Origin of the sequence: Bifidobacterium platyrrhinorum (assembly GCF_010667645.1) — a bacterium.
Lineage (GTDB): Bacteria > Actinomycetota > Actinomycetes > Actinomycetales > Bifidobacteriaceae > Bifidobacterium > Bifidobacterium platyrrhinorum.
Window position 1 is genome coordinate 494,359 of sequence record NZ_WHZV01000001.1, and the last position, 57,671, is coordinate 552,029.

Sequence of the window (57,671 nt, forward strand, 5' to 3'; positions counted from 1 at the left end):
GAGAACGTGGAGCTCGCCTCGCAGATCTGCCCCGACGCGCTCGACGCCCGTGAAACCCTGGAGAAGGTGGGGTTGGGGGAGCGTCTCAACAACTTCCCCGCGCAGCTTTCCGGCGGCGAGCAGCAGCGCGTGTCCATCGCGCGCGCCCTCGCCAAGAACCCGAAGCTGCTGCTGTGCGACGAGCCGACAGGCGCGCTCGACTACAACACCGGCAAGGAGGTGCTCCAGCTGTTGCAGGACTCCTGCCGCCAGCGCGGCATCACCGTCGCACTCGTCACCCACAACTCCGCGCTCGCGCCGATGGGCGACCGTCTGATCCGCTTCCGTTCCGGCAAGGTCACCGAGATCGCCGTGAACGAGCATCCGACGCCCATCGCCGACATCGAATGGTAGGTGGTGCAGTTGCGTAGAACCGCACTCTGGAAGGACGCGTGGCGCACGATCGCCGGCAACGGACGACGGTTCGCCGCGATCGCGATCATCGTGGCGGTCGGTGTGATGATGCTCGGCGGCCTCAACACCGTCGGCAGGGACATCCGCGCCGGCCTCGACGACTTCTTTGACGCGACCGGCATGCACGACATATCCGTCGTCTCCACGCGCGGATTCGACGACGCCGACATCGCCGCGCTACGCAAGGCGGACGGCGTCGCCGACGCGGCGGGCATCCGCTCGCAAAGCGTCACGACGAAGATCGACGGCAAGCGCGCCGCGGCCACCGTCTCGACTCTCGACGACCGCGGCATCGACGACCCGTACCTGAGCGAGGGGCGCCTGCCGAAGGCCGGCCACGAGATCGCCGTCACCCGGCAGTACCTCGACGACTCCGGCAAGCAGGTCGGCGACACGGTGACGTTCTCCGCCGACGGTTCCGCGACGGCGACGGCCGCCGCGACCCGCACGCCCGCCGTGTTCGACGACGGCGCGTACCGGATCGTCGGCGTCGTCATCGACCCGAACGACATCGTGAACCCCTTCGGACCGCTCGCCCTCGTGACCGCCTCGAAGACCGTCCACCCGATGTTCGTCAGCGGGGACGCGGTCGTGAGCGACGTCATGCCGTACACGTCCGCCGTCGTCACCGTCACCGGCGCGAAAACGCTGAACACGTATGACGACGACTATCTGGACAAGGTCGACGCCGCGAAGACCGCCATCGGGCATGCCGCGCCTTCGGGTGCGAAATGGATCGTCAACGACCGCAGCGCCGTCACCAGCTATGAGGACGTGAAGACGCAAAGCGAGATGATCGCCCGCCTCGGCACGTTGTTCCCCGTGCTGTTCCTCGTCATCGCGCTGCTGGTGAGCCTGACGGCCATCACGCGCATGGTCGAGGAGGACCGACAGCTCATCGGCACATACAAGGCGCTCGGCTACGGCCGCCGCGAGATCATGCTCAAATTCCTCGTCTACTCGGCCGCGGCCTGTCTGCTGGGCGGCGTGCTCGGCGACCTGCTGGGGCTCATCGGGCTGCCGTTCGTGTTCACCCGAAAGATGCTGGCGAACCTGTATCTGCTGCCGCACTATCCGCTGCTTGTCGACTGGCGGCTCGCCGTCGGCGGCGTGCTCCTGTTCATCGTCGTCATCACCGGCGCGGCGATGGCCGCCTGCACGGGGTCGCTGCGGCTGGAGCCCGCCGAGCTCATGCGCCCCAAGGCGCCGAAAGCCGGCAGGACGATCATGCTGCAGCGCATCGGATTCATCTGGAACCATCTGGGATTCCTGGACAAGGTGACCGCCCGCAACCTGTTCCGCTACAAGTCGCGCGCGCTCATGGTCATCATCGGCGTGCTCGGATGCACCGCGCTCATGACCGCAGGCTTCGGCATGGGCTCCTCCATGCTGACCCTCATGCCGCGCCAGCATGGCGAGATCTCCGTCTACGACGTGATGGCCGTGACCTCCGCCGCCGATCACGACAAGGCACAGCAGGCGCTCGACAAGGACGAGGATGTGGAATCCGCGCTGCCGTTGCAGCTCGGCTCCGTCACCCTGGCCTCACCGGACGCGGACGCGGGTGACCATGATGCGAAGCTCACCGCGCAGCTCATGGTCATCCAGGACGGCGAATCGACCGACGGGCATATCAACATCCAAGCACCGTCCGGCACGCCGATCGAACTGTACAGCGCGGATGGCGACGACCTGACCGGCGGCGGCATCGTCGTCACCGCGAACGCCGCGAAGAAGCTCTCGCTTGTCGAGGGCTCCGAGGTCGACGTGACCGATGCGATGGCGAACACCGCCGGACTTCCCGTATTCGTGATCGCGCAGTACTACACCGGCAACGTCGTGTTCATGACGCAATCCGCCTACGAGAAGGCGTTCGACGCCGACTATGCGCCCAACGCCGACCTCATCAATGTGAAGGGCGACGACGACGCGCGGATCGCGTTCGCCGACCGGCTCGCCTCGCAGAGCGAGTACCTGTCCGTGACGAGTTCGGCCAAGCAGGAGCGCGACTTCGCGAAGAGCTTCGCCATCTTCTTCGCGATGATCGGCTTCATCGTCGCCATGGCCGCGATCCTCGCCGTCGTGGTGCTGTACACGCTCGCCTCCACGAACATTTCGGAGCGCGAGCGCGAGCTCGCCACCATCAAGGTGCTGGGCTTCCGCCGCGGCGAGGTGCACGGCTATGTGAACAAGGAGATGCTGCTGCTCGCCGCGATCGGCATCGCGATCGGCCTGCCGTGCGGGCGTGAGCTGCTCGGGTTCCTCGTGGGCCGGCTCGACCTGCCCGGCATGAACATCGTGCCCAACGTGCTGTGGTACTGCTATGCCGCGGCCGCCGCGTTGGCGTTCCTGTTCACGCTGCTGGTGGGCTTCGCCACGAACCATGCGCTCGACCGCATCGACATGGTCGGTGCCTTGAAGAGCCCCGAGTGACGGTGTGGCGCGCGAAACGCACATGGGCCCCGCACCCTGAGATAGGGATGCGGGGCCCATGTGCGTTTCGACAAAGGTGCGCCGCCGTTGGGAATACGGTTCCGGCGGCGTTGTGTACGATTGTACACATAAAAGTGTACGAGCGTACATTACGGCGTGTATGCTTGGGGGCGATACCGCAGAGCCGAGGAGGTGCGCCATGGGGGAGTCGACCCGCCGCTTCGATCCCGAACGCAAGGACCGCATCATCGAGGCGTGCCTCGACGTCATCGCCGCCAAAGGCGTGGCCGGCGCGTCGCACCGCGTCATCGCGGCCGCCGCGAACGTGCCGCTCGGATCGATGACCTACCATTTCGACGGCATGGCCGACCTGCTGCATCAGGCGTTCGAACGGTACGCGAATCGGTGCGTGGAGGCGTTCGCCGCGCGCATGGACGAGGCGACGGACGAGGACGGGGCGTGCGAGGCCGTCGCCCGGCACATCGAGACCGATCTGGTGAGCACGCAGCGCGACCTCGTCATCAACATGGAGCTGTACACCATCGCCGCGCGCGACCACGCCTACCGGGACATCACCGAACGGTGGATGGCCGCCAGCCGTGCGCAGCTGGAACGGTTCTTCGACGCCCCGACCGCGGCGATGCTGGACTCGCTCATCGAGGGCCTCACCCTGCACCGTGCGCTCGGCGACGATTCGCTGGGCGCGGGCACCGTACGCGAGGCCATCCGCCGCATCGTCCGGACGGCCTGATCGGGGAAGGGCGCCGACCGGCCGTGACGGGAGCCCCCCGGAGCCCGGGGCGATTCGCCGCACGCCGCCCGAAATGAACCCGCGCCGCCATGCCGTGCCCGCGATGTGTTACCATATCCGCCGCAAACGGTCCCACCGGAAGGAAGCGGAGGAAGAACCCCATGGAACGGCAGCAACGGCGCGGCGTGCGTCTCAAGGCATTGAGGGCGGCATTCCCATTGACCGTGCCCATCGCGCTCGGCTTCCTGTTCCTCGGATGCTCGTACGGCATGCTCATGGGCACGAAGGGGTTCTCGTTCGTATGGCCGATGTGCATGAGCGCGTTCATCTTCGCCGGTTCGATGGAGTTCGTCACCGTGAACCTGCTGCTCTCCGCGTTCAACCCGCTGGCCGCGTTCCTGCTCGCCCTCATGGTCAACGCGCGCCACCTGTTCTACGGGCTGTCGATGCTCGGCCGTTTCCGCGGGCTCGGGTGGAAACGCCCCTACCTCATCTTCGGCATGTGCGACGAGACGTTCGCCATCAACTCCTCCGCGCGCATCCCCGCGGACGTGGACCGCGGCTGGTTCTACCTGTGGGTCACCGCGCTCAACCAGTCGTATTGGGTGGTGGGCGCCACGCTCGGCGGCGTGATCGGCGCGAACCTCCCGTTCGACACGGACGGCCTCGAATTCGTGCTCACCGCGCTGTTCCTCGTCATCTTCCTCGACCAGTGGCTCGGGGAGGGGGCCGGCCGTCGGGGCCACGTCAGCGCCGTCGTCGGCGTGCTCGCCTCCGTCGCGTGCCTCATGGCGTTCGGTCCGGACGATTTCATGATCCCCGCGCTGATCGTGATGATCGTGCTGTTCCTCGTGCTGCGCCCGCGGCTCGACGACCTGCATGAAGACGATGCCGTCGCCGCCGACGCGGCCGGCGACGGAAAGGAGGCGACGCGATGACGATGACCGTGATCCAGGGGGTGCTTACCATCGCCGTGGTGGTGGCCGGCACGATGCTCACCCGGTTCCTGCCGTTCCTCGTGTTCCCCGAATCGAAACAGCCGCCGCGCGTCATCGAATACTTCGGCAAGGTGCTGCCGTATGCGATGACCGGCCTGCTCGTCGTCTACGCCTGAGGAACACGCCCATCCTCACCGGCAGCCACGGCGTCCCCGAACTCATCGCATGCCTTGCGATCATAATCCTGCACCTGTGGCGGCGCAGCATGCTGCTGTCCATCGCGGGCGGCACCGTCGTCTACATGCTGCTCGTGCAGCTCGTGTTCTGATTCCCCTCGCGCGGCGCCTCCCGTCGGCGCGGCTCCGCGCGCCCATGGTCCGCGCCCTCTTCGCCGCGTCGGAGTATGTTGCATCAGCGGTAGGAGAGAGAGGAGCGGATATGCAGCAGTTCGACATCGTGCTCGGGCAGATGGTCGGCATGGCCGTGATGATGGCCGTCGGCTACATCTGCGTGAGGACCAGGGTGCTCGGCGAAGCCGCGCTGGACGGCATCTGCGCGCTCATCCTCAAGGTGGGCATCCCGCTGCTCGTGTTCGCTAACGCCGTCTCCGGCACGACGCGCGCCGACCTCATCGGCTCGGACGCGATCATCGGCATGACGCTGCTCATGTACGCGCTGCTCATCGGCCTGTTCACCCTGCTGTCGCACCTGCTGCGCCTGAGACGCGAACGCGGGCGCATGTTCCGCGGCTGTTTCGCGTTCGGCAACGCCGGGTTCATCGGCCTGCCCCTCATCCTCGCGCTCTTCCCCGGCAAGGGCGCCCTATACTTCGCGCTCATGTCCATCGTCGACCAGTTCCTGCTGTGGACGTACGGCGTATGGACCTGCAAGAAGGTCGACGACCGGCAGTCCATGGCCGACGAACGTCCCGCGCACGGCTGGCTCGACCGTCTCGCCCCGCTGGTCAGCCCCGCCCTGATCGCCGTGGTGCTCGCCGTGGCGCTCATCCTCGCGGGCGTGACCGTCCCCGCCGTGCTGCTCGCCCCGCTCAAGACCCTCGGCTCCACCGCCTCGCCGCTGTCCATGGTGTATCTGGGAGGCCTGTTCGCCATCCGCGACTGGACTGCGATCCTGCGCAAATACGAACTCTACGTGGGGATCGCGGTCAAGATGCTCGCGTTCCCCGTCGGCTTCTACGCGCTGCTCTCCTTCGTGCCGCCGATGCTCGGCATGGGCGCCGCCAACCCGGACATGGTGCACATGATGACCCTCGTCTCCGGCCTGCCGACCATGAGCACGATGGTCATGTTCGCCGAGCGTGAACGCAACCAGCCCGAATACGCGATCGGCATGGTGCTCGTCACCACCGTGGCGAGCCTGTTCACCCTCACCGCCGTCTCGTTCCTCGTGTTCTGACCGCCGACCCCGTTCCGCGCCCCGATGCCGCGTCCCGTCGGAGGGGAGGAACGGGGGATGGCGGCGGTCATTCGCATCGGGTACCATCGATGCAGATTCCGGCGGTTCCCGCCGGATGTACGAAACGCTGGAATGCAGGGGGATTCACGCATGGCTGGACGTCGATCGGCATATGTCGGGCTGCATCGCAGGCGCACCGATTGGCTGCTGATGGCGGAATCGGCCCTGTGCGCCCTGCTCGCCATCGTGCTGTGCGGCACCGTCGCCATGTGGCATGCGCGCGCCGCCGAACGCGACCGCGCCATCGCCGCCGAGAACGCCCGGACCGTCGCCGTGGCCGAGGCGCGGCGCGAGGCGTCGAAGCCGCTGGCGCGCGCCTCCGTGCCCGGCTTCAACCAGGACATCCAGTCGCGGCGCGAGGCCGAGGCCGCCCGCGCCCGCTGGAACGACCCCACCGGCGGAGTGCAGCCGAACCTCGCGCAATACGCGAACCTGAGCGTGGACGTGAGCCTCGTCGACCAGAAGGTGTACGTCAAATCCGACGGCGCCACGATCTACACGATGATCGCCAGCACCGGCATCGACGATTCCACGCCCCACGGCACCTACACGGTCGACGCGCGCGGCGAACACTTCTACAACGCCTCCGAAGGCATGGGCGCCGACTACTGGGTGCGCTTCTACGGCCCCTACCTGTTCCATACCGTGCCCACCGGGCAGAACTTCGGCGACTACCTCGAGGACGAGGCTCTCAAGCTCGGCCGGCCCGCGTCGCACGGCTGCGTGCGCCTGAGCATCGCCGACGCGAAATGGCTCTACGAGCAGCTGCCGGACGGCACGCCGGTCACCATCGCCTGATCGTCCCCGGCCGACCGTCGTGTCGGCGGCCCGTCGGCCGTCGCCGGTTGAACGGTGGATGAACTTTCCCCTCCCGGCGTACGGGAGGCCTGCATGGGCGCCGGTTTTCGATTACGCTGGTGCGGGTATCCATCGACGACGAAAGAGGAACCCATCCATGAGCATGCCGCTTGATTTGTTCGTGATTCGGCATGGCGAATCCGAGGCGAACGTCATCGTCCAGGCCGGGGACCGGGGCGACAATTCGCTGTACACGCAGGACAACGTCACCGTGCCCGACCGTTCGTGGCGTCTGACCGGCACGGGGCGCAAACAGGCCGACTGCATCGGCCGCTGGCTCGTCGGCCAGCAGCAGCTGTTCGACCGCTACCTCGTCTCGCCCTACGTGCGCACCCGCGAGACGGCCGCCACGATGGCGCTGCCCAAGGCCAAATGGGAGGAGAACCGCGTCATCCGCGAACGATCCTGGGGCGAGATCAACACCATCACCAAGGACGAGTTCAAGACCAACTACGCGCGCAACTGGATGTTCAAGAACACCGATCCGCTGTACTGGCGTCCGCCGGCGGGCGAATCCATCGCCGACGTGGCCGAGGACCGCGTGCACAACGTGCTCAGCTCCCTGTCGCGCAAATCGGACCTGGGCAGCGTGGTGATGGTCACCCACGGCGACTTCATGCTCGCGCTCATGCTCACCCTCGAGGACCTGTCCGACGAGGAGTTCCTCCACCGCGCCGACTCGCCCGACTGGACGATCACCAACTGCACGTGCCTGCACTACACGCGCCGCGACCCGGAGACCGGGCGCACCTCCAAGCGCATGCACTGGGAGCAGACCGCGCGCCCCGTGCTCAACGCCGACACCGGCAAATGGGAGGTGAAGGTGGACCCGTGGCGCGAGTTCAAAAGGCCGTATCTGTCGAACGGCGACCTGGTGGACGTGGTGCACGCCGTCGATCCGCATCTGCTCGAGTACCACGGCAAGTGACGCACGGCGGCTACAATGGCTTCGAACCGCGGGCTGATGGTCACGCCCGCGTGAGAGAAGCTAAGGAGAGCCGCTTATGAGCGAGCCCAAGGGCAACATCTTCCAATGGAAACTGCACGGCGACGGCAGGACGCTCGCGCCCGGCGAGGTCGTCGAGCCCGACGAGCGCCTGACCTGGACGCGCACCGCCGGCATCGGCGCCCAGCACGTCATCGCCATGTTCGGCGCGACGTTCCTCGTGCCGATCCTGACCGGGTTCGACCCGTCCACCACGCTGTTCTTCACCGCCATGTCCACCGCGTTGTTCCTGCTCATCAACGGGAACGTGCTGCCCAGCTACCTGGGATCCAGCTTCGGGTTCATCGCGCCGATCACCGCCGTCACCACGGCGCACAAGGGCATCGCCGTGGCCAGCTTCGGCATCCTGGCGACCGGCCTGCTGCTCGCCCTCGTCGGCGTGGCCGTGCACTACGCCGGCGCCAAGTGGATCGACATCATCATGCCGCCGGTCGTCAACGGCGCCATCGTCGCCATCATCGGCTTCAACCTGGCGCCCAGCGTGTGGGCCAACTTCCAGAAGGCGCCGGACACGGCCATCGTCACCCTGCTCGCGGTGCTGCTCATCGCCGTGCTGTTCAAGGGGCTGCTCGGACGCCTCAACATCCTGCTCGGCGTGATCGTCGGCTACGCCTACGCCTGCGCGCGCGGCCAGGTCGACTTCTCCGCCATCGGCAAGGCCGCATGGGTCGGTCTGCCGCACTTCCACACCCCGCAGGTCGACCTCACCATCCTGCCGATGTTCCTGCCCGTGGTGCTCGTGCTCGTCGCCGAGAACGTCGGCCACGTCAAGTCCGTGGCGCAGATGACCGGCCGCGACTACGACGAGCGGATGGGCACCGCCCTGTTCGCCGACGGCCTCGGCACGATGATCGCCGGCTTCGGCGGCGGTTCCGGCACCACCACGTACGGCGAGAACATCGGCGTGATGGCCGCCACCAAGGTGTATTCGACGGCCGCCTACTGGTGCGCCGCCGCCTTCGCGCTCATCCTGTCGCTGTGCCCGAAGTTCGGCGCCGTCATCAACACCATCCCCGCCGGCGTGCTCGGCGGCGTGACCACGCTGCTCTACGGCATGATCGGCATGATCGGCATCCGCATCTGGGTGGAGAACAAGGTCAACTTCGACAAGCCGCTCAACATCATGGTCGCCGCCATCACGATGATCATCGCCATCGGCCAGTTCGCGTTCACCGTGTCCGGCATCTCGTTCAACGGCATCGCCATCGGCACGATCGTCATCCTCGTCGCCTACCACGGGCTCAAGGCCGTCGGCAAGGCGACCGGCACCATCGAGAAGGACGACCCCGACATCCTCTAGTCCCGGCAAATCCCCTGCTCATCCCCATGGTGCGGTGCAATCCCCATGGTGCGGTAAGGCGTTTCGTTGGAATTCCGACGAAACACAGAATCCCCTTTACCGCACCATGGGGATTCGTCGTCCTAGGCGCGGGTGTTGCGGTAGGCGTTGGGGGTCATGCCGAAGCTTCTGCGGAAGACGCTGATGAAATAGCTCGACGAGGAGAAGCCGCACGCGCGCGCCGTCTCCGCGACGGAGGCGTCCGTGCCGGCGAGCATGCCCTTCGCCTCCTCCAGACGACGGTCGGCCAGGCATTCGCCGGGCGTGCGGCCGACGTACCTGCGGAACAGGATGCAGCATTGGCTGCGGCTCACCCCGCCCGCCGCGGCGATGTCGTTCAATCCCAGCGGCTCGCCGAAGCGTTGCTGGATGACGCCGATCATGTTGAGCACGGCCAGGCGGTCTCGCTGGCCGACGTCGTCGCCCGGGGCGTCGGCGCCGTCGCCGGCGGGGGAGAACCGGTCGAGCACGGCGTCGCACAGGCGTATCGCCGCCGCGACCGCGGGCAGCGGGTCGTCGGGGGACGTCTCGGCCGGGGCGGCGTCGCGCGCCTGCGAGCCGCGCCTGCCGCCGCCCGGCATGAGGCGCACGACCCTTTCGATGTCCATCAGCGCGTCGCGCTGCCACGGCACATCCGGCGACAGCGTGAGGAAATCGTCCATGTGCTGGGCGAACGCGCGCGAGCACCTCGCACCCGTCGCCGTGGTCAGGTTCTCGAACAGTCCCGGTCCGATGACCGCGCAGGAGAGCCACGCCTCCCGGCGTTCGGGTGAGAAGGAGTAGTGCAACCGGCTGGAGTTGACCACAAGGCCGTCGCCGGCATGCATGACCACCGTATGCCCGTTGACGAAATAGTGGAGCGTGCCGCTGACCACGCGGACGAACTCGAGGTCGCGGTGCCAATGGCAGGGGCACCGGTAATCGGCGAACGCGGATATGGGGTCGCAGTGCGCGTAGATCGGCAGTTCGGGGATGTTGTAGTGGACGCGCTCCGACATGTCGGAGAACACCGTGATCCGCTTCGTCGCGCCCGTGCCCGTCTCCGCCATGGGGCCCTCCGTCCCCGGCCTATGCGGCCGATCCCAATGTCATGTACGATTTTGATATTATCATCGTCGTTGCCGCAATGGCGGCGGGATTGCGCGGTGTGCCGGAACCATATGATGGAGTCATCTTCGAACTGCAGTGGAAGAACGACCATGAACAATGGGGCCTCGGAGCCATGGACGATTGCGTCATACGCCTCTGTGCCCCCGGATTCCAAGGAGTGATTCCCATGCGTACCATCATCGACACCGAAATGAACGTCAAGGCCGTCTCCATGCTCGCGGGCTTCTTCGCCGCCTGCCGCGCCTGGATGGCGGAGCGCCTCGCCTCCCCGTACGAGGACGACTGGCTGGCCATCTGGTACCCGAAGAGCGTCGCGCAGATGGCGTGACGCGCCGGAGCCGCGCATGCACGCCGGGCCCCGACCGGGACGGCGCGCCGCCGGGCGAAACGCGAATCCGCGTCGGACCGGTTCGATAGCCTGAACCATGACCCAAGGAAACCCGCATCATCCCGAGGGGAGATTTCTGGATATGGCAATGCAATCGAACGGGAAGCGCATCGCGATCGTCACCGGCAGCGCGCTCGGACTCGGCTACGAACTGGCCAGGCAGCTCATCGCCGAAGGCTGGTTCGTGGCGGGCGTCGACTTCAACGCCGAACGCCAGGCCGAACTCGAAGGGGAGTTCGGCGCCGGATCCTACAAGGCGTTCGTCGGCGACGTGTCCGACGAGGCGTTCGTGAACGCCTCCATCGCCGAGATCGCCGGACTCGGCCACGTCGACCTGCTCATCAACAACGCCGGGCAGCCTTCGTTCAAGACGCCCGCCGCCTACGAGGCCGCCGACGTGGACAAGTGCCTCAAGGGGCTCAAGGGCATGATCCTGTGGTCCGTCGCCACGCTCAGGGCGGACGGCGAGACCGATCTCAAGATCGCGAACGTGATGAGCACCGCCGCCACGCGCGGCAACGCCAACGAATCCGTCTACTGCGCGACCAAGTGGGGCGAGAAGGGCTACACGCAGAGCCTCAAGGCCGCCTACAAGGGCACGAGCGTGAAGATCGTGGGCGTCTACCCGGGCGGCATCGACACCGCCTTCTACCGCGACAGCCACGACTACGTGTCTGAGGAGAAGCAGCACACGTTCATGGATCCGGCCCAGCTCGCCGGCGTGATCCTGTTCAACCTCGTCAACGACGCGAACCTCACCGTCTCCGACATCCTCATCGAACGCAACTACGTGTGAGGCGCGGGCCCGGGGAAGGGAAAGTATCGGCCATACGCTAGTGTGGCTGGGCTTGCGCAGACAGCGTATATCCCTCCAGACATGAAAGGCCGTCGTGCCAGATACCACCTTCCCCACGCCCGTAGTCGAAACGCGTCCGCAGACCTTCGCCGAACTCGGCGTGCCCGAGCCGCTGTGCCGGGTCCTCGCCGCCGACGGCAAGACCGACGCGTTCCCCATCCAGGCCGACACCCTGCCGGATTCGCTCCGGGGGCGCGACATCCTCGGCCGGGGGCGCACCGGCTCCGGCAAGACGCTGGCGTTCTCCATCCCGCTGGCCGCCCGCCTGTGCGAAGCCGCATGGGAGCCCGGCATGCCGATGGCGGACTACCGCCGCAACGTCAAGGCCATCCGCAGGGAGCATCTGGCCGAGCGCGAGGCCGGCGGTTTCCACCCGCACCCGCGCGGCCTCGTGCTCGCGCCCACGCGCGAACTGGCCAACCAGATCAACGACGTGCTCCAGCCGCTCGCGCAGATGGCCGGCATGACCGCCACCACCGTCTACGGCGGCGTCAAGCAGAACCGTCAGGTGCGCGACCTCATGGCGGGCGCGGACATCGTCGTCGCCTGCCCGGGCCGTCTGGAGGACCTGCTCCGCCAGCGCCTGCTCACCCTGTCCGACGTGCGCGTCGTCGTCATCGACGAGGCCGACGAGATGGCCGACATGGGCTTCCTGCCCCCGGTGCGCCGCATCCTGTCCCAGGTGCGCCCCGACTCCCAGCACATGCTGTTCTCCGCCACGCTCGACCACGGCATCGACCAGCTGGTGCGCGACTTCCTGCGCGATCCGAAGACCCACAGCGTCGACGAGCCCGCGGCCGTGGTCGACACGATGACCCAGCACGTGTTCGAGGTCGCCAAGGACGACAAGTTCGAGGTGGTCCGCCAGCTCGCCGCCGGCACCGGCAGGCGCATGCTGTTCACGCGCACCAAGTTCCAGGCCAAGAAGCTCGCCAAGAGCCTGACGAACAGCGGCGTGCCCGCCGCGCAGCTGCACGGCAACCTCAACCAGAACCAACGCGACCGCAACCTCGCCGCCTTCGAGGAGGGCGACGTGAACGTGCTCGTCGCCACCGACGTGGCCGCCCGCGGCATCGACGTCAGCGGGGTCAGGCTCGTCGTGCAGGTCGATCCGCCGGACGACCCGAAATCCTTCGTCCACCGTTCCGGCCGCACCGCGCGCGCCGGGCACACCGGCGACGTGGTCACGCTCGTGCTGCCGTTCCAGCGTCGCGAGGCCAGGCGCATGCTCAAGGCCGCCGGCATCGACGCCAAATCCGTCGCCGTGCGCCACGATTCGCCCGAGGTGCAGGAGCTCGTGGGGGAGCGCGCCCCCATCGTCACCGGGTGGAGCCTCGACGACACGCAGCCGGCCGGCAACCCCCGCCGTCGCAAGGCGCAGCGGGTCCGTGACGACCAAGGGGACCGGGAGGCCCGTCCGCGGCGGCGCGACGGGCGCGACCCCCATGAGGAGGAGCGCAGGCCCCGCGTGAAGCCGAACCGCGCCGCCCGTCGCGCCGGCATGAGCGATCCGGAGGCCGAGCGCCGCGACCGGCGCTTCGAGACCGGCGAATCCTGGCGGGCGGACAGCAAGCAGAACGCCGAGCGCCGCAAATCGCGCGGCAAGGGTCCCAAGGGCGGCAAGCGCATCCACCGCAAGGACGAGAACCGCATCGTACGCGACGAGCGTTCCGAGGACGTCAAGCGCCACGAGCGCCGCATCCAGGCCAGGCGTGGAGGAGCGCAGGCCCCGCGCCGCCGCTCCGGGAGGAAGTCCGCCCCGTTCCGTTCACGGTAGGGGCGGAGGAAGGGCCCCGGGTCCTACCGGTCCTCCGTCGCCGCCGTGCGGGCCGGGGTCTTCCTCCGTTCGCCGTGTTCAGCGGTGGTACAGCACCGCGCCCGCCGCATCGCGGATCGTGAACGTCGGCGTGGATTCCACGTCCAGCTCGACGGTCAGATGCGTGCCGCCGTCGGCGGCGACGGATCGGTAGACGAACCGCCTGTTCTCCAGCAGCACCTTCTCGGTGCGCGCGTCCAGCAGCCACGGGTTGCGTCGGCGCAGGGCGATCAGCGCCTGATGCAGCCGGTAGACCGGTTCGCCGAGCCCCGACAGCATGTCGGGGGAGTCGGGGAACTTCGGGCGTATGTCGTCGTCGCCGCCGAGACGCTGCTCCTTGATGCCCACGTACCCCTGTTCGTCGCCGTAGTAGATGGAGGGCACGCCGCCCACGGTCATGAGCACGGCCAGGGCGAGCGCCGCCTTGTCCGCGCCGATCTCCGAGGCGACGCGCGTCACGTCGTGGTTGCCGATGAACGTCTGCGGCACGAACGTGTCGAGGAACGCGTTGTGACGGGTGAGGTTCCAGTCGAGTTCGAAGAAGTTGTCGCTTTGGAGCGCATGCCTGATCGACTTCCACAGTTCGTACTGGGTGAGCGAATCCATCGTGGACTCGGTCACGATGCGCGGGTAGTCGCCGTGGATGACCTCGCCGAAGATCCACGAATACGGGTGGTCCCGCCTCACCCGGGGCAGCACCTTCGCCCAGAAGCCGTCCGGCACCGCGTAGGCGGCGTCGAGGCGCCAGCCCGAGGCGCCGCGGTCCAGCCAGTGGTCCATCACGCGCGTCACATAGTCGGCGGTCTCGTCCGAGGAATGGTCGAGGTCGACCAGGTCCCCATGGCCCTCGAACACGTCGAGCGAGGCCCCCGCGCCTTCGCCGTGCGTCGCGATCAGGCCGTGCCATGGATCGTCGTCGGGCGCGAGCCTGCCGGCCGCCTCGTCGAGCGCCGCCCGCACCGCCGGGTGGTCGCGTCCAACATGGTTGAACACGCCGTCGAGGATGATGGCGAACCCCATGTCGCGGCACGCCTCGGCGAGACGGTCGAAGGCCGCGTCGCCGCCGAGGCGCACGTCGACGTGCATGTGGTCGAGCGTGTCGTAGCCGTGCGTGGACGATTCGAAGACCGGGCCGAGCAGGAGCCCGGACGCCCCCAGGTCGCGCGCGTACGGCAGCCAGGAGATCAGCGCGTCGAGCCCGCGGCCGTGGAACTCGCGCGGGCCCCGGGGCCGGATGTCGGCGCCGCAGAACCCCAGCGGATAGACATGCCAGAAGACGCCGTACCTCGCCCAGTCGGGCATGCCCTCCGGCCGGCGTCCCGTGTTTCGCGTCATGACGCACCTCCGTCGACGAAATGAATTGACAGCATGTCTATTTTCCCACGTCCGGGGCGATTCGCGGCGCGACTCGCCCACACGGGCCCGCCCGGTCGTTACCGGCGCGACACCGGTCGGTGAACATTGGGCCAATTGGCCCGCCGCGCCCGTCCGCCCCGCATATCGTCGTAACCATGTCATACGGGAGGATCTGGCCGGCGAGGTTCGTGCCATGCGCGGCCGGGGCCCTGGTCATCGCCCTCGCCGACCAGGCGGCGGTGCGGGCCTCGTTCGGCCCGTTCGACGCCCGGTTCTGGCTGAAGGCGGCCGTGCTCGCCGTCGCCCTGTCCGTCCTGTTCGTCGCGGGGGAGCGGCTCCTGACGGCCGTCCCCCGCACGGGCCGCGGTTCCATCGCGCATCGTGCGGCGTCCATGCGGATCCTCGCCCCCGTGCGCGTCGCGGCCGCATGGTTCGAGGGCCTGCGCGCCGTCCCAAGGCTCGCCGTCTCCGCCATGCTCATACTCCTGTGCTGGGCTCCGGTCATCGTGATGATGTTCCCGGGCGCCATCTGGTACGACACCGGCGACCAGATCGCCCAGTTCCTCGCGGTGGCCGGGCAGGGGGGCGCCGCCGCGGCCGTCTCCGCGCACCATCCGGTGTTCGACACCATCGTCTTCGGATCCTCGGCATGGCTCGGCGAGGCGGCGGCCGGCGACTGGCGCGTCGGGATCGGCGCCTATCTGGCCGTGCAGGTGGCGGTCACCTGCACGGAACTGGCCGGCATGTGCCTGTATGCGCGCCACATCGGCTGCGGGCGCGCGCCCGCAGCCGGCATGCTCCTGTTCTTCGCCGTGTTCCCGGCCTTCCCGATCTTCACGATGTCGGTGGTGAAGGACACGTTGCACATGATGTTCCTCATCCCGTGGCTGCTCATGGTCGTCGAAACGGTGCGCACGCGCCTCGACGCGCTTTCCTCGCCGCGTTTCCTCGCCGGCTTTCTCGCGGTCTCCACGCTGTGCGCGCTCACCACGATGACCGGACTGTACATCGTGGCCCTCACCCTGTTCTGCCTCGTCCCGCTGCACGCGCCCGCCCGCCGCCGGCTCGCGGCCCTCGGATGCGCCATGGCCGTGGCGCTCGTCGCCGGGGTCGTGTTCCCCGCCGCGGTGCGCGGACCATTGCGCGTGCGCGGCGAGGACGCGAACCAGCTGCTCGTCGTGCCGATGCAGATGACCGCCCGCTACGCGCTCGACCATCCCGGCGACGTCACCACGCGCGAACGCGCGGCCATCGACCGCGTCAACCGCGTGCCGTTCGAACGGATGGCGCGACGGTACAACCCGTACCTCGCCGATCCGGTCATCCAATATTCGCTGCGCGACCCGTCCGCCGTGCCCGAATACCTCGAAGCGTGGCTCGCCATGGGCGTGCGGCATCCGGACTCCTACCTCATCGCGTTCGCCGCGCTCGAATCCGGATGGTGCTCCCTCGAGCGCACGCCGCTGGACACCACCAGCCGGGGCATCCCCCTGGAGACATTGGACCGTCACGCCGCGGACGCGACCGCCAACACCATGTGGTTCCAGATCAACGACGCGGTCAGCCCGTCGTTCCGCCCCCTGGCCGGCAAGACCCCGGCGAAGGCCGGTCGCGCCGCCGCCTACCGTCTGTGGGATGCGTGGCGCGGCACGACGGTGCCGAATCCGGCCGCGCTCACCGCGACATGGACGTTCATACTGCCCCTGTTCCTCCTGTTCCACGGATTCGGATGCGCGGGCCGCCGGCCCCGATGGGTCCCGTTCGCCATCCCGCTCGTCTGGTCCCTGCTCGCGCTCCTGCCGAACGCGATCTCGCTGCCGTTGAAACCCACCGCCACGCGATACATGATGTGGGCGCCGGTCATGGTCCCGCTGATGCTCGCGCTCCTCCGCGCGGACGCCGTGGCCCCCTCCCGGCTATGGGGCATCCGGGGGAGGCGCGCATGAGTCGCGGACTGGCGCTCAACCTCATCGGCAACGTCGCGTTCTTCGTCGCCGGGTATGCGATCCACTGGTTCCTCGGCGGGTTCGCCTCGCCGGCCGACTACGGCGTGGTCGGCACCATCATCACCGTGCTCGACTTCGAATACCTGTTCGTCAGCAACGGGGCGCGCCAGTCGCTGGCGCGCAACATCGCGTCGCGCCGCCATGACGGGCGCGCCGTGATCGCGCGCGTCTGCACAGTCCAGGCGGCCGTCGTCGCCGTGTTCTTCCTCGTCGACTTCGCCGGCGCGCCCCTGTTCTCCGGTCTGTTCGGCGGCGACCTCGAACGCTACTTCCGCTACGCCGCGTTCCTCGTGCCCGCCAACGGCCTGTACGTGGTGATGCTGGGCGTCAACGACGGCCTGCAACGGTTCGCGGGCAGCGCGTTCCTGTCCACGTTCTACCCGATCGTCAAACTCGGCACGATCCCGCTCATCATCCTCGCCTTCCCGCACGACCCGGTCATCGGACTGGAAGCCGGGTACTGCACGGCGATGGTCCTCACCATCCTCGTCGGCTTGGCCACGCTCGCCCCCGCATGGACGTCGCTGCCGCGCGGGGACACGCCGTTCACCTGGCGCGACGCCGCACACGGCACGCTGTCGTTCTCCTTGTTCTTCATCATGGCCTCCCTGGTCCTGAGCGCCGACACGCTCGTCGTCAAGGCGGAACTGCCGGATCGCATGGCCGGCTACTACACGGGCGCCATGAACTTCGGCAAGACCACGTACTACCTGCTGCAGGCGTTCGCCGTGATCATCCTGCCCGTCGTCTCGCGTCTCCTCGCCGCCGGACGGCGCGACAAGGCCATAGGCAAGGCGCGCGGGCTGCTCCTGCTCGCGTTCACGCTCGTCGCGCCGATGGCCGTGACGATCTCCGCCACCGCCGCGGACCTGCTCTCCGCCTTCTACTCGCCCGAATACGCGGCCGCCGCCCCCGCCCTGGCCTGCCTGGCGTTCTCCGGGTTCTTCATGGGCGTGACCGTGGTCCTCAACATGACGCTCAACGCCGAACGGGACACGCGCTTCTCCGACGTCCTCTCGCTCGTCTCCCTCGCGACGGTCGTCCCGCTGTTCGCCGTCGCCGCCCGTCTCGGCGGCATCACCGCCGTGGCCGCGGCGAGCATGACGGCCACCTTTATCGCGATGGGCGTCTCGTACATCGAGACGCGCCGCCGGTTCGGCGACGTGATGTCCCGCAGGGCCTGGCTGGCCGTCGCCTGCGACGCCGCGCTGTGGGCCGCCGCGGCGACGGCCGGCAGGTTCGTCCACGTGGACGGGTTCCTGCCGCTCATGGCCGTGTACATGGTCGTCTACCTCGCATTCGTCGCCCTGCTCGTCGCCACCCGCATCCTCGACATCCGACGGTTGCGGGCGATGATGTCGGAACGACCGGGGGCGGAACCCGCAACCGCAACCAACCGGAAGGACAAGCGCTGATGCACGTATTCATACAGATCCCCTGCCTCAACGAGGCGAAGACGCTGCCGCTCGTCATGGCGCGCATGCCGCGTCGCATCCCCGGCGTCGACGCCGTCGACGTGCTCGTGATCGACGACGGCTGCACCGACGGCACCGTGGACGTGGCGAAAAGCCTCGGCATACGCCACTTCGTCCACCACGCCGCCACCATGGGACTCGCCCGGTCGTTCCGGGACGGCGCCGACTACGCGCTCAAACACGGCGCCGACATCGTCGTCAACACGGACGGCGACAACCAATACCCGAGCGAACGCATCGGCGACCTCGTACGGCCCATACTCGAAGGACGGGCCGAAATCGTCGTCGGGGACCGGCGCACCGACACCATCAGGGAATTCGGCCCGTTCAAGAAACTCATGCAACGCTTCGGCTCATGGGTCGTCAACCTCGCCGCCGGCACCAGCATCCCCGACGCCGCCAGCGGATTCCGCGCCTACTCCAAACGCTCCCTGCTCCAACTCAACATCCTCACCGAATTCAGCTACTGCATGGAGACCATCATCCAAGCCGGCTACAAACGCCTCGCCATCACCTCCATCCCCATCACCACGAACCCGAAGACCCGCAAATCGCGCCTGTTCCACAACATCTTCGAACACATGGGCAAATCCGCGGGAGCCATCATCCGCAGCTTCCTCATGTACCGCGCCCAATCCGTATTCACCTGGTCGGCGGCCATCCCCGGCATCGGCGTCGCCGTCATCTTCATCCGCTACCTCACGTTCTTCCTCGCCGGACAAGGCAAAGGACACGTGCAATCCCTGCTCATCGGCGTCATGCTGTTCATCTGGATGGTCGTCTCCCTGCTCCTGCTCATCGTCTCCGAAGTGCAACGCACCCAACGCAAACTCCAGGAGGACCAGCTCGAACGCCTCAAGGAGATCCAATACCAGCCCGCATCGCAGACACCACGGAGCGACGAACAGTGACGACCACCACGGACCACCCCCGAACCGGCACGACGAACACAATCCCCACAGCCGCCGCCACGGCACACACATGGCGACGCCCCGCCCTCATCGCCCTCGCGGCCATCATCCTGCTCGAACTGCTCGTCTTCAACCTGCCCCACTGGCAGACCCTCACCGCCACGCCACAGACCGTACACGACGACGGCACCGGCAACGGGCTCGCCATCGAATCCGGCGGCACCGCCGTCATCACCGACCCCGACCACGCCTGGCGCGACATCTCCGCCAGCCACCCCATCGACTACCTGTACATCAACCACACCAACGCCGAACGACCACACCAAGGCGACGCCGTCACCTGGAAGATCTCCACACGCAAGAACACCGACTCCGGATGGTACGACGCCAACGCCCAAGCCGGATACTCACCATCCAGCGAACACTCCAGATACCAACGCATCGGCGACGGCGCCACACACATACGCATCCGCTACGACATGCCCAAAGGCACCGTGATCCCCTACAACACCATCACCGCCAACCCACGCATACCCATGCGGTTCAGCGCCATCCGCCTCACCCTCGAAACCCTCATCGCACTGCTCATCATCGCATGCCGGCCCGCCTCGCCACTGCACCGCACCGGACTCGACCCCCACACGCGCGCCACACGCATCCCCATCATCACCTGCGCCGCACTCTGCTGCCTCACCCCACTCGCCCTGCTCGCCATGGCCGCACCACAAAACAGCCCACAACCCGTCTACTGGGACACCTTCGCCTCATACCAGGCCACCGACCAATACCAGAAAACCGCCGACGCCATCCTCAACGGCCACACCTGGCTCGACTACCCCGTCAACCACGCGCTCGCCGCCATGGACAACCCCTACGACACACGCCAACGCACCATCGAAGCGCTGAACAACCCCGAAACCCCCATCTACTTCGACGTCGCCTTCCACGACGGCAGATACTATTCCTACTTCGGCGTACTGCCCGCACTGCTCATGTTCGCCCCATACAAGGCCATCACCGGCACGGACCTGCCCACCAACGCCGGCGTCGCCATCGCCGCCACCCTCGCCACCCTCGCCACCCTCGCCCTGACCATACAACTCGCCAGACTCATCAACCGACGCCGACCCGTCACCACCGGCGCGACCATACTCGCCATGACCGCCGCCACACTCGGCAACGGCATCCCCATCCTCATCCAACTCGGCCTGTTCTACCAGATCCCACAGGAAACGGCCATCGCCTGCGCCGCACTCGCGATAGCGCTATGGATCGAAGCGAAACTACGCAGACTCAGCCCGCCATGGCTCGCCGCCGGATCGCTCTGCATGGCCCTGACCATCGCCAGCAGACCACAGGTCATCCTCGCCACGCTCATCGCCATACCCCTGTTCGCCGACGAGATACGCGAACTCTGGCGGAACGGACTGCAAGGAGGACGGGCTCTCGCCGACGAGGCCCGCGTCTGGGCGTGCGCCCTGGCCCCGTATGCGATGGTGTTCCTGCCGCAGTTCGCGTACAATGCGGCGCGGTTCGGCGGCCCGCTGGATTTCGGCGCCTCATACAACCTCACCGGCTACGACATGACCCATTTCCGCGCGCCGCTCACCCAATACGCCTCGTTCGTCTTCTACTACCTCTTCCAGCCCCCGAACCTCACCGCGCGGTTCCCGTTCGTCCAACAGCAGTCCGTGCCGTTGACCACGTGGCGCAGCGAACACCCGCAGTTCGGCGGGTACCTGCTCACCACCGCGCCGTTCGCGCTGCTGCTGTTCACGGCCGTGGTCTGGCGGTTCGCGTCGCGTCGCGTCGCGGCCACGCGCCTCGTCGTCGGCCCGCTCGCCGCCGCCGGACTCGTGTTCCTTGTCGACGCGCGCGTCACCGGCGTGGACTTCCGCTATGAGATCGACTTCGTGTGGATGGTCATGGTCGCCGTGACGGTCCTGCTGTACGTCGTGGACGGCGCGACGAACGGCGGCGTCGGCGCATGCACCGGGCCCGCGACGACGGCCGATGGCGGCGCCGCCCGGGGGACGATTCTCCGCGCGGACGACTGGCGGGACGTCACGCGCCGGCTCGTGTTCGGCTGGTTCGTCGCGGGGGTGGCGTCGGCGTCCCTGTTCCTGTTCTTCAAACAGTTCATGGACGGCATGAACATGCCCACGCGCATCTGGTGGGACACCGCCTCCTGGTTCCTGTTCGTGTGACCGTCGCGGACGCCTCGCGCCCCGCGGTCTCAGGCGGTACGCAGCCGGTAGCGTTGCGTGGGATCGTCCCTGAACCGCACCTTGGCCACCCGTCCCTCCCGCACGAGCTCGCGCAGGCCCGACGTGGCCGCGAGCGGCGTGAGCCGCAGCTCGCGGATGATCTCCTTCACGCTCATCGCCGAATGCCGCTCCAGCACGGCGAGTATCGCCTTGGACACGTCGCCGGGCGCGCCGAGCTTCGCCGTGCGATGCCGGGTGAGCGTCATCGTGAACGTGTTGATGGCGTTGCGTGTGGTGGCCGGTTCGATGCCGGCCTCGCGCAACGTGGCCGCGATGCGCTGGTACCCGTCGCCGCCCTCCGGGTTCACGAATCCCCCGCCCGGGTAGGGGGTGGATTCCAGCAGGGTGAACAGGAACTGGTTGCGTGTGGAGACGAACGGCGCCCCCGTCACCGGATGCGGGTTGGCGAGCACGTCATGCGTCACCGTGCCGTACAGGCCGCCGGGATTCGTGATCTCGATGCGGTCGGTGAACACGTTGATGCGCACCTGCGTGCCCCGCGCGTCGGGGGAGTAGTCGCGATGGGTGAGCGCGTTCGCGATCGCCTCGCGCAGGGCGACGGGCGGATAGTCGGGCTTCTTCGCGCCGATCCAGCGCATGAGCTCCTCCACCGCGTCGTCGATCATCACCGGGATGGAGCCGACCACCGTGCGCGAGGCGATGAGACGCTCGTCGCCGCGGAACACGTCGTCACGGCTCACGCCCGGGAACACGGCGATGGCGATGCCCAGCCGCGGATAGTACTTCTGCGGGTACCTGCCCAGCGCGAGCAGTCCCGCGAGCGTGGGGCGCAGCACGCCGCCCACGCGGCCGCCGTCCGAATCGTCGTGTCGCATCACCTGCAGGTCGAGGAGCACGTCGGTGTCCTCCGAGCCGGAGAAGACGTGGGGATGCTGCTCGCGCACACGTGCGAGCAGCCCTTCGACGAGCTTCGGGTCCAGGTCGTCGATTGTGGCCCCCGGCACGATGTCGAGGTCGTAGGTGGGCTGCAGGTGCTCCTCGGTGAGACGGTCCACCTCGTAGGAGGTCATGTGGCGGTCGCCGTCGCCCGTTCGGATGTACGAGCCTCCATACGGCCCCCGTTCGGTGATGAAGCACGGCTTGTCGCGCGGAAGCATCTCGTCGACGCGCGCGAACACGAGGTTCGCCCCCTCGAACGGGCAGGTCACGATCACCGGGCGGACCACCGGGGTCATCTTCTCGCACGCCTGGCTGAGCGCCTCCTGCATGGCGCGGGCATCGAACCCCTCGACCGGCGTGAACCCCTCCTTCTCGCTCAGCCCCAGGATGATCCATCCGCCCGAACCGTTGGAGAACGCGGACAGGGTGTCCGTGATGGTCGAGGAGATGCGCCGTTTGCATTCCTTGACCTCGCATTGCTGCGTGTCGTTGCCGATCATCCGCATGAGTTCGATCAGCTCGGTCATCTTCGCGGTGTAGTCATCGACCATGGCGGCCCTCCTTGCCACCATTGTGCCGTATACGCCCGCCGTGGGGGCCGCGCACGACCCTCCCATGGGCCCGGTTCATCGAGAATTCATCTATAATTCCGCACGTCAACTCGCGCCGTTCGAAAGGTTTGCCACAACACATGCGACAGGGATTCGACAACGACAGGTACATCGAGCTGCAGGCCGCCAAAATCAGGGAACGCATCGCGCGGTTCGGCGGCAAGCTCTATCTTGAATTCGGCGGCAAGCTGTTCGACGACCACCACGCCTCGCGCGTGCTGCCCGGCTTCGAGCCGGACGTGAAGTTCCGCATGCTCGAAAGCCTTTCGGACGACGTGGAGATCGTCATCGCGGTGAACGCGAACCACATCGAGAAGGCGAAGACGCGCGGCGACCTCGGCATCACCTACGACGAGGACGTGCTGCGTCTCATCGACGTGTTCCGTTCCCGCGGCTGTTACGTGGGCTCCGTGGTGCTCACCCAGTACGCCGGCCAGCCGGCGGCCGACGCGTACCGCGGCCGTCTCGCGCGGCTCGGCGTCACCTGCCGTCTGCACTACCCGATTCCCGGATACCCCCATGACATCGGGCGCATCGTCTCCGACGAGGGATACGGGCGCAACGACTACATCGAGACGAGCCGCCCGCTCGTCGTCGTCACCGCACCCGGGCCGGGCTCCGGCAAGCTCGCCACCTGCCTGTCGCAGCTCTACCACGAGCACAAGCGCGGCGTGAAGGCCGGGTACGCGAAGTTCGAGACGTTCCCGATCTGGAACCTGCCGTTGAACCATCCGGTGAACATCGCCTACGAGGCGGCCACCGCCGACCTGGACGACGCGAACATCATCGACCCGTTCCATCTCGAGGCGCACGGCGAGACCACCGTCAACTACAACCGCGACGTGGAGGCGTTCCCCGTGCTCAAGGCCCTCATGGAACGCATCATGGGGGAGAGCCCGTACCAGAGCCCCACCGACATGGGCGTCAACATGGCCGGGTACGCGATCGTGGACGACGAGGCATGCCGCGAGGCCGCGAACATGGAGATCGTGCGCCGGTACTTCGACGCCTGCGTGCGGTTCAGGCGCACCGGCGCCGGCGAGGAGCAGATCGAACGTCTGCGCTCCATCATGAAGAAGGCCGGCGTGGACGAGGACCTGTCACCGGCGCGCGCCGCGGCATTGCGCCGCGAGGAGGAGACCGGCGCGCCGGCGGGCGCCATGGTCCTGCCCGACGGCCGGGTCGTCACCGGGAAGACCGGCGCGCTGATGGGTGCCGCGAGCGCCCTGCTCATGAACGCGCTGAAGGCCGTGACCGGCGTGGACGAGACGCTGCGGGTCATCGACGACAAAGCCATCGAACCGATCTGCCGTCTCAAGACCGAACACCTCAGCAGCGTGAACCGTCGCCTCCACTCGGATGAGACGCTCATCGCCCTGTCCATCACCAGCGCGGGCGACGAGACCGCCGCGCGCGTGATCGCCGGCCTGGAACGGCTGCGCGGCTGCGATGCGTTCTTCTCGGTCATCGTCTCGTCCGCGGACGAGGCCCTCTACCGCAAGCTCGGCATCAACGTGTGCTGCGAGCCCAAGTACGAGCGCATGGGCCTGTACCACAAATAGGGTTATGCTCCGGGCGATGGGCCCGACCGGGTCTGCCGGTACACTGGATGGGTTGAATCCTCGCGGTCCCCGGACATGATGCGAACGGTCATGCCCGGCGGCCGACTCCATTCACGAAGCAGTCAGGAGCACCCATATGACCCAGACCCCTCCCATCCACGAGGGCATCCTCGAGCCGGGCGTCGTCAGAATCCACAGGGGCAAGCGCAGGCTCGTCCGGTTCACCCATTCCTCCACCAGGGCGACCATGCTCATGGTCGGCGCCGCGCTGGCGGCGTTCGCCATCGAGAACACGCCGGCGCTGCCGTACTTCAACGAGTTCTGGCAGTCGGTGCATCTCGCCTTCTCCGTCGGGCCGTTCCATGCCGACATCAGCCTCGAGCATTTCATCAACGACTTCCTCATGGCCTTATTCTTCCTCATGGTCGGGCTGGAGATCAAGCACGAGATGCGCGCCGGAGAACTCACCGAGCCGCGCAAGGCCGTGCTGCCCATCGTCGCCGCGGCCGGAGGTGCGGTCCTTCCGGCGCTCGTCTATCTGGCGATCAACGCCGGCGGCGAGCATGCCGGCGGCTGGGGCGTGCCCATGGCCAACGACATCGCGTTCTGCCTGGGCCTGCTCGCGTTGCTGGGCAGCCGCGTGCCCGCCGGCCTGCGCGCCTACCTGTCCACCCTCACCATCGCCGACGACATGATCGCCATCGGTGTGATCGCGGTGTTCTACACCTCCGACCTGAACCTTCCGTGGCTGCTCGCCGCCCTGGCGGCGTTCGCCGTGCTCGTGGCGTTCAACCGCTGCCATATCCACGACCTGCAGCCGTATCTCGCCGTCGGGTTCGTCCTGTGGGTGTGCGTGCTGTTCTCAGGGGTGCATGCCACGCTTGCCGGCGTGATGCTCGCGCTCACCATCCCGGCCCGTTCCGAGATCAAGCTCGACCGAGTGGGGGCGTGGTTCGCGAAGCGGGTGCGCTCGGCCGAGGACCGCTACGATCCGGGCGAGCCGGACGTGGCCCAGAAGGAATACCTTCGCGAGGTCTACTCGATCCGCCGCGTCTCCAGCGCCACCATCCCTCCCACCATCCGTCTGGAGAACAGCCTGCACACCTTCGTCTACTTCTTCGTGCTGCCGTTGTTCGCATTCTCGAACGCCGGCGTCGTGCTGTCCGGCATGTCCGTGCACGAGGTCGTGACGAGCCCCGTCGCCATCGGCGTGTTCCTGGGACTGCTCGTGGGCAAGCCGCTGGGCATCTTCCTGTCCACGTGGCTTACGGTCCGTCTCGGCGTCTCCGGGCTGCCGGACGGCGTCCAGTGGGGGCATATCGCGGGCGTGTCCGCTCTGGGCGGCGTCGGCTTCACCATGGCGATCTTCGTGACGAACCTGTCCTTCACGGACCCGCAGGTCGCCGCCGTCGCCAAGACCGCGATCCTCGCCGCATCCATCGTGGCCGGCGCGATCGGGTTCCTGCTTCTGCGGCGTGAGGCGCTCGACGCGGCCGTCCGGGAGGATGCAAGCGAGGCGTAGGCCGTCGGAGGGGAGGACGGGAGGTCAGTCCTTCACGTCGAAGCTGATGGTGAGCGTGCGGCCCATGCCGTGCGCGAGCGCCTCGAGCGACTTGAACGACGGGTTGATATGCGCCTTCTCGATGCGTGCGATGGTGATGCGCGAGACGCCGGAACGTTCGGCGAGCTGCTCCTGGGTGAGCCCCGCCTCCTTGCGGGCCTTCACCAACGCGGCCCCCACCTCGGGGTAGATCCCGTCCTTGTCTGCCATGATTCCTCCGTTCGTCGTCGGCGGATCGTTCCATGACCGACGATATCCGGATATGGGTGTGCCCCGCAAGCCGTGCGGTTCGGTTCACGGTCTGCGGGGCACACCCATATCATTTCCGGCGTGGGGCCGGTGACGGGTCCGGAACCGTCAGTCCCGGGCCTCGGAATCCTCCTTTGGCGCGGAGAGGAAATGCTCCTCGCTCGGCAGCACCGCGTTGAGGATCACGGCCACGACGAACGCGACCGCGATGCAGTTCGAGGCGAAGATCTGCTGGAACAGCGCCGGGAACTGGTCGAAGATGTCGCTCACCTGCGTGAAGCCGATGCCGATCGTCAGGCTCAGCGCGGCGATCGTGATGTTGCGCTGCGTGAAGCCCGCCTCGGCGATCATCTGGAAGCCGGAGAGGATGATGTTGCCGAACATCATGATCGTGCAGCCGCCGAGCACCGCCTGCGGCAGCGAGTTGAACACCTCGGCGATGGCCGGCACGAAGCTCGCCACCACGAGGATCAGGCCGCCGGAGAGAATCACCTTGCGGTTGACGACCTTCGTCATCGCTACCAGGCCGATGTTCTGCGCGAACGAGGTGAGCGGCAGGCAGCCGAACAGGCCGGACACGGAGGAGATGAGGCCGTCGCCGGCGATCGCGCCCGCCGTCTCCTTCTCCGTGGGCAGGCGGTTCAGACCCACCTTGGTGAGGGCGGCCGTGTCGCCCAGCACCTCGACCGAGGAGACCACGTACAGCAGGCCCAGGGAGATGATCGCGCCCCAGTCGAACACCGGCCTGAACGGCATGAACTGCGGAACGGAGACGATGGCGAGATCCTGGAAACCGGAGAAATCGACCTTGCCCATGCAGATGGCCGCCACATAGCCCACGACCAGACCGAACAGCACGGACAGCTGCTTCGCCGTGCCCTTCATCAGCAGCTGGAACGCGAGGCAGGCGACCAGCGAGATGAGTCCCAGCGTGAGGTTCTGCCACGAGCCGAAGTCCTTCGCGCCGCTGCCGCCGCCGAAGCTCGTCGCGCCCACGTTGAGCAGCGAGAAGCCGATCGACGTGACGACGATCGCGGAGACGATCGGCGGCACGAAACGACGCCAGTACTTCGCGGTCAGGCCGAGCACCAGCTCCAGCAGGCCGCCGACCATGACCGCGCCGACGACCGCGCCGTAGCCCTTGTCCGCGCAGATCGCGACCGCGGCCGCCACGTACGTGAACGAGATGCCCGTCACCATCGGCAGACGCGAGCCGATGCGCCACGCGCCGTACAGCTGCAGGCAGGTGCCCAGGCCCGCCACCAGCAGGCCGGCCTGGATGACGGCGGCCGACTGGGCTGCGCTCATCTTCGCCGCCGAGGCGACGATGAAGATCGGGGCGAGGTTCGCGACGAACATCGCCATCACATGCTGCAGTCCGAAGGGGATGCCCTTCCAGAAGGAGACCGGCGCGTCGAGGGAGGTCAGCGCCTCCATCGAGATGCCGGCCCTCCCGGCGTTCTTCTTCTCTTCCATGATGTCCTCTCTAACGGTCCTTATGACATGAACCGCCCTCCCCGGGCCGGTGCGGCCACGGGGAGGGCGCGAACGGATGAATCAGCGGCGGAACTCGATGTCGCCGGTCTCGGCGTCCATGCTTTCGACGATCGCGAGGGAGTCCACGTCGTAGCCTTCCCCGCGCAGCTTGTCGCCGCCTCCCTGGAATCCCTTCTCCACGGCGATGCCGATGCCCTCGACGACCGCGCCGGCCGATTCGCACAGGTCGATCAGACCGCGCAGCGCCTTGCCGTTCGCCAGGAAATCGTCGATGAGCAGCACGTGGTCGCCGGCGTTGAGGTACTTCTTCGCGACGATCACCGGGAACTCCTTCTGCTTCGTGAAGGAGTAGACGGTGGTGGTGTACTGGTCGCCGTCCAGGTTGATGGACTGCGCCTTCTTGGCGAACACGACCGGCACGCCGCCGAAGTGGCGCGCGGCCACGCAGGCGATGCCGATGCCCGAAGCCTCGATGGTGAGGATCTTCGTGATCGTGCGGCCCGCGAAATGCTCGGCCCACGCGGCGCCCATATGGTCGAACAGGGTCACGTCGCACTGGTGGTTGAGGAAGGCGTCGACCTTGAGCACGTTGCCCGGCTTGACCGTTCCCTCGCGCTGGATTCGCTCTTCGAGCTCCTGCATATGTGAATTCTCCCTTAATCATGGGTGACGTTTCGGCACCAGCTTACGCTGACCGCGTCATATGGTAGATATGAATGTCGCCATTGTGCGACGGACAGGACGACATGCAGGGGAGGGACGCCGTGTACGACGAGCCGGAGGTCATCGCGAGGAGCGCCGAGGAGCTGGTGGGGGACCTCAACCCGCAGCAGTCGCAGGCCGTGCAGTACCGTGGGGCCGCGCTGCTCATCGGCGCGGGCGCGGGCTCCGGCAAGACGCGCGTGCTCACCCGCCGCATCGCGTGGATCCTGAGCCAGTTCCGGGCATGGCCGAGCCAGATCCTCGCCATCACGTTCACCAACAAGGCCGCCGCCGAGATGCGAGAGCGCCTCGAGACGCTCATCGGCCCCGTCGCGCAGCGCATGTGGGTCTCCACCTTCCATTCCGCCTGCGTGCGCATCCTGCGTCGCGACGGCAAGGAGATCGGGCTGTCCAACGGTTTCTCGATCTATGATTCCGCCGATTCCGAGCGGCTCGTGAAGATCATCGCCACGGAATTCAACATCGACGTCAAGCGCTACACCCCGCGGTCGATACTCGGGCGTATCTCGGACTACAAGAACCAGCTCATCGGATGGAAGACGCAGCTGGCGCAGTACGCGCCCGACTTCACACCCGGGCAGCGCGGCTACAAATTCGGCGCCGTCGGCGACATCGAGGCGCTCTACGCGGTCGTCTACGCGGAATACGAACACCGGTTGGCGTTGGCGAACGCCGTCGACTTCGACGATCTCATCGTGCGCACCGTCGAGCTGCTGCGCGACCATCCGCAGGTCGCCGAGTACTACCATCACCGGTTCCGTTACATCCTCGTCGACGAGTACCAGGACACCAACCACGCGCAGTATGTGCTCGTGCGCGAGCTCGCCGGGGTCGATGCGGGGGAGACGGCGCCCGCCATGTCCGCGCAGGCCGGGCCGACCGCCGGGCGCCAGGGACCGGCGTGGATCACCGTGGTGGGCGACTCCGACCAGTCCATCTACGCCTTCCGAGGCGCCGACATCCGCAACATCCAGGACTTCGAGCAGGACTTCCCGAACGCGAAGACCATCATGCTCGAACAGAACTACCGTTCCACGCAGACCATCCTCGACGCGGCGAACGCCGTCATCTCCAACAACGAGGGCCGCAAGCCGAAGAAGCTGTGGACCGCGCTCGGCAAAGGCGAGCCGATCGTCGGCTACGCGGCCGACAACGCGCAGCAGGAGGCGCTCTGGATCGCCACGGAGATCACGCGCCTGCACGCCGAGGAAGGCATCGCCTACTCCGACATGGCCGTCATGTACCGCGCCAACGCGCAGTCGCGCTCCCTCGAGGAGGCGCTCATCAACGCGGGGACGCCGTACCAGCTTGTCGGCGGCACCAAGTTCTACGAACGCCGCGAGGTCAAGGACGCCATGGCCTATCTGCAGGCCATCGTCAACCCGGACGACGACGTGAACCTGCGGCGCATCCTCAACGTGCCCAAGCGCGGCCTCGGCGCGCGCGCCGAAGGCATCATCCTCGACTACGCGCGCGCCCACGGGGCGAGTTTCTTCGCCGGCCTCATGCACATGGACGAGATCGAAGGCATCCCCACGCGCACGCTCAACCAGCTGCACGCGTTCCGTGACCTCATGGGAGGACTATCTGCGTTCGCCCGCGCCAACGACGCCAGGCCCAGCGAGATCGTCGCCGAGGTGCTCGAGAAGTCCGGACTGCTCGAAGAGCTGCGCAAATCCACCGACCCGCAGGACGAATCGCGCGTCGAGAACCTGTCGCAGCTGCAGTCCACCGCCGCCGAGTTCGAGCAGAAGACGCCCGACGCCACGCTCGCCGGGTTCCTCGAGACCACCGCACTCGTCGCAGATTCCGACCAGCTGCCCGGCGAGGGCGAGGACTCCGGCAAGGTGACGCTGATGACCCTGCACACGGCGAAGGGCCTCGAATACCCGGTGGTGTTCCTCACCGGCATGGAGCAGGGCACGTTCCCGCATTCGCGCTCCATGGAGGACACCAGCGAGCTGCAGGAGGAGCGCCGACTGGCATACGTGGGCATCACGCGCGCCAAGCGCCGTCTCTACCTGACGCGCGCGGCCGTGCGCTCCCAGTGGGGGCAGGCCGCCGACATGCCGCCCAGCCAGTTCCTCGACGAGATCCCCGAGGGGCTCATCGACTGGAAGCGGCGCGAGGCCGGCGTCGAACGCATGCGCGGCGCGTGGGGGAGCGACGACGAATTCGGCGGATGGGAGGATGGCGACGATTTCTCCTCCGGTCCCACGTTCGGCGGTTCCGGTTCGTACGGTTCGTACGGCTCCCGCTCCTATGGTTCTTCGTCCTATGGTTCCGGCCGGTATGGCTCGTCGTACGGCTCGGGGACGTACGGTTCGTCGTACGGCTCCTCCCGGGGAACGTCGTCGAATGGTTCCGGCTCCCGCTCCTATGGTTCGTCCTCCGGTGCGCGGTCGGGGTCCCGCCACGGTTCGTCCCCGTCGTCACGCAGCGGCAAGGTGTCGACCAGGCGCGTCGCGCCGAAGAACGCCGGCTCCGGCAGGTCGGTGCCCGCCTCCTCGCTCGCGAAGGACAACGGGCTCGACATCGCCGACTTCTCGATCGGGGACCGCATCACCCACGACCGGTACGGCATGGGCAAGGTCGTCGACCTGCAGGACCGGGGTCGCAACTCGGTGATCACGGTCGACTTCGGCTCCGACGGCGTCAAACGCCTCATGCTGCGTGTGGCGCCCATCGAGAAGCTCTGACCGCTTCCCGATAGACGTCCTTCGCGGCCGTCGCCGCCCGCCTCGCCTACGGACGCCCCACCGGGCCGTCCGCTTGACGGCTCGGCCATCGGGAAACTCCGACCCTTATCAGACATACACGTGAAAATCAAGACTTGTTTTTCATACGGCGCCCGCCCATAATGCGACACGTTGCCTTTCGCACGAACCGCACACAGAGAAAGAGAAGCATGAAGAACAAGCTCATCGCATCCGCGCCCGCCATCGTCCTCGGCGCCTTGACCGCCATCGCGCCGCAGACCTTCGCCCACGCATGCCGGGGGCATGGCACGTTCGGCGCCTGCCATTGGTCCCAGCAGGCGGCCACGGGCATCGGCGCCGTGATCCTCGTCCTCGGCGTCGTCGCTCTGTTCTCCGGGCCGAAGACCCGTGTCGGCCTCAACATCGCCGTCATCGCGAACGCGCTGCTGTTGCTTGCCGTGCCCACGTTCCTCATCGGCATCTGCCCGGGCGCGATGATGCACTGCCGCATGGTCATGCTGCCGACGCTCATCGTGCTCGGCGTGCTCGCCGTCGTTTTCGCGGCGGCCGGCGCATGGCTCGACTCCCGCACCCGCGCGTGACGACGCGACGCACCGACACCATGGACACGCACGTCACGCTCGGCGGCCTTCCCCTCGCCAACCTCGCACGCAAACCCCTGCGCACAATGGCGCTGCTCGCCGTCGTCACCGTGCTTTCCATCGCCCTGTTCGGCGGTACCATGCTCGGCATGAATCTCGGCAACGGCATGCGCAGCATGGAACGCCGACTCGGCGCCGACCTCATGGTCGTGCCGCAGAACAGCGCGAACCAGGCCGAGGCGCTGCTCACCGGCTCGAACTCCAGCACGTTCTACTTCACCCGCGACATCGCGCGCAAGGTGGAACGCGCCGACGGCATCGCACAGGCCACCGAACAGACCTACATCTCATCGCTCGCCGCCGCATGCTGCGAGGAGAAGCTCCAGATCATCGGCTACGACCCGGACACCGACTTCGTCATCGCGCCGTGGGTGGCCTCCCAGTTCCAAGGCGAGCTGGAGGACGGGCAGATGGTCGCCGGGGCGAACGTCAACGTCTCCGTGGACGGCACCATCGAACTCTACGGACGCAGCTGGCCGGTCGTCGCCCAACTCGCGAACACCGGCACCGGACTCGACAACTCCGTGTTCATCAACCAGCGTACCGTGCCCGACATGGTCGAAGCGTCCGCCGCGGTCTCCAAGCGCGTCATGCCCGAGGAATACGCGGACAAGGCCGTCTCCACCGTGATGATCAAGGTGAAGGACGGCTACGATCCGCAGACCGTCGCCGCGAACATCAAACGGCTCGACACGCGGTTCGCCGATCTCGGATACGTGTACCCGGGAGGCGTGACCGCGGCGACGAAGACCGCGCTGGACGCGCTGACCGGCTATATGGCGGCGTTCGTCGCCGCGTTGTGGGCGATGGGCGTCATCGTCCTGCTCGCCGTGTTCGCGGCCAGCGCCAACGAGCGCAAACGCGAATTCGCGTCGCTGCGCATCATGGGCGCCACACGCGGCATGGTCGACGGCGTCATCGCGAAGGAGGCCGCCGTCATCGGAGCGGCCGGAGGCGTGGTCGGCGTCGCCTTGGGGGCTCTGGGCATCCTGCCGTTCAGCGCGCTCATCGGCAGCAGGCTCCAACTGCCGTATCTGCAGGCCGGGCCCTGGACGGTCATCGGCCTCGCCCTGCTCGCCATCGCCTGCTCCACGGTGGTGGGCGTCGTCTCGTCGTTCGCCGTCATGGGCAGGATCTCCCGCGGCGACGCCGACATCATCCTCAAGGAGGGACGCTGACATGACGGTCGAAACGGAGAAGCGAGACCCGGGCACGACCCCGCTGCTGCGCATCGACGACCTGACCCGGAGCTTCACGCGGCGCGGCAAGCCGTTCGACGCGGTGAGCCATGTGAACCTCGACTTGGACGCGGGCGGGTTCGTCGCCGTCGTCGGGCGCTCGGGCAACGGCAAGAGCACGCTCATCAACATGGTCGCCGGACTCGTGCGGCCCACCGGCGGATCCGTCGAGGTGGACGGCGCGCGCGTCGCCGACCTCGACGACCGCGGGCTGTCGCTCCTGCGCAACCGGACCATCGGATTCGTCACGCAGGAGCAGACGCTGCTCGGCAACCTGCCCGTGCTCGACAACGTGATTCTGCCCGCCACCTTCTTCCCGGACACGGCGGACGGGACGGGACCAAGCGTGGGGGAGCGCGAAGACGGGGAGGAGGACGGCGATCCGCTCGTCGACCGCGCGATGCGGCTGCTGGAACGACTCGGCGTCGACGACCTCGCGGGGTGCTATCCGCGTGAACTGTCCGGCGGCGAGATGCGCCGCGTGTCGATCGCCCGTGCCCTCATCAACGATCCGAAGCTCATCATCGCCGACGAACCGACCGGCGACCTTGACGCGGACAGCACCACGACGGTCATGCGGCTGCTGCGCGAACGTGCGGACGCCGGTGCCGGAGTGCTCATGGTCACGCATGACGCGGACGCGATCGGCTACGCCGACACGGTGTACCGTATGGACGCCGGAACGTTGTCCCGGGCATGGGTGTAGATTAGACGATTGGTGTCTGCCGCAAGGCGGATGTCATCTGGAGTCTTAGCCCATCAACGGGTCGGCAGCCGGAATCGTCAGGAATCCGAATGATACGGCCGCTCGTGAGCAATCACGACGAAGCGTTGGAGAGGCCCGACTCAGCGCGACCGTCATACGTGGCGCCGCGTTCCGTTCAGATAACGACAGAAAGATAAAGGAAGAACAATGACGAACGTTCAGCGTTCCCGCCGTCAGGTGCGCCTGTCCCGCGCCCTCGGCATCGCCCTGACCCCGAAGGCCCAGCGCATCTTCGAGAAGCGCCCGTACGCTCCGGGTGAGCACGGCCGCACCCGCCGCCGCACCGAGTCCGATTACGCGGTGCGTCTGCGCGAGAAGCAGCGTCTGCGCGCCCAGTACGGCGTGTCCGAGAAGCAGCTGCGCGCCGCCTACGAGAAGGCCACCCGCACCGCCGGCCAGACCGGCAACGCCATGCTGTCCGATCTTGAGGTCCGCCTCGACAACCTGGTCCTGCGTGCCGGCTTCGCCCGCACCACCGCCCAGGCCCGTCAGTTCGTGACCCACCGTCACATCCTCGTCGACGGCAACATCGTGAACCGCCCGTCCTACCGTGTCAAGCCGGGCCAGACCATCCAGGTCAAGGCCAAGAGCCAGACCATGGTCCCGTTCCAGATCGCCGCCGAGGGCGTGCACCGCGACGTGCTGCCCGCGGTCCCGGGCTACCTGGACGTCAACCTGGCCTCCCTCAAGGCCACGCTGACCCGCAAGCCGGAGGCCGAGGAGGTCCCGGTGCAGGTCAACATCCAGTACGTGGTCGAGTTCTACGCCCGCTGATCCGGGCCCACTTCTGTATCCATATACAGTCAAGGACATACCGTCGAAACCCCGTGTTCCGTTTGGGACGCGGGGTTTCCGCGTTTCGGGCCGTCGGCGTCGGCGTCGCCGTTCCCGCCGCCCCGTTGTAGAGTGGGACCATGATCCTCCACCTGCATCTGGTCCGCCACGGGCAGACCACGTTCAACAAGTACAACCGTCTCCAGGGCTGGTGCAACGCGCCGCTCACCGCCGCCGGACTCGCCGACGCCGACAAGGCCGGGCACAGGCTCGAGGGCCTCGACTTCGCCGCCGCATACTGCTCGGACACCTCCCGCGCCGAGATCACCGCGAAACGCATCCTCGACATCAACGAGGCCGCCGGGCACCGCCGCCCCGAGCTCGTCGCCGACATGCACTTCCGGGAGCAGTGCTACGGCTATTTCGAAGGGCAGGACATGTCCCTGGCCTGGACCGCCGCAGGCGGGCCCCACGGCGCGAAGGGCTACAACGACATCGTCGAGAGGTTCGGCCTCGCCGCCACCCGCGACTTCCTCAAGGAGGCCGACCCGTTCCACGATGCGGAATCCGACGCGGAGTACTGGGAACGCGTCGAAGGGGCGTTCGCCATCATCGCCTCCAACCCCGCGCTCAGGGACGGCGACCACGTGCTGCAGATCTCGCATGGCAACACCCTGCTGAGCCTGGGGCACCGTTTCGGCGGGGACGGGCTGGACCTGAGCGAGAGACCCGCCAACGGATCGGTCACCCTCATCGACTTCGACACCGCCAAGCCGTTCTCCGAGGCGATCGACATCGTGTCGTACGGCAAGTGATACTCTTGTGCGGGTAACTGCGTAAGTAGGAGGCACTATGGGAGTTGGAGAGATCGCCGGGCTGATCGCCGCGATCGCGTTCGCCGTGCTCGCCGGGTTCATGATCTATCCGCTGATCCGTCTGGGCAAGCTGTTCGACCAGATCGCCGACACCGTCCGCGAGTCCGGCGAGCACGCCATCCCCGCGCTTGACGAGGGCGTCACCACCGTCAAGCAGGTCAACAAGTCGCTGGAGGACGTCAACAGGATCTCCGCCGCCGCCTCGACCACCGCGAACAACGTCGGCGCCCTCACGGACCTGTACGGCTCCTTCCTCGGCAAGCCGGTCATCAAGGTCGCCTCCGCCGCCTACGCGCTCAAGTCCACCGCGCGGTCCTTCATCGACCGACAGTCCGCCGACGCCCCCGCCGGCCAGGCCAAGGGGGAGTGATGTTCAAACGCATCTTCTGGGTCGGGCTGGGCTTCTCCCTGGGAGTGATCGCCGTCACCAAGGCGCAGGCCTATGTCAGGGCCAACACCCCCGACACCGCACGCCAGTTCCTGCTCGGCCCCGATCAGGACCACGTCGGCGTCAGGACGCTCGAAGGGCTGGTCAACGAGTTCAACGCCACCCGTCGAGCCCGCGAGGCTGAGCTGAACAGACAGTACATCGGCGAAGGCCGCTGAGACGGCACGCACCGTGTTCCGCCCGCACCGTACGGGCGGAACACGCATGATGTAGAACGGTTACGGCCGCAAGACGTTCCGCGGCATGGCATCCCATGCCCAGGGCACCATCAACAGACAACAAGGAGTTCCACCCGCTTATGCGCACCTCAGAAATCGCGAAGCGCTACCTCGACTATTTCGCGGCGCACGACCACATGGTCGTCCCCTCGGCGTCCCTGATCTCGCCGAACCCGACCACGCTGTTCACGATCGCCGGCATGGTCCCGTTCATCCCGTACCTCATGGGCGAGCAGACCCCGCCCCACAAGCGCATGGCCTCCAACCAGAAGTGCGTGCGCACGCTCGACATCGACGAGGTCGGCAAGACCACCCGCCACGGCACCTTCTTCCAGATGATCGGCAACTTCTCCTTCGGCGACTACTTCAAGGAGGAGGCCATCCACTACGCGTGGGAGCTGCTCACCTCCCCGCAGGACAAGGGCGGCTACGGCTTCGACCCGGAGAAGCTGTGGATGACCACGTTCACCGACGACGAGGAGGCCCGCTCCATGTGGGTCAACGAGGGCGTCGACCCCGAGCATATCCAGAAGATGGGCATGGAGGACAACTTCTGGACCACCGGCGGTCCCGGCCCCGGCGGCCCCTGCTCCGAGATCTACGTGGACCGCGGCCCCGCCTTCGGCAAGGAGGGCGGCCCGATCGCCGACGAGAACCGCTACATCGAGATCTGGGATCTCGTGTTCGAGAACTACGAGGTCGACAACGTCAAGTCGAAGACCGACCTGCACATCGTCGGCGAACTCGAGAACAAGAACATCGACACCGGCGCCGGCCTGGAACGTCTCGCCTACCTGCTGCAGGGCAAGAACAACATCTACGAGACCGACGAGGTCTTCCCCGTGATCGAGGCCGCCGAACGCCTTTCCGGCCGCAAGTACGGCGAGGACGAGGCGATGGACGTCAAGTTCCGCGTCGTGGCCGATCATGTGCGCTCCGCGCTCATGATCATGTCCGACGGCGTGCGCCCGTCCAACAACGGCCGCGGCTACGTGCTGCGCCGCCTGCTGCGCCGCACGATCGAGGCCATGCGCGTGCTCGGCGTCGAAAACGAGGTGCTGCCCACCCTGTTCCCGACCTCCAAGGCCGCCATGGAGCCCAGCTATCCGGAGCTCAACAAGACCTTCCACGAGGTGAGCGAGTCCGCGTACGGCGAGGAGGACGCCTTCCGCCGCACCCTGACCTCCGGCATCGAGATCCTCGACGTGGCCGTGAAGAAGGCGAAGAAGGACTCCGTCTCCGGCGCCGAGGCCGTCGTCTCCGGAGACGACGCCTTCAAGCTGCACGACACCTACGGCTTCCCGATCGAGCTCACGCTCGAGATGGCCGCCGACCAGGGCGTGAAGGTCGACGAGGCCAAGTTCCGTGAGCTCATGGCCGAGCAGAAGGGCCGCGCCCGCGCCGATGCGCTCAAGAAGCGCCACAACGTGGATCTGTCCGTCTACGACGACTTCAAGAAGACGCTCGCCAAGCCGATCGACTTCCTCGGCTACACCGACATGTCCGCCCGCGCCACCGTGCTCGGCATCATGCAGGAGGGCAAGGGCTCCGTGCCCGCCGTCACCGGCCCGGCCAACATCGAGGTCGTGCTCGACCGCACCCCGTTCTACGCGGAGGCCGGCGGCCAGCTCGCCGACCAGGGCGAGATCCTGTCCGACGACGGCGCCGTGCTCGAGGTCGACGACGTGCAGAAGCCGATCAAGGACCTCATCGTCCACCAGTGCCGCCTGACCGAGGGCACGCTGGTCGTCGGCACCCAGGTGAACGCCAGCATCGACCTGGCGCGCCGCGGCGCCATCGCCCGCTCGCACACCGCCACGCACATGGTGCACAAGGCGCTGCGCGAGGAGCTCGGCCCGCAGGCCACCCAGCGCGGCTCCGAGGACGCCCCGAACCGCCTGCGCTTCGACTTCCAGTGGTCCAAGGCCCCGACCAAGCAGGTGATGAGCGCCGTCGAGGAGCGCGTCAACGACCGTCTGCGTGACAACCTCGTCGTCACCACCAAGGAGATGAAGTTCGACGACGCCATCGCCCTCGGCGCCATGCACCTGTTCGGCGAGAAGTACGGCGACATCGTGCGCGTCGTGTCCATCGGCGAGGACGGCTGGAGCCGTGAGCTGTGCGGCGGCACCCACGTCGACCACGTCGGCAAGATCGGCGCCATCAACATCATGTCCGAGTCGTCCATCGGCTCCGGCGTGCGCCGAGTCGACGCCGTGGTGGGCGCCGGCGCCTACGAGTTCAACGCCCGCGAGCACGCACTCGTCTCCCAGCTGAGCGACAAGCTCAACGCCCGTCCGGACGAGCTCGCCGAGCGCGTCAACGCGCTGCTCGCCAAGCTCAAGGAGTCCGACCGCCGACTGGCCGCCATGTACGAGAGCCAACTCGCCGCGGCCGTCCCCGAGCTCGTGAAGCACGCGCAGTCCTCCCATGCGCCCGTTAAGGTCGCCGCGAAGAACGTCGGCCACTTCGGTTCGTTCGACGCGCTGCGCAAGACCGTGCTCGACGTGCGCTCCCGCCTCGGCGAGGAGTCGCCGGTCGTCGTGGCCCTCGCCGGCGTGAGCGCCGACGACAAGCCGATGGTCGCGGTCGCCACGAACGAGGCGGCCCGCAAGCTCGGCATCAAGGCCGGAGACCTCGTGCGAGGCGCCTCCAAGGTCCTCGGCGGCGGTGGCGGCGGCAAGCCGGACTTCGCCCAGGGCGGCGGCGCGGACGCGTCGAAGATCGACGACGCGATCGCCGCGCTCGAGCACGAGGCGCAGAAGGGCTGAGCCGTTTGACCTGGCTCGGCATTGATTTGGGTGACGCCCGGGTCGGACTGGCATTGTCCGACCCGGAGCTCACCTTCGCACACCCCATTGGCAACATACAGGCCTATGGGGATTCGTTCCGCGCATTGGACGATGTGATCTACGTCATCGAGGACGAACAGGTCGACCACGTCGTCATCGGATTGCCGTTGCTGCTCAACGGCGACGAGGGCAAAAGCGCCAAGAAGGCGCGCCGGTGGGCGGCGAACCTCGTCAAACGCATCGAACGCATGAGCGACGAGGGCGAGATCCGGCTGAATGCGACACCAAGCGTAGAATTGATGGACGAACGACTGACCACGGTGAGCGCGCATCGCCAGCTGAGCGACGCGAACATCACGGGCAGGCGCCACCGGCCGGTGGTGGACCAGCAATCCGCCGTCGTGATACTGCAATCCGCGTTGGATCGCAAAGAGCATAGGGAGAAGTGATGTCCGACAGCTTCAACGATTTCTTCGAGGAGAACGCGCTCAAGGTCTCCGGCAACTCGGCCGCGCCCGCCGTGGAACCCCCGCGTCCGCCGAAATCGCGTAAGGAGATGCGCAAGAGGCGCCGGCAGGGCAGGCAGAAGCGCGTCATCGTCATCGTCGCCGTGCTCGTGGTCCTCGCCCTCATCGGCGTCGGATGCTTCTTCGGCTACCGTCGTCTCGATGCCATCCGCAGGGTGAACGAGTACAATGCGCGCACCACGCAGGAGTTTTCGGGAAGCCCGTTCGGCAAGGTCTATTTCACCATCGAGCAGGGGCAGGATTCGCTCACCATCGGCAAGAACCTCGTGAAGGACAAGGTGGTCAAATCCGCCGACACGTTCGCCGCCACGGTCTCCGCCAACTCCGCGACCCTCTACCCGGGCACCTACGAGCTGCAGAAGCATATGCAGTCCGCCGACGTGGTCGCCATCCTCTCCGACCAGACCAAGGCCACCGGCTTCCTTGACGTGAAGTCGGGCGAACGGCTCTCCGACGTGATCAAGAACGCGGCGAAGCTGTCCGGCATCGACGAATCCGAATTCCAGTCGGTCGTCGACGGCGGCGGGGACGGCGTCCTGCCCTCCGAGGCGAAGGGCAAGTTCGAAGGCTGGCTCGAACCCGGCCAGTACGACGTCAAATCGAAGAAGTCCGCCCGTGAGATCCTCAAGATGATGGTCGACAAGCGCATCGCGAAGCTCGACGAGCTGGGCGCGCCCACCGGGGACGAACGCGAACGCATCCTCAACATCGCCTCCATCGCCGAGGCGGAGGTGAACTCGAAGGAATACTACGGCAAGGTCACGCGCGTCATCCTCAACCGCCTCGACAAGGGCATGACGCTCGGCATGGACTCCACCGTCGCCTACGGCAACAACGTGAAGTCCGCGGACATTACGCAGGCCATGCTCGACGACGCGTCGAACCCGTACAACACGCGCATCCAGAAGGGTCTGCCGCCCACCCCGATCTCCAACCCCGGCGACAACGCGATCCAGGCGGCGCTCAACCCGGAGGACGGCAACTGGCTGTACTTCGTGACCGTGAACCTCCAGACCGGCGAGACCAAGTTCACCGACGACGAGGACACCTTCAACGAGTACGTCCAGGAGTACAAGAACAACAACGCCGACGCGAACTGAGCCGCCGGCGGGCGTATTGCGATGCGAATCCCCGCGATCCCGCACAGGCGGGACGCGGGGATTCGCGTATCGCCTTCGCCTTGAATCGCGTCGAGGGGAGCGGCGGCGCGTCGCCCTGTCGCATCGGCATCGCCGCCGATCGACGGGGTCACACCGCCACGGCGATGACCGCGGCCGTCACGATCACCGGCACGAACGGCGCCTTGCCCGCGCGCGCATCACCCCGATGCGGGTCGAACCGGATCCACAACGGCACGAACGCCAGGCCCAGCACCCCCATCGCCAGCCACCAGACGGCCACGTGGATCAGACCGTACGCTCCGACGGCCAATCCCAACGGCAGCATCGCCGTCACGTCCCCCAAGCCCAGCGCGCCGGGCCTCGCCAACGCGAGCAGCAGCTGGACGCCCGCGCATAGGGCCGTGAACAGCAGGGCCTGCAACACCGCGAAGAAATCGTTGGACAGCGCGGCCCAGACCATGTCCGCCACAAGCTGCAGTCCGCAGCCGGCCGCCGCCCATGCCCTCGGCACGCGCCGGCGGCGCACGTCCTCGACGGCGAGGGCGAGGCCGCATATGAGACCCGGCAGACAGTACAGGTATGGCATGCCTTAACATTAACCCCTAGTTACGAACGCGCAAGCCGTCCACGGACCGTGCGGAACCGCACCGGCGGGCGGCGTATGACCATGGAGGAGCGAAGATATGTTGCGTTGGCAGACGGCAGGGGAGTCGCACGGCGAGGCGCTGGTCGCGATGATCGAGGGACTGCCTGCGGGGGTGTCCGTCACCAGCCAGGACGTGGTGGACGCGCTGGCCCGCCGCCGTCTCGGATACGGCCGCGGCGCGCGCATGAAGTTCGAGCAGGACAAGGTCAGGCTCCTGACCGGCGTGCGTCACGGTTCCACGCTCGGCGGCCCGATCGCCGTCGAGATCGCCAACACCGAGTGGCCGAAGTGGACCGAGGTGATGAGCGCCGACCCGCTCGACCACGAGATCCCGCGCGAGGGGCGCAACGCGCCGCTGAGCCGCCCGCGCCCGGGCCATGCTGACCTGACCGGCATGCGCAAGTACGGCTTCGACGACGCCCGACCGGTGCTCGAACGTTCCAGCGCGCGCGAGACCGCCTCGCGCGTCGCGCTCGGCTCGATCGCCGCGAAATTCCTCGAGCAGGCGTTCGGCATCCGCACCGTCGCCCACGTGATCTCCATCGGCGGCGCCGGCGTCGAGGATGCCGACAACGCCGTTCTGCCCACCCCGGACGACATCGCCGCACTCGACGCCTCCCCGGTGCGCACGCTCGACAAGGCCGCCGAGGAACGCATGATCAGGCGCATCGACGAGATCAAGGCGAACGCGGACACGGTCGGCGGCGTCATCGAGGTCATCGCCTACGGCGTGCCCGCCGGCATCGGCACCTACGTGGAATCCGACCGCCGTCTCGACGCCGCCCTCGCCTCCGCCGTCATGGGCATCCAGGCCATCAAGGGCGTGGAGATCGGCGACGGCTTCCTCGAGGCCGTGCGCCCGGGTTCCGTCGCGCATGACGAGATGGTGCCCGGCGAGGACGGGCGCATCACCCGTCTGACCAACCGCGCCGGCGGCATCGAGGGAGGCATGTCCAACGGCCAGCCGATCCGCGTGCGTGCCGCGATGAAGCCGATTCCGTCCATCCCGCGCGCCCTGCGCACCGTGGACGTGGCCAACGGCGAGGCCGCGCAGGCCATCAACCAGCGTTCCGATTCGACCGCCGTGCCGGCCGCCTCCGTCGTGGCCGAGGCGATGGTGCGCCTGACCCTCGCCAAGTACGCGCTGGAGAAGTTCGGCGGGGACAACGTCGCCGAAACGCGACGCAACTGTGAGAACTACCTCGCCTCCTGGCCGGAGCACATGCGGTGAGGCGGGGGGTCATCCGCCCGCGCGCCGTCATCATCGGCATGATGGGCGCGGGCAAGACGCGGGTCGGCAAGGAGGTGGCGCATCTGATGCGCCTGCCGTTCGCCGATGCGGACGTCGAGATCGAACGCGAGGTGGGGATGAAGATCCCCGCATACTTCGAACGGTACGGCGAGCCCGCCTTCCGCGAGGTCGAGGCCGATCTCATCGCCGACTACCTGGAGGATTTCGACGGCATCTTCTCGCTCGGCGGAGGCGCGCCGATGACGCCGTCCACCCAGGACGCGCTGGCCGACTACATCGCCGACGGGGGACGGGTCGTCTATCTCGACGCCGACCCGCACGAGGCGATGGAACGCGCCAACCGCGGCGGCGGCCGGCCCATGCTCAACGGGGACGCGAACGCGCGGTGGAAAAAGCTGTACAGGCAACGCGACCCCGTGTTCCGCGAAGTCGCGAACGTGCATGTGCGCACACGCAGGCAGACGCCGCAGATGGCGGCGAGGAAGGTGATGGACATGATTACCGAACGCACGGTCCACGTGACCGGCGCCGCTATCGACCCCTACGACGTGGTGATCGGCGAGGGGGCGATGAACCATCTCGCCGACGTGCTGGGGGACAAGGTCGCCAAGGTCGCGCTCATCCACACCCAGCCGGTGCAACGCCATTCCGATCGTGCACGCACGCTGCTGCGGCAGGGCGGCTACGACGTCGTCGACATCGTCGTGCCCGACGCCGAGGCGGGAAAGACCGTCGACGTGGCCGATGGCGTGTGGCGCCGCCTCGGCGATGAGGGATTCACCCGTTCCGACGCGATCGTCGGCGTGGGCGGAGGGGCGGCCACCGACCTCGCCGGGTTCATCGCCGCCACGTGGATGCGCGGCATCCGATACGTGAACTGCCCGACCTCGCTGCTCGCCATGGTCGACGCCTCCACCGGGGGCAAGACCGGCATCAACACGGCGGCCGGCAAGAACCTCGTCGGCTCCTTCTACACGCCCGCCGGAGTGCTCGCCGACACGAAGACGCTCGCCTCGCTGCCCAACGACATTTTCATCGAAGGGCTCGGCGAAGTCGCGAAATCCGGCTTCCTCGAGGACACGGAGATCCTGCGGATCCTCGAGGAGCACGCCGACGAGCTGCGCGCGTTCGACGGCGCGTCCTTCCTAGGCTCCGGTCTGGAAGAAGTGGTCTCCGAGCTCATCGAACGCACGGTGACGGTGAAGGTGCACCATGTGTCCGCCGACCTCAAGGAGAAGGGCAAGCGCGAGTTCCTCAACTACGGGCACACGCTGGGCCACGCCATCGAGAAGCTCGAGCATTTCCGCTGGCGCCACGGCAACGCGGTCGCCGTGGGATGCGTGTACGCGGCCGAACTGGCGCGCCAGCTCGGCTACATCGACCAGGAGCTCGTCGACTACCATCGCGCGCTGCTCAGCTCGCTCGGACTGCCGATCTCGTGGAATGGCGGCTCGTTCGAGGACGTGCTCGCGCTCATGCACAAGGACAAGAAGGCAAGAGGTAACATGCTGCGCTTCGTCGTCCTCGACGGCACGCCCGGCCACATGATCCACTTGGAGGACCCGCCGGCCGAGGCCGTGGAAGAGGCGTTCCGCCGCATCCGGCACTGATCCGCCCGAAGAAGGAGAGAGAACCATGTCCACCAAAGTCATCGTCGTCAACGGCCCGAACCTCGGACGCCTCGGCGTACGCCAGCCCGACGTGTACGGACGTCAGGACCTCGCCGAACTACGTCGCCTGTGCACCATGTGGGGCACGGAACTCGGCCTGGAGGTCGAGGTGCGCCAGACCGACGACGAATCCGAAATGGTGCATTGGATGCACCAGGCCGCGGATGAGAAGACGCCGGTCGTCATGAACCCCGCCGCGTTCACCCACTACTCCTATGCGTTGGCCGATGCCGCGCACATGATTGGCGACGCCGGCCTGCCGCTCATGGAAGTGCACATCTCCAACCCGTCCGCGCGCGACGAGTTCCGCAAGCGTTCCGTGATCTCCCCGGTGGCCACCGGCACCATCACCGGAATGGGCTTCTACGGCTACAAGCTGGCCCTGGACGCCATCGCCCACCTCGTCAACGGGTGATCGTCCACCTCGAACATCGGTGGTCGCCACGGTGGTGAGGGATGCAATCGCGGCATCCGGCCCCGGCAGTGCAACATATTCGGGGGAATAGGTAATGTCTCCTGAAGATGTTGCACTGAGCCGTGGTCAGCGCAACGATTTTGGGCGTTCGCGATTGTTTTCCTGAATATGTTGCACTGCAGGTCACGCAGTGCAACATATTCAGGAGATTCGTCCGGTCTTCCGGATTTCATTGCGTCATGGACGGTTGCGAAACGATCGAACAATCCGACGGTTTCCATCACCGTCGGCCAATCACCGCAGATAAGGTACTCCGGATGACAACAGCTTAGACCGTAGGCGGTCATCCACGGTCACGTCCTCGTAGAACAGGTGCACGATGGCGGTGACTCCCGCCTCCTTAAGATGGTGTTCACGTCGACGCTCGTAATCGAGTTTCGCTTGGATACTGGCACGGTTTTTGTTGCTTCCATCGCGGTATTTCGCGGTGCCGTCGAATTCAGCGATGATGACACGACCGTCGGAGAGTTTCCAACAGAAGTCGACGCGATATGGCATCCGATGATTATCCGGGTTGTCGAACTCCACCTGAAGAGCGGGTACCGCGAATCCGAGTTCGATCATCCGTCCGCGTGCGAATGATTCGCCACCGTTCTCGCTACGGGAATCGGCATGACGCAACAGTCGAGTGACGGCCGATTCATCACAGTTCACACGCAGCATCCGGGCACGTACCTCTTCGGGTTTCGCATATGGGGTACGGAATGCCGAATCGTAGATCGCCAGCGCGTTCGCAAACGGGTACGCGGCGCAGTCCAGCAGCGTCTGGGCCGGGGAAGTGACGGGAATCCCGTTGCAGGTGTACCGCAGTATATCCGTACGGATATAGAGTCGCCGCAACTTCGACGCGTCGGCGGCATTGCGACCGTGTTCGCACGCGATGAACACGGAGCCGTCATGCAATGAATAACCGTGCTGGTAGCCATATACACATGCGGCGCTCAGGCCGGCAAATATCCATTTCGGGTGGAGTCTCGCCAAGGCTCGGATCACGTGCAGCGACCGTTCCTCCGGGTTCAAGGATTCCCAATATGCCGCGTCGGCGAAAAGATTCGGATACGGGGACGTCACCTCCAATGATTTTGTTCTGCGTCGGAGGGCATGATACAGGGCCCTGTTCTCGCCGATGGCGCAACGGCGTTCCCGTTCGGCGGCCCGCAGCAGCGCGGTGACCCCTTTATGCGTTTTCATGCCCCGAACCTAAACGATTGCAGGTGGGTGACGCAACACGTGCGAACAATGTGTACAGAGCTCCACAACGTGGTGAATGGTCGTTTCGCGGTGAAGTCGCCGTGAATTCACGGGACGGCAATGTCCGCACGGCCAGGGTTCCCGTTCCCCTCCCTACGATGGAACCGTAGCGGGCCGCATCGGGGAAAGGAACGACGATGGCATACAAGACCGTGGTGCTCGATTATGCGCCGAAGGCGAAGACCATGGCGGAGGAGGTGGAACGCGTCGCCAATGAGATGGAGACGCAGGGCTATGAGTTGGTGACCATGTCCGTCACCAACTCCGCCAAGGCGATTCTCGTCTTCCATGACTGATTCGGAAATGGCGGTTCCATGATGCAGGGCGCGTCGACGCGCCCTGCAGCGTCATATCATGCCGGAACACGCAGGTCCGTTCATTGACGCGTTGCCGACTCCGTCATTTGACAAAAGCCAACGGGGGGGGGGGCGTGGAATCCCCCTATATTGTCGGGTGTCCGAAGACGGTTCCGTCCGATTGCGATGATCGCGGTCGTCATGGTCTCCTGGTCGCGCAACGGGTTGTACCGCGCCGCCGAGGACTGCGGCACACGGACCTCGGCATACGACGAATACGGCGACGACAGGCATACGGTCTACTCCATGGGGGACAACGCGCTGCTGTTGCTCTCCGACGACCACCAGACCCTCGCCGTCACGTCGGACGGCATCCCCGACTGCGTGTTCGACGACCTCGACGTCCCGGATTCGGTCATGTCACGGTTCAATGAGACGAACTCCAACGACGGCATGCTGTCCGATTCGTTCGGACGCTTCGACGTCACCTGGTTCTACGACGGCAGCCGCCTGTACACGGTGCTCACCAGGAAGGGGCTGCTGTGATGTGGACGGTGCGGCCATGCGGGCAATGGCGAATGCGCCGGTGTCGCGAACACGCCGGGTCACGCACGGGTGATAGAGTGAAATTCCATGGTTAGAAGAACACATGGCAATTCGCAAGAGCACGTCACCAAGCATATCTTCGTCACCGGCGGCGTGGTCTCCTCCCTCGGCAAAGGCCTGACGGCGTCCTCCCTTGGCCGTCTCCTGCGTTCCCGCGGCCTGCATGTGCTGCAGCAGAAGCTCGATCCGTACATCAACGTCGACCCGGGCACGATGAACCCGTTCCAGCACGGCGAGGTGTACGTCACCGAGGACGGCGCCGAGACCGATCTCGACATCGGCCACTACGAACGCTTCCTCGACGTCTTCCTCTCCCAGAAGGCGAACGTCACCACCGGCCAGATCTACCAGGAGGTGCTGCGCAAGGAGCGCGCCGGCGAGTACCTCGGCCAGTGCGTGCAGGTCATCCCGCACATCACCAACGAGATCAAGTCGCGCATGCGCGCCCAGGCGAGCGACGACGTCGACGTGATCATCACCGAGATCGGCGGCACCGTCGGCGACATCGAATCCCAGCCGTTCCTCGAGGCGGCCCGCGAGGTGCGCCGCGACCTCGGCTCCGACAACTGCATGTTCGTGCACGTCTCCCTCGTGCCGTACATCTCCGCCGCCCACGAGCTCAAGACCAAGCCGACCCAGCATTCCGTCATGATGCTGCGTCAGCTCGGCATCTCCCCGGACGCGCTCGTGCTGCGTTCCGACCGTCCGCTCAACCAGTCCATCAAGGACAAGATCAGCCTCATGTGCGACGTGGACGCCGAGGGCGTGGTCAACTGCGTGGACGCCAACAGCATCTACGACGTGCCGAAGATCCTGTTCGACGAGGGTCTCGACGCCTACGTCGTGCGTGAGCTCGGTCTGCCGTTCCACGACGTCGACTGGGACGAGTGGGAAGATCTGCTCGAGCGCGTGCACCACCCGAAGCACGAGGTCAACGTCGCCATCGTCGGCAAGTACATCGACCTGCCGGACGCCTATCTGTCCGTCACCGAGGCCATCAAGGCCGGCGGCTTCGCCAACTGGGCGAAGGTGAACGTCAAGTGGGTCGCGGCCGACCGCTGCGAGACCGAGGAGGGCGCGGCCGCCGCGCTCGACAACATCGACGGCATCGTGATCCCCGGCGGCTTCGGCATCCGCGGCATCGAAGGCAAGATCGGCGCCCTGAAGTTCGCCCGTGAGAACAAGCTGCCGGCGCTCGGCCTGTGCCTGGGCCTGCAGTCCATGGTCATCGAATACGCGCGCCACGTGCTCGGCATCGAGGATGCGAACTCCACCGAGTTCGAGCCGGAGTGCGCCAACCCGGTCATCGCCACGATGGAGGAGCAGAAGGACATCGTCGCCGGCAAGGGCGACATGGGCCACACCATGCGTCTCGGCTCCTACCCGGCCGAGCTGGAGGAGGGTTCGCTGGTCGCCGAGCTGTACGGCACCACGCACGTCACCGAGCGTCACCGTCACCGTTACGAGGTGAATGTGGCCTACAAGGACCGTCTGCGCGAGGGCGGTCTGCGCATCTCCGGCCAGAGTCCGGACGGGGAGCTCACCGAGTTCGTCGAACTGCCGCAGGAGGTCCATCCGTTCTACGTGGCCACCCAGGCGCATCCCGAGTTCAAGTCCCGTCCGACCAAGCCGCATCCGCTGTTCGCGGGTCTGGTCAAGGCGGCGCTCGACCACAAGGAAGCGCGCTGACGCGAACGGATACCGACGGCCGTTGCCGTGCCCATCGAGGGAATGGGCATGGCAACGGCCGTTCGCCGTATTTCGGCACGGTTTCGGCCAGCGCCGCATCGTGGCGACGGAAAGCGGTAGGCTGGATGGAAGAACACCGGTCATCGCCGACCGATGGCGGAGGGGGTGCGTGCCGCATGGGCCGGTCACATGGGAGGGGGAGCGGACATGGCGAAGGAACATCGGGGGGATGCAAGGAATGACGGGTCGGCCGTGGTATTTCGCCCGGCGACGATGATGAACGCGCTGGTCGCGGCGTTCACCGCCTGTGCGACCGTGGTTTTCGGCCTGATCGCCTTCGGCCCCGTACCCACGGCCCATGCCGCTTCATCCGGCGGCTCCGTGTTCGACGTGCCCGGCGTCTCGCAGTTCGCGCTCAGCCGTGACGGCAAGACCATCTACACCGTTGAGAACTCCGGTGTCAGACAATACGACGTGGCGAGCGGCAACGAGAAGACGCCATACTTCGCGAGTTCCGTATCCGGCACGCGCGGCATCGCCGTATCCCCGACCTCCGACGAGCTGTACGTCGGTACATTGGCCGATCAGGGGAGGGTCGACGTCTTCGACACCACGCAGCAGTGCGGTGAGGGCTGCGGCGGCGTCGATCCGGTCCGTTCGCTTCCATTGCCGGGCGATGCCGGCGGCTCCGCACCGGGGCAGCTTCTCGTCTCGCCTGATGGCCGGACCCTATACGGCACCGGCATGGGGCAGGCCAATGTGGTGTGGGCGATGGACACGTCCAATGGCAAGGCCGTCGGTTCCGACCTCAGGCTTTCCGCGGTGTCCGTGGCATCGCAGAACACGATCAACCATATGCCGCTGGCCCTGTCGGCGGACGGCGGAACGCTTGTGGTCCAATCGGGGTCCGTGGATGGGTCCTCGGATTCCTCCTCGCCGGGTTTCGTCGTCGTGGACACCGCCTCCTGGAAGGTCCGCGACCGGGTGTCCGTCAAGAACGCCCCCGGCACGTTCGCCGTCAACGCCGACGGTACGGTCATCTGGTACACGGACGTCATGGACAACAGCTTCCATCGGGTGTCCGCCGACGGAAGCGACGATCATACCGTCACTTCGGGCGATATGTCCTCGGGCGTCACCCAGTTGAAAACGGATCCCGACGGCAGGGCGTTGTACGCCTCCATGAACGGGACGGGGGACGGCGCGTCGGGCGTATCGGCGCTCGACCCGTCCGACCTGAAACGGACGGCGTCGTTCCCGACGGACGGCGACATCGTCCTCGGTCTTGCGGTGTCCGCCGACGGTTCGGTCATCGCGGCGGCCACGGTGAAGAGCATCACAGGGAATACGCCCACCGTACGCATGCGCACGACGTCCACCGGGCTGAAACCGGTGTCCGCCTCCGCCGACGGCGCGGCCGCCGGTCCGGCGGGAGGCATAGACCGCATGACGGTGTTCCGCGGCGTGCTCGTCGCGCTGATCGTCGCCGACGCCGTGGTGCTGGCCGTGCTCGTGGCGAAGCGCCGACGTGTCTCAGCTCACGTTATCCCCTGAGCCAACATACGGTGTCGCTGTGGTGTTCGCACACCGCTTCTGCTAGGTTTACGTAGGAACTTTCGTGAACGATGGAAGGCAGGATGGTGAGCGATACTCAAGCGCCAAACGCCGCCGCTGACGTGGAGATGAGCCAGTACGTGGCCGATAGGTCCCGCGTCAACGAGGAGAAGATCAAACAGGACGACGAGATCATCCAGCAGTTCGGCGACTACAGCTACGGCTGGCATGATTCCGATGCGGCCGGCGAGGCCGCCAAGCGAGGCATCGACGAGCAGGTCGTGCGCGACATCAGCGCCGACAAGGGGGAGCCCGAATGGATGCTCGACATGCGTCTGCGCGGGTTCAAGGCGTTCCTCGACAAGCCGATGCCCAAGTGGGGCGTGGACCTGTCCGGTTTCAACGCCGACGACTTCAAGTACTACGTCAAGCCGATCGAGAAGCAGGCCAAGTCGTGGGAGGAGCTGCCGGACGACATCCGCAACACCTACGACCGCCTGGGCATCCCGGAGGCGGAGAAGAACCGCCTCGTCTCCGGCGTGGCCGCCCAGTACGAGTCCGAGGTCATCTACAACTCCATCCAGGAGGACCTGAAGAAGCAGGGCGTCATCTTCGTCGACACGGACACCGCCGTGCGCGAATACCCCGATCTCGTGCGCAAGTACTTCGGCACCGTCGTGCCGCCCGAGGACAACAAGTTCGGCGCGCTCAACACCGCCGCATGGTCCGGCGGCTCGTTCGTGTACGTGCCGAAGGGCGTGCACGTGGACATCCCGCTGCAGGCCTACTTCCGCATCAACACGCCCGCCATGGGCCAGTTCGAGCGCACGCTCATCATCGCGGACGAAGGCTCCTACGTGCACTACGTGGAGGGCTGCACCGCCCCGATCTGGTCCGAGGACTCGCTGCACGCCGCCATCGTCGAGATCATCGTCGAGAAGCATGCGCGCGTGCGCTACACCACCGTGCAGAACTGGTCGAACAACGTCTACAACCTCGTCACCCAGCGCGCCTACGTGCGTGAGGGCGGCACGATGGAATGGGTGGACGGCAACATCGGTTCCAAGGCCACGATGAAGTACCCGGCCTGCATCCTCGCCGAGCCGTACGCGAAGGCGAGCACCATGTCGCTCGGCTTCGCCGGCAAGGGTCAGTACCAGGACACGGGCGCGAAGATGATCCACCTCGCCCCGCACACCTCGTCCACCATCGTCGCCAAGTCCATTTCGCGCGGCGGCGGCCGTTCCGCCTACCGCGGTCTGGTGAAGATCGTCAAGGGCGCGGAGGGGTCCTCCAACTCGACCGTGTGCGACGCGTTGCTCGTCGACGATTTCAGCCGCTCCGACACCTACCCGCATGTGGACGTGCGCGAGGACGACGTCTCGATGGCCCACGAGGCCACCGTCTCCAAAATCTCCGAGGACCAGCTGTTCTACCTGATGAGCCGCGGCCTGTCCGAGGAGGAGGCGCAGGGCATGATCGTGCGCGGCTTCGTCGAGCCGATCAGCCGCGAGCTTCCGATGGAGTACGCGCTCGAACTCAACAGACTCGTCGAATTGCAGATGGAAGGATCGGTGGGCTGATCCCATGGCCGAAAACAAGGCAGCAGAACTGAACATCCCGGTCGCCGACCCGAACGACCCGTACAAGATCCCGGCGGCCATGCCGTCGAGCGCCGACCGCGCGCCCCGCTCCTTCGACGTGGACTCCTTCCCGGTGCCCGCGCGCGACCAGGAGGACTGGCGCTACACGCCCATCGACCGCATCGGCGAGTTCTTCGACGTGTTCAAGCCCTCCGGCGAAACCGAGATCGAAGTGTCGATGATCGACGGCTCCCCGCTGGCCGAAGGCGTCACGCTCAGCCAGGTCCGGCTCGGCGAGGGCGCGTCCGGCACCGTCTCCAAGCCGAATGACCGCGTCTCCGCCGTCGAATGGAACTCCGGCTCCACCGCGACGATCCTTCGTCTCGAAGGCGAGATCGCCCAGCCCGTGCTCGTCAAGGTGCATGGCGCCGGCGAGGGCCTCGACGCGTTCCATCTCGTCATCGACGCCGCGGACCGCGCACACGCGGATGTCGTCGTCGAGCACGACGGCGACGCGCGCCTCGCCGAGGGCGTCGAGATCACCACCGGCAAGGACTCTCACGTCTCCACGACGTTCATCCAGGAGTGGGACCGCGCGGCCAAGCACGTCGGCAATCATCGCATCCACGTCGGCAAGGGCGCGTCCCTGCGCCATTCCGTCGTCACGCTCGGAGGCGACGTGGTGCGCATCCGCATGGACCAGGACTTCGGCGGCGAACAGGGCGAGCTCAACATGCTCGGCATCTACTTCGTCGACCCGGGCGAGCACATCGAACACCGTACGATGGTGGTGCACAACCATCCCGAATGCAAGAGCCGCGTCGTCTACAAGGGCGCGCTCGACGGCAAGGGCGCGCACTCCACGTGGGTGGGCAACGCACTGATCGAACCGACCGCCCCCGGCACCGACTCCTACGAGCTCAACCGCAACCTCGTGCTCACCCCGGGCGCGATCGCCGATTCCGAGCCGAACCTGGAGATCGAGAACGGCAACATCATCGGCGCCGGCCACGCCTCCTCGGTGGGTCGTTTCGACGACGAGGAACTGTTCTACCTCGAATCCCGCGGCATCCCGGAGACCGAGGCGCGCAAGCTCGTCGTGCGCGGCTTCTTCGGCGAACTCGTCGAGGAGATCGGCATCCCGGCCGTCTCCGACCATCTCATGGACGTCATCGACCGCCGGTTGGCCCGCGGCGAGGACGCGGCCATGGCGCAGGTGCTGGAAGACAAGTAATCCAATACTTTTACGGACCTTTAGGAGAACCAATGTCCACTCTCGAAATCAAGGACCTCTACGTCCACGTCGAAACCAAGGAAGGCACCAAGCAGATCCTCAAGGGCGCCTCGCTGACCGTCAACTCCGGCGAGACCCACGCCATCATGGGCCCCAACGGCTCCGGCAAGTCCACGCTCGCCTACACGCTGGCCGGCCACCCCAAGTACGTGGTCGACTCCGGCGAGGCGCTGCTCGACGGCCGGGACATCCTCAAGATGACCCCGGACGAGCGTGCCAAGGCCGGCCTGTTCCTCGCCATGCAGTACCCGGTCGAGGTGCCCGGCGTCTCCATGACCAACTTCCTGCGCACCGCGAAGACCGAGGTCGACGGCGAGGCCCCGTCCATCCGCACGTGGACCAAGGAGCTGTCCCAGGCGATGAAGCGTCTCAAGATGGATCCGAAGTTCGCCACCCGCTCCGTCAACGAAGGCTTCTCCGGCGGCGAGAAGAAGCGCGCCGAAGTGCTGCAGCTCGAACTGCTCAAGCCGAAGTTCGCCATCCTCGACGAGACCGACTCCGGCCTCGACGTGGACGCGCTGCGCATCGTGTCCGAGGGCGTGAACCGCGCCAAGGAGGCCAACCAGTTCGGCATCCTCATGGTCACGCACTACACGCGCATCCTCAAGTACATCAAGCCGGACATCGTGCACGTGTTCGCCGACGGCCACTTCGTGAAGACCGGCGGCCCCGAGCTGGCCGACGAGCTCGAGGAGAACGGCTACGACGCGTACCTGCCGGAGGGCGCGGACTCCGAGTCCGCACTCGCCTGACATCCGACGGACGTCGGTTCCGCCGGCTTTCACGGTTCCAGCGGAGCCGTGGGAGTCGGCGGAACGCATACCGTGACACGCTCCGGGCCGCTCCGGCCAAGTCTTTACGGTCTCGATATGCGTTCCGCCGACTCCCACTCACTTGCATGTGAATGTCACGAAATGGGGGAAATGACAATGGTTGATTTCGCAGCGATCAGGGATGAGTTCCCGATTCTGGACCAGGAGGTGCACGGGCATCCGCTCGTATACCTCGACTCGGCGGCCACCTCGCAGAAGCCGAAACGCGTCATCGATGCGGAGAGCGACTTCTACCGCACGATCAACGCGGGTGTGCACCGCGGCGCCCACGAACTCGCGGCGCGCTCGACGGTGGCGTTCGAGGAGGCGCGTGCGAAGGTCGCGAAGCTGGTCGGCGCGAACGCCGAGGAGGGGAACGAGGAGATCGTCGTCACCGGCGGCGCCACGGCGGGGCTGAACCTGCTGGCCACCGCGTTCGGCAACGCGTCGCTCGGCCGTGGGGGAGAGGCCGCCAAGCGGTTCGCGCTGAAGCCCGGGGACGAGATCGTCGTCTCGAAGGCGGAGCATCATTCGGTGCTGCTGCCGTTCCAGGAGCTCGCCTACCGCACCGGCGCCACGTTCAAGTGGATCGACCTGACCGAGGACGGGCGCGTGCGCACCGATAACCTCGACGAGGTCATCACCGAACGCACCAAGGTCGTGGCCGTCACGCATGTGGGCAACACCACCGGCGCCATCACCGACATCGCGCCGATCATCGCCCGTGCGCACGCCGTGGGCGCCGTGTTCATCCTCGACGCCTGCCAGTCGGTGCCGCATCTCAAGGTCGACTTCCACGCGCTGGACGTCGACTTCGCCGCATGGAGCGCGCACAAGATGTACGGCCCCACCGGCGTCGGCTTCCTGTACGGCAAGCGCGGGCTGCTCGAGCCGCTGCCGCCGGCCAACTTCGGCGGTTCGATGGTCGAGCTTGCGTGGATGGACCAGCCGGCCCAGTACATGGAGCCGCCGGCCCGCTTCGAGGCCGGCACCCAGCCGGTCGCGCAGGTCGTGGCCGCCGGCGTCGCCGCCGAATGGATGATGAACATCGGGTTGGAGAACATCGAGGCGCATGAGCGCACGATCGCCGCCGAACTGCTCAAGCTCGGCGACATCGACGGCATCCGCATCCTGGGTCCCCGCGAGAATGTGGACCGCATCGGCACCGTCGCGTTCGACGTCAAGGGCGTGCACCCGCATGACGTCGGCCAGTACATCGACGCGCAGGGCATCGCCATCCGCGTCGGTCATCATTGCGCGCAGCCCGTGCACCGCCACTTCGGCCTGTACGCCTCCAACCGGGCCTCCTCCGGCGTGTACAACAGCATCGAGGACGCGCAGGCGCTCGTCGAGGCGGCGAAGGGCATCAGGAAGTTCTTCGGGGCCTGACCGGTTCCCGATCGACACGGGGGCCTCCTCCGACCGGTATATGGGAGGCGGAGGAGGCCCCCGTCGGCATGTCCGCCGATACGCGTGTCTCCCGGTCGGGAGTGCCACTACGATAAGGAAGCTATGAACGATTACGGCATGAGCGGGGACGACCTCGAGCAGATGTACCAGGAGGTCATCCTCGAGGCGGCGAAGAACCCGCATGGCAAGGAGCATTTCGCGGCCGACCTCACCAAGGAGGGCGCCGCCGCCGGGGACACGGTGGTGCGCGCCACCCACGAATACTGCACGCCCGGCGAATCCCACCAGTTCAACCCCACCTGCGGCGACGAGGCCACCGTGCATGTGGAGGTCTCCGACAAGGAGCCCCACACCATCGAACGCGTGGTCTGGGACGGCCAGGGCTGCTCGATCTCGCAGGCCAGCCTTTCCGTCATGGTCGATTTGGTCGACGGCAAGACCGTGGACAAGGCAATGGAGCTCGAGCGCACGTTCCACAAGCTCATGGAATCCCGTGGCAAGGGGCTCGATGACGACGACCTTGAGGAGTCCCTCGGCGACGGCATCGTGTTCCAGGGCGTCTCCAAGTATCCGATGCGCATCAAGTGCGCCCTGCTCGCCTGGGAGGGACTCAAGGATTCCATCGCCAAGGCGCTGGCCGCCAAGCGCTGAGCGCTCGGCGTAACGGATCGCGGTGACAAAGCCCGGCGCCGCGCGTACAGTAAAAGACGACCATCGATTTTTGGAGTGAACTATGAGCGATAATCTCGTGCCCGAGCCCGCGCCCACCGTTTTCGACGCGGTGAACGACGTGCTCAAGGATGAGGAGGCGGCCCGTCGGGTGATGGCCAACCCGGCGTTGGCCAAGGGGTTCCCGAACGGGCGTCCCGCCGAACCGGAATCGTCGTCCGACGACATGTGCGCATGCGGACGTCACAGGAAAAGCGAATGCGGCCACGACGACGCCGAATCGGATGACGGCCACATCCCGCTGAAGTTCGTCGACGACATCGGCCGCGCCACGGCGGAGGACGTGCGCGAGGCCCTGCATCAGGTCATCGACCCGGAGCTCGGCATCGACGTCATCGACCTCGGTCTGGTCTACGGCATCGAGATCGATGATCTCGGGCGCGCGATCATCACGATGACACTCACCACGCCCGCCTGCCCGCTGACCGACCTCATCGAGGACGAATGCGCCAGCACGCTCGCCGGTCTTGTCGAGGAGTTCCGCATCGACTGGACATGGCAGCCGCGCTGGACGATGGACAAGATCACGCCGGAGGGCCGCGAACAGCTGGCCGCGCTCGGCTTCAACTTCGACAACCTGCCGAAGTACTGATGTTCGTTTCGCGTCCTGTGCGGCCGGCGGCCTTGAACGGACCCGACCGGCGGCCGCACAGGACGCTGGAATAACGGGAAACCCCCGAACCGTCTAAAAACGGTTCGGGGGTTTCCTTATGGGGCCGGATGCCGGTCGTCAGTCGTCGACGACGGTGCCCTTCGGAACCACCGTGATGCCCTCGGGCGTGACGGTGAAGCCACGGGCGAGATCATGCTCGGTGTCGATGCCGACCGTCGAGTTCTCGGTGAGCACGACGTTCTTGTCGAGGATGGCCTTGTACACGCGCGCGCGACGGTTCACGATGACGCCGTCGAACAGCACGGAATCGACCACCTGGGCCCACGAATGGATGCGCACGTTCGGCGACAGCACGGAGTGGTGCACTTCGCCGCCGGACACGATGACGCCGGGGGAGACGATCGAATCGGTCGCGTGCCCGAGACGATCGCGGCCGGCGTGCACGAACTTGGCCGGCGGCAGGGTGCCGGAGTTCGTGTAGATCGGCCAGGCCTGGTTGTACAGGTTGAACTCGGGCACGTAGGCGATGAGGTCCATGTGCGCGTCGTAGAACTGCTTGATGGTGCCCACGTCGCGCCAGTAGGCGTGGTCGGTCGGCGTGGCGCCCGGGATCTCGTTCGTATTGAAGTCGTACACGCCGGCCTCGCCGCGGGCGGCGAAGTACGGGGCGATGTCGCCGCCCATGTCGTGCTTCGTGTTCTCGTTCTTCTCGTCCTTCGCGAGGGCGTCGAACAGGGCGTCCGTGTTGGCCACGTAGTTGCCCATGGAGGCGAGGAAGGAATTCGGATCGTCCGGCAGGCCGGCGCAGGTCTCGGGCTTCTCCAGGAAGCTCTTGATCTGGTTCGGGTGGTTCGGGTCCACGTCGATGACGCCGAACTGCTTCGACTGCTCGATGGGCTGGCGGATGCCGGCCACGGTGAATTCCGCGCCGGACTCGATGTGCTGCTGGACCATCTGGCCGAAGTCCATGCGGTAGACGTGGTCGGCGCCGACGATCACGACGATGTCCGGCTGGACGTCCTCGATGATGTTGATGGTCTGGTAGATGGCATCCGCGGAGCCGAGGTACCAGTGCTTGCCGAGGCGCTGCTGCGCCGGGACGGGGGAGACGTAGTTGCCGAGCAGGGAG

Annotated in this window: 50 protein-coding genes and 1 pseudogene (2 of these 51 only partly in view); 42 read left to right on the forward strand and 9 right to left on the reverse strand. The window is 66.6% G+C overall.

Features of this window, described 5'->3' with window-relative positions; translation table 11 throughout:
* From GFD21_RS01980 to GFD21_RS02025, 9 genes and pseudogenes are all read left to right on the forward strand, one after another.
* A protein-coding gene (locus GFD21_RS01980) for an ABC transporter ATP-binding protein (protein ID WP_163196249.1) crosses the window boundary here: on the forward strand, positions 1-393 show its 3' portion. 309 nt of this gene lie to the left of the window's left edge; only the last 393 of its 702 coding nucleotides appear in the window; the start codon falls outside the window, past its left edge; it ends in the stop codon at positions 391-393.
* Positions 394-402: 9 nt separating this feature from the next.
* The gene (locus tag GFD21_RS01985) at positions 403-2,886 is read left to right on the forward strand and encodes an ABC transporter permease (protein WP_163196250.1); all 2,484 of its coding nucleotides are present in this window, start codon (positions 403-405) and stop codon (positions 2,884-2,886) included.
* 199 nt (positions 2,887-3,085) lie between these two features.
* The gene (locus GFD21_RS01990; RefSeq protein WP_163196251.1) at positions 3,086-3,637 is read left to right on the forward strand and encodes a TetR/AcrR family transcriptional regulator; all 552 of its coding nucleotides are present in this window, start codon (positions 3,086-3,088) and stop codon (positions 3,635-3,637) included.
* Positions 3,638-3,798: 161 nt separating this feature from the next.
* Positions 3,799-4,575 (forward strand): AzlC family ABC transporter permease, encoded by a 777-nt coding sequence (locus GFD21_RS01995; protein ID WP_163196252.1) that lies wholly within the window; start codon positions 3,799-3,801, stop codon positions 4,573-4,575.
* Positions 4,572-4,903: pseudogene (locus GFD21_RS11025) on the forward strand (branched-chain amino acid transporter permease). Before GFD21_RS01995 ends, GFD21_RS11025 begins: the two are co-directional and overlap by 4 nt.
* Before the next feature lie 110 nt (positions 4,904-5,013).
* Complete coding sequence (locus GFD21_RS02010; RefSeq protein ID WP_163196253.1) at positions 5,014-5,991, forward strand: AEC family transporter; 978 nt, start codon at positions 5,014-5,016, stop codon at positions 5,989-5,991.
* A 150-nt stretch (positions 5,992-6,141) separates the two neighbouring features.
* Positions 6,142-6,849 (forward strand): L,D-transpeptidase, encoded by a 708-nt coding sequence (locus GFD21_RS02015; RefSeq protein WP_163196254.1) that lies wholly within the window; start codon positions 6,142-6,144, stop codon positions 6,847-6,849.
* Between the two features lie 157 nt (positions 6,850-7,006).
* Positions 7,007-7,837 (forward strand): histidine phosphatase family protein, encoded by an 831-nt coding sequence (locus GFD21_RS02020; RefSeq protein ID WP_163196255.1) that lies wholly within the window; start codon positions 7,007-7,009, stop codon positions 7,835-7,837.
* 76 nt (positions 7,838-7,913) lie between these two features.
* On the forward strand, positions 7,914-9,215 hold the full coding sequence (locus GFD21_RS02025) for a uracil-xanthine permease family protein (RefSeq protein ID WP_163196256.1): 1,302 nt from the start codon (positions 7,914-7,916) through the stop codon (positions 9,213-9,215).
* Positions 9,216-9,337: 122 nt separating this feature from the next.
* Here the strand turns inward: GFD21_RS02025 and GFD21_RS02030 are convergent, their stop codons facing one another.
* The gene (locus tag GFD21_RS02030) at positions 9,338-10,303 is read right to left on the reverse strand and encodes an AraC family transcriptional regulator (RefSeq protein ID WP_163196257.1); all 966 of its coding nucleotides are present in this window, start codon (positions 10,301-10,303) and stop codon (positions 9,338-9,340) included.
* A 227-nt stretch (positions 10,304-10,530) separates the two neighbouring features.
* On the opposite strand from GFD21_RS02030, the gene GFD21_RS02035 reads away from it, so the two are divergent.
* From GFD21_RS02035 to GFD21_RS02045, 3 genes are all read left to right on the forward strand, one after another.
* Complete coding sequence (locus tag GFD21_RS02035) at positions 10,531-10,692, forward strand: hypothetical protein (protein ID WP_163196258.1); 162 nt, start codon at positions 10,531-10,533, stop codon at positions 10,690-10,692.
* 148 nt (positions 10,693-10,840) lie between these two features.
* Entirely contained in the window at positions 10,841-11,548 is a 708-nt protein-coding gene (locus tag GFD21_RS02040) for an SDR family oxidoreductase (protein ID WP_404801550.1), read from the forward strand.
* Between the two features lie 94 nt (positions 11,549-11,642).
* On the forward strand, positions 11,643-13,385 hold the full coding sequence (locus GFD21_RS02045) for a DEAD/DEAH box helicase (protein WP_163196260.1): 1,743 nt from the start codon (positions 11,643-11,645) through the stop codon (positions 13,383-13,385).
* 78 nt (positions 13,386-13,463) lie between these two features.
* On the opposite strand, the gene GFD21_RS02050 is transcribed toward GFD21_RS02045, so the two are convergent.
* A complete protein-coding gene (locus GFD21_RS02050) occupies positions 13,464-14,726 on the reverse strand; it encodes an alpha-amylase family protein (RefSeq protein WP_163196529.1) in 1,263 nt (420 codons plus the stop codon).
* Between the two features lie 209 nt (positions 14,727-14,935).
* On the opposite strand from GFD21_RS02050, the gene GFD21_RS02055 reads away from it, so the two are divergent.
* The 4 genes from GFD21_RS02055 to GFD21_RS02070 are packed head-to-tail and all read left to right on the forward strand — an operon-like array spanning position 14,936 to position 21,379.
* Positions 14,936-16,726 carry a DUF6020 family protein gene (locus GFD21_RS02055; RefSeq protein WP_163196261.1) on the forward strand — a complete coding sequence of 597 codons (1,791 nt, stop codon included), beginning with the start codon at positions 14,936-14,938 and terminating at the stop codon, positions 16,724-16,726.
* Positions 16,723-18,201 carry a lipopolysaccharide biosynthesis protein gene (locus GFD21_RS02060; RefSeq protein ID WP_163196262.1) on the forward strand — a complete coding sequence of 493 codons (1,479 nt, stop codon included), beginning with the start codon at positions 16,723-16,725 and terminating at the stop codon, positions 18,199-18,201. Before GFD21_RS02055 ends, GFD21_RS02060 begins: the two co-directional genes overlap by 4 nt.
* Positions 18,201-19,172, forward strand: coding sequence for a glycosyltransferase family 2 protein (locus GFD21_RS02065; protein WP_163196263.1), 972 nt, complete (start codon positions 18,201-18,203; stop codon positions 19,170-19,172). Before GFD21_RS02060 ends, GFD21_RS02065 begins: the two co-directional genes overlap by 1 nt.
* On the forward strand, positions 19,169-21,379 hold the full coding sequence (locus tag GFD21_RS02070; RefSeq protein WP_163196264.1) for a hypothetical protein: 2,211 nt from the start codon (positions 19,169-19,171) through the stop codon (positions 21,377-21,379). Before GFD21_RS02065 ends, GFD21_RS02070 begins: the two co-directional genes overlap by 4 nt.
* A gap of 29 nt (positions 21,380-21,408) precedes the next feature.
* Here the strand turns inward: GFD21_RS02070 and GFD21_RS02075 are convergent, their stop codons facing one another.
* Entirely contained in the window at positions 21,409-22,890 is a 1,482-nt protein-coding gene (locus GFD21_RS02075) for an ATP-binding protein (RefSeq protein ID WP_163196265.1), read from the reverse strand.
* Between the two features lie 140 nt (positions 22,891-23,030).
* Here GFD21_RS02075 and GFD21_RS02080 point away from each other — a divergent pair, with 140 nt between their 5' ends.
* Both GFD21_RS02080 and nhaA read left to right on the forward strand, forming a co-directional pair.
* A complete protein-coding gene (locus GFD21_RS02080; RefSeq protein ID WP_163196266.1) occupies positions 23,031-24,512 on the forward strand; it encodes a DUF1846 domain-containing protein in 1,482 nt (493 codons plus the stop codon).
* Positions 24,513-24,648: 136 nt separating this feature from the next.
* The gene (gene nhaA / locus GFD21_RS02085; protein ID WP_163196267.1) at positions 24,649-26,034 is read left to right on the forward strand and encodes a Na+/H+ antiporter NhaA; all 1,386 of its coding nucleotides are present in this window, start codon (positions 24,649-24,651) and stop codon (positions 26,032-26,034) included.
* 24 nt (positions 26,035-26,058) lie between these two features.
* Here nhaA and GFD21_RS02090 read toward each other — a convergent pair whose 3' ends face one another.
* From GFD21_RS02090 to GFD21_RS02100, 3 genes are all read right to left on the reverse strand, one after another.
* Entirely contained in the window at positions 26,059-26,283 is a 225-nt protein-coding gene (locus tag GFD21_RS02090) for a helix-turn-helix transcriptional regulator (protein ID WP_163196268.1), read from the reverse strand.
* Positions 26,284-26,430: 147 nt separating this feature from the next.
* Positions 26,431-27,798: a nucleobase:cation symporter-2 family protein gene (locus GFD21_RS02095; protein ID WP_163196269.1), complete on the reverse strand. Its 1,368-nt coding sequence runs from the start codon at positions 27,796-27,798 to the stop codon at positions 26,431-26,433.
* A gap of 81 nt (positions 27,799-27,879) precedes the next feature.
* Entirely contained in the window at positions 27,880-28,461 is a 582-nt protein-coding gene (locus GFD21_RS02100) for a xanthine phosphoribosyltransferase (protein ID WP_163196270.1), read from the reverse strand.
* Between the two features lie 122 nt (positions 28,462-28,583).
* On the opposite strand from GFD21_RS02100, the gene GFD21_RS02105 reads away from it, so the two are divergent.
* The 11 genes from GFD21_RS02105 (at position 28,584) to mltG (ending at position 40,641) form a co-directional block, all read left to right on the forward strand.
* Positions 28,584-31,241, forward strand: a complete 2,658-nt coding sequence (locus tag GFD21_RS02105) for an ATP-dependent helicase (RefSeq protein ID WP_163196530.1) — start codon at positions 28,584-28,586, stop codon at positions 31,239-31,241.
* A gap of 209 nt (positions 31,242-31,450) precedes the next feature.
* The gene (locus tag GFD21_RS02110) at positions 31,451-31,843 is read left to right on the forward strand and encodes a DUF4418 family protein (protein WP_163196271.1); all 393 of its coding nucleotides are present in this window, start codon (positions 31,451-31,453) and stop codon (positions 31,841-31,843) included.
* Between the two features lie 20 nt (positions 31,844-31,863).
* Positions 31,864-33,081: an ABC transporter permease gene (locus GFD21_RS02115; protein ID WP_163196531.1), complete on the forward strand. Its 1,218-nt coding sequence runs from the start codon at positions 31,864-31,866 to the stop codon at positions 33,079-33,081.
* Between the two features lies 1 nt (position 33,082).
* The gene (locus tag GFD21_RS02120) at positions 33,083-33,847 is read left to right on the forward strand and encodes an ABC transporter ATP-binding protein (protein WP_163196272.1); all 765 of its coding nucleotides are present in this window, start codon (positions 33,083-33,085) and stop codon (positions 33,845-33,847) included.
* Positions 33,848-34,054: 207 nt separating this feature from the next.
* A complete protein-coding gene (gene rpsD, locus GFD21_RS02125) occupies positions 34,055-34,681 on the forward strand; it encodes a 30S ribosomal protein S4 (protein WP_163196273.1) in 627 nt (208 codons plus the stop codon).
* Positions 34,682-34,821: 140 nt separating this feature from the next.
* Entirely contained in the window at positions 34,822-35,496 is a 675-nt protein-coding gene (locus tag GFD21_RS02130) for a histidine phosphatase family protein (protein WP_163196274.1), read from the forward strand.
* 37 nt (positions 35,497-35,533) lie between these two features.
* The gene (locus GFD21_RS02135) at positions 35,534-35,926 is read left to right on the forward strand and encodes a DUF948 domain-containing protein (protein ID WP_163196275.1); all 393 of its coding nucleotides are present in this window, start codon (positions 35,534-35,536) and stop codon (positions 35,924-35,926) included.
* Complete coding sequence (locus GFD21_RS02140) at positions 35,926-36,162, forward strand: hypothetical protein (protein WP_163196276.1); 237 nt, start codon at positions 35,926-35,928, stop codon at positions 36,160-36,162. Before GFD21_RS02135 ends, GFD21_RS02140 begins: the two co-directional genes overlap by 1 nt.
* Before the next feature lie 140 nt (positions 36,163-36,302).
* Positions 36,303-38,993 (forward strand): alanine--tRNA ligase, encoded by a 2,691-nt coding sequence (gene alaS / locus GFD21_RS02145; protein ID WP_163196277.1) that lies wholly within the window; start codon positions 36,303-36,305, stop codon positions 38,991-38,993.
* 5 nt (positions 38,994-38,998) lie between these two features.
* Positions 38,999-39,463 (forward strand): Holliday junction resolvase RuvX, encoded by a 465-nt coding sequence (ruvX, locus tag GFD21_RS02150; protein ID WP_163196278.1) that lies wholly within the window; start codon positions 38,999-39,001, stop codon positions 39,461-39,463.
* The gene (mltG, locus tag GFD21_RS02155) at positions 39,463-40,641 is read left to right on the forward strand and encodes an endolytic transglycosylase MltG (protein ID WP_163196279.1); all 1,179 of its coding nucleotides are present in this window, start codon (positions 39,463-39,465) and stop codon (positions 40,639-40,641) included. The genes ruvX and mltG overlap by 1 nt, the downstream gene beginning before the upstream one ends.
* Before the next feature lie 148 nt (positions 40,642-40,789).
* On the opposite strand, the gene GFD21_RS02160 is transcribed toward mltG, so the two are convergent.
* Positions 40,790-41,248, reverse strand: coding sequence for a prepilin peptidase (locus GFD21_RS02160; RefSeq protein ID WP_163196280.1), 459 nt, complete (start codon positions 41,246-41,248; stop codon positions 40,790-40,792).
* 97 nt (positions 41,249-41,345) lie between these two features.
* On the opposite strand from GFD21_RS02160, the gene aroC reads away from it, so the two are divergent.
* Genes aroC through GFD21_RS02175 form a run of 3 tightly spaced genes read left to right on the forward strand, consistent with a single transcriptional unit; the run spans position 41,346 to position 44,645 of the window.
* Positions 41,346-42,539 carry a chorismate synthase gene (gene aroC, locus GFD21_RS02165; protein ID WP_163196281.1) on the forward strand — a complete coding sequence of 398 codons (1,194 nt, stop codon included), beginning with the start codon at positions 41,346-41,348 and terminating at the stop codon, positions 42,537-42,539.
* A complete protein-coding gene (locus GFD21_RS02170) occupies positions 42,536-44,170 on the forward strand; it encodes a bifunctional shikimate kinase/3-dehydroquinate synthase (protein WP_318643714.1) in 1,635 nt (544 codons plus the stop codon). The genes aroC and GFD21_RS02170 overlap by 4 nt, the downstream gene beginning before the upstream one ends.
* A 25-nt stretch (positions 44,171-44,195) precedes the next feature.
* Positions 44,196-44,645, forward strand: a complete 450-nt coding sequence (locus GFD21_RS02175) for a type II 3-dehydroquinate dehydratase (protein WP_163196282.1) — start codon at positions 44,196-44,198, stop codon at positions 44,643-44,645.
* A 294-nt stretch (positions 44,646-44,939) separates the two neighbouring features.
* Here the strand turns inward: GFD21_RS02175 and GFD21_RS02180 are convergent, their stop codons facing one another.
* The gene (locus GFD21_RS02180; RefSeq protein WP_163196283.1) at positions 44,940-45,896 is read right to left on the reverse strand and encodes a hypothetical protein; all 957 of its coding nucleotides are present in this window, start codon (positions 45,894-45,896) and stop codon (positions 44,940-44,942) included.
* Positions 45,897-46,093: 197 nt separating this feature from the next.
* Between GFD21_RS02180 and GFD21_RS02185 the strand changes: the two genes are divergently transcribed.
* The 10 genes from GFD21_RS02185 to GFD21_RS02230 all read left to right on the forward strand — a co-directional run bounded on the left by GFD21_RS02185 (position 46,094) and on the right by GFD21_RS02230 (position 56,521).
* Positions 46,094-46,252 carry a hypothetical protein gene (locus GFD21_RS02185; RefSeq protein ID WP_163196284.1) on the forward strand — a complete coding sequence of 53 codons (159 nt, stop codon included), beginning with the start codon at positions 46,094-46,096 and terminating at the stop codon, positions 46,250-46,252.
* A 186-nt stretch (positions 46,253-46,438) separates the two neighbouring features.
* Positions 46,439-46,798, forward strand: a complete 360-nt coding sequence (locus GFD21_RS02190; protein ID WP_163196285.1) for a hypothetical protein — start codon at positions 46,439-46,441, stop codon at positions 46,796-46,798.
* 87 nt (positions 46,799-46,885) lie between these two features.
* Positions 46,886-48,547 (forward strand): CTP synthase, encoded by a 1,662-nt coding sequence (locus GFD21_RS02195; RefSeq protein WP_163196286.1) that lies wholly within the window; start codon positions 46,886-46,888, stop codon positions 48,545-48,547.
* Between the two features lie 252 nt (positions 48,548-48,799).
* Positions 48,800-50,101, forward strand: coding sequence for a YncE family protein (locus GFD21_RS02200; protein WP_163196287.1), 1,302 nt, complete (start codon positions 48,800-48,802; stop codon positions 50,099-50,101).
* 83 nt (positions 50,102-50,184) lie between these two features.
* The gene (gene sufB / locus GFD21_RS02205; RefSeq protein ID WP_163196288.1) at positions 50,185-51,684 is read left to right on the forward strand and encodes a Fe-S cluster assembly protein SufB; all 1,500 of its coding nucleotides are present in this window, start codon (positions 50,185-50,187) and stop codon (positions 51,682-51,684) included.
* Positions 51,685-51,688: 4 nt separating this feature from the next.
* Positions 51,689-52,918 carry a Fe-S cluster assembly protein SufD gene (gene sufD, locus GFD21_RS02210; protein WP_163196289.1) on the forward strand — a complete coding sequence of 410 codons (1,230 nt, stop codon included), beginning with the start codon at positions 51,689-51,691 and terminating at the stop codon, positions 52,916-52,918.
* A 32-nt stretch (positions 52,919-52,950) separates the two neighbouring features.
* A complete protein-coding gene (gene sufC / locus GFD21_RS02215) occupies positions 52,951-53,730 on the forward strand; it encodes a Fe-S cluster assembly ATPase SufC (RefSeq protein WP_163196290.1) in 780 nt (259 codons plus the stop codon).
* Positions 53,731-53,907: 177 nt separating this feature from the next.
* Positions 53,908-55,179, forward strand: coding sequence for a cysteine desulfurase (locus GFD21_RS02220; protein ID WP_163196291.1), 1,272 nt, complete (start codon positions 53,908-53,910; stop codon positions 55,177-55,179).
* A gap of 123 nt (positions 55,180-55,302) precedes the next feature.
* Positions 55,303-55,851 (forward strand): Fe-S cluster assembly sulfur transfer protein SufU, encoded by a 549-nt coding sequence (sufU, locus tag GFD21_RS02225; RefSeq protein WP_163196292.1) that lies wholly within the window; start codon positions 55,303-55,305, stop codon positions 55,849-55,851.
* An 82-nt stretch (positions 55,852-55,933) separates the two neighbouring features.
* Positions 55,934-56,521, forward strand: a complete 588-nt coding sequence (locus tag GFD21_RS02230) for a metal-sulfur cluster assembly factor (RefSeq protein ID WP_163196293.1) — start codon at positions 55,934-55,936, stop codon at positions 56,519-56,521.
* A gap of 138 nt (positions 56,522-56,659) precedes the next feature.
* Here GFD21_RS02230 and glgC read toward each other — a convergent pair whose 3' ends face one another.
* Positions 56,660-57,671: the 3' portion of a glucose-1-phosphate adenylyltransferase gene (glgC, locus tag GFD21_RS02235; protein WP_163196294.1), read on the reverse strand. The gene runs 236 nt beyond the window's last position; 1,012 of the gene's 1,248 nt are visible here — the last part of the coding sequence; its start codon lies beyond the right edge, outside the window — the gene reads right to left on this strand; its stop codon occupies positions 56,660-56,662.

Coding starts and splice junctions, on each gene's coding strand:
- GFD21_RS02185 (WP_163196284.1), top strand. CDS start 46,094: ATGGCATACAAGACCGTGGTGCTCGATTATGCGCCGAAGGCGAAGACC.
- GFD21_RS02100 (WP_163196270.1), bottom strand. CDS start 28,461: ATGCAGGAGCTCGAAGAGCGAATCCAGCGCGAGGGAACGGTCAAGCCG.
- sufU (WP_163196292.1), top strand. CDS start 55,303: ATGAACGATTACGGCATGAGCGGGGACGACCTCGAGCAGATGTACCAG.
- GFD21_RS02050 (WP_163196529.1), bottom strand. CDS start 14,726: ATGCCCGACTGGGCGAGGTACGGCGTCTTCTGGCATGTCTATCCGCTG.
- GFD21_RS02190 (WP_163196285.1), top strand. CDS start 46,439: ATGATCGCGGTCGTCATGGTCTCCTGGTCGCGCAACGGGTTGTACCGC.
- GFD21_RS02220 (WP_163196291.1), top strand. CDS start 53,908: ATGGTTGATTTCGCAGCGATCAGGGATGAGTTCCCGATTCTGGACCAG.
- GFD21_RS02230 (WP_163196293.1), top strand. CDS start 55,934: ATGAGCGATAATCTCGTGCCCGAGCCCGCGCCCACCGTTTTCGACGCG.
- GFD21_RS02015 (WP_163196254.1), top strand. CDS start 6,142: ATGGCTGGACGTCGATCGGCATATGTCGGGCTGCATCGCAGGCGCACC.
- alaS (WP_163196277.1), top strand. CDS start 36,303: ATGCGCACCTCAGAAATCGCGAAGCGCTACCTCGACTATTTCGCGGCG.
- nhaA (WP_163196267.1), top strand. CDS start 24,649: ATGACCCAGACCCCTCCCATCCACGAGGGCATCCTCGAGCCGGGCGTC.
- GFD21_RS02060 (WP_163196262.1), top strand. CDS start 16,723: ATGAGTCGCGGACTGGCGCTCAACCTCATCGGCAACGTCGCGTTCTTC.
- GFD21_RS02140 (WP_163196276.1), top strand. CDS start 35,926: ATGTTCAAACGCATCTTCTGGGTCGGGCTGGGCTTCTCCCTGGGAGTG.
- aroC (WP_163196281.1), top strand. CDS start 41,346: ATGTTGCGTTGGCAGACGGCAGGGGAGTCGCACGGCGAGGCGCTGGTC.
- GFD21_RS02040 (WP_404801550.1), top strand. CDS start 10,841: ATGCAATCGAACGGGAAGCGCATCGCGATCGTCACCGGCAGCGCGCTC.
- GFD21_RS02020 (WP_163196255.1), top strand. CDS start 7,007: ATGAGCATGCCGCTTGATTTGTTCGTGATTCGGCATGGCGAATCCGAG.
- GFD21_RS02180 (WP_163196283.1), bottom strand. CDS start 45,896: ATGAAAACGCATAAAGGGGTCACCGCGCTGCTGCGGGCCGCCGAACGG.
- GFD21_RS02120 (WP_163196272.1), top strand. CDS start 33,083: ATGACGGTCGAAACGGAGAAGCGAGACCCGGGCACGACCCCGCTGCTG.
- rpsD (WP_163196273.1), top strand. CDS start 34,055: ATGACGAACGTTCAGCGTTCCCGCCGTCAGGTGCGCCTGTCCCGCGCC.
- GFD21_RS02030 (WP_163196257.1), bottom strand. CDS start 10,303: ATGGCGGAGACGGGCACGGGCGCGACGAAGCGGATCACGGTGTTCTCC.
- GFD21_RS02135 (WP_163196275.1), top strand. CDS start 35,534: ATGGGAGTTGGAGAGATCGCCGGGCTGATCGCCGCGATCGCGTTCGCC.
- GFD21_RS02010 (WP_163196253.1), top strand. CDS start 5,014: ATGCAGCAGTTCGACATCGTGCTCGGGCAGATGGTCGGCATGGCCGTG.
- GFD21_RS02160 (WP_163196280.1), bottom strand. CDS start 41,248: ATGCCATACCTGTACTGTCTGCCGGGTCTCATATGCGGCCTCGCCCTC.
- GFD21_RS02095 (WP_163196269.1), bottom strand. CDS start 27,798: ATGGAAGAGAAGAAGAACGCCGGGAGGGCCGGCATCTCGATGGAGGCG.
- GFD21_RS02025 (WP_163196256.1), top strand. CDS start 7,914: ATGAGCGAGCCCAAGGGCAACATCTTCCAATGGAAACTGCACGGCGAC.
- GFD21_RS02080 (WP_163196266.1), top strand. CDS start 23,031: ATGCGACAGGGATTCGACAACGACAGGTACATCGAGCTGCAGGCCGCC.
- GFD21_RS02065 (WP_163196263.1), top strand. CDS start 18,201: ATGCACGTATTCATACAGATCCCCTGCCTCAACGAGGCGAAGACGCTG.
- GFD21_RS01995 (WP_163196252.1), top strand. CDS start 3,799: ATGGAACGGCAGCAACGGCGCGGCGTGCGTCTCAAGGCATTGAGGGCG.
- GFD21_RS02115 (WP_163196531.1), top strand. CDS start 31,864: ATGGACACGCACGTCACGCTCGGCGGCCTTCCCCTCGCCAACCTCGCA.
- GFD21_RS02035 (WP_163196258.1), top strand. CDS start 10,531: ATGCGTACCATCATCGACACCGAAATGAACGTCAAGGCCGTCTCCATG.
- sufC (WP_163196290.1), top strand. CDS start 52,951: ATGTCCACTCTCGAAATCAAGGACCTCTACGTCCACGTCGAAACCAAG.
- GFD21_RS02090 (WP_163196268.1), bottom strand. CDS start 26,283: ATGGCAGACAAGGACGGGATCTACCCCGAGGTGGGGGCCGCGTTGGTG.
- sufD (WP_163196289.1), top strand. CDS start 51,689: ATGGCCGAAAACAAGGCAGCAGAACTGAACATCCCGGTCGCCGACCCG.
- GFD21_RS02175 (WP_163196282.1), top strand. CDS start 44,196: ATGTCCACCAAAGTCATCGTCGTCAACGGCCCGAACCTCGGACGCCTC.
- mltG (WP_163196279.1), top strand. CDS start 39,463: ATGTCCGACAGCTTCAACGATTTCTTCGAGGAGAACGCGCTCAAGGTC.
- sufB (WP_163196288.1), top strand. CDS start 50,185: ATGGTGAGCGATACTCAAGCGCCAAACGCCGCCGCTGACGTGGAGATG.
- GFD21_RS02130 (WP_163196274.1), top strand. CDS start 34,822: ATGATCCTCCACCTGCATCTGGTCCGCCACGGGCAGACCACGTTCAAC.
- GFD21_RS02055 (WP_163196261.1), top strand. CDS start 14,936: ATGTCATACGGGAGGATCTGGCCGGCGAGGTTCGTGCCATGCGCGGCC.
- GFD21_RS02110 (WP_163196271.1), top strand. CDS start 31,451: ATGAAGAACAAGCTCATCGCATCCGCGCCCGCCATCGTCCTCGGCGCC.
- GFD21_RS02075 (WP_163196265.1), bottom strand. CDS start 22,890: ATGGTCGATGACTACACCGCGAAGATGACCGAGCTGATCGAACTCATG.
- GFD21_RS01990 (WP_163196251.1), top strand. CDS start 3,086: ATGGGGGAGTCGACCCGCCGCTTCGATCCCGAACGCAAGGACCGCATC.
- GFD21_RS02195 (WP_163196286.1), top strand. CDS start 46,886: ATGGTTAGAAGAACACATGGCAATTCGCAAGAGCACGTCACCAAGCAT.